Raw genomic sequence first — 57671 nt, 5'->3', positions numbered from 1 at the left:
GCCCATCGGGCGGCCTTGTTGGGCCTGCCGGAGAGTATTCAGAATAAACACAGGACCGCCGGCAATATCGATGTTGCCAACGGTGTCGTCGCCTTGGTCATTGTCGTAGCTGTCGCTGTTGGGCCCATTAGCGCACCTGTCGCTCTTTTCGCGGGTGTTGCCAACGGGGTGGTTACCTCCGTTTTGAAACTCATCCTTGGGCCTGGACTCAACATCCTGGTCGCCTTCGCCGTCTCCTGCTGGGTGACCCGCTGCCGATATGGCGTTCGCGATGAGCTAGGCCAGGTACTGCCCTACGACTCCATGGAAGAGGAACAGAATGGCTTGGAACTGGTGTTCAAGGGCGTGACGGTGGAGATGTTGCTGCAAGAGCCAGATGACTACGAAAGCTATGGGGTGGTACCGACTCAAGGGCAATGGGATATCGTCAGGGAGCGCTCCCGTCAGCTACCACGCACGCTTAGCATTCTGGTCACCGTACCGGATTTGGATAGCATGGAGATTAAATTAAAACTAAAGCTAGGGGAGGGATTAGAAAAAGAGGACATACTATTTCAGGAAAACTATATAAAAACCAAAGGTAGCGACACACTGACAACTAGACAAGAAAACAACCCAAACATAGAGAAAGATGATCGAGCAACAACATCAAAGCACAACGGAATTCACACCATATCCATTAAAGATCACCTTCATAGCAACCATCCACCAAAGTTGCTTTCGCTATACGTTAGCTTCCTAGACTCAGATAATGCGGACACTGCTAATTTCGGAACATTCACGATGAGAATTTAATGTGCCAAACATTCATCAACGCCTAGCAATATTAATTTTATCTCTTCTGACAATAGCCAGCATTTCGGGCTGTGATAACGCCTCCACTTTCAGCCTTATAAAATCTCAGCCCATAACTATTGTCGAAATGGAAGGAACACCTTATCTTATCTCAAACACACCCCAAAATAAACCCTACTGGGACTACTTAAAAAACACAACAGAAGATCAAATTAAAGAAAGAAGTCGAAACGGAGATGGAGAGGCCACCTTTTTATTGGGCCTTATTCACTTTGGTCAGATCACAGGATTCGAGCGGCAGCCTGACACAAGCGAAGGCTCGAAATTACTTCAAGAGGCATGGAGACTTGGCGTTATAGATGCCGGTTACTCTCTCTTCACCGTCTACTACAAGGGAATTGGCACACAAGTCAACAAACCACTTGCCCTGGCCTATCTCCAGGCATCGGCGGAAAAAGGCTATATTCTTTCCCAGAAAGATCTTGGCCATGCCTACCGTGGCGCCGATCCTCAGGACCTAGTGGATGAAGATATCCAGCAGGCGAAAATCTGGTTTACCGAAGCCGCCGAACAGGGTGATGCCGAGTCCGCCACCCAGCTTGCCGGCATCTACCGAGAAGGGACTGGTGTCCCTAAAGATGAACAAACAGCATTTGAGTGGCTAAAACGCGCAGAAGATATGCCTTTTAATGGATTTCTGAGCCACCGAGGCCTTGCCAACTACTACGAACATGGCATCGGCACCGAGGTAGATCTGGTTCAAGCATATAAGTACTACGACCTCCAGGATCCTGCTGGAGCGCCAGACAAACGTCGCCTTGAGGCAATAATGACTCCTGAGCAGGTTCAGGAAGCCATTCGCCTTTCACGCGAGTGGCAAGAGGAACACGGTGTTTTCGTACCAAGTTACTATGGACTTGAGTATCAACCCGACGGCAGTTTTAAGTAACACTGACGACACTACAGAGATATTCCACCGGTACCGCCAACCGGCGGTTCTTCGGTGGGCAGCTCTCTATGTCACCCTAAGAACCACTACCGTCTTCGTTGGCGCGGAGATCATCGAACCCGGTGCTTTGTTCACCGTTCCAAAAAGTGCGGCTTGCCCTCAACCCTCACCGTATACGCTGCGCGAACCGTCTCCTGCTGGGTGACCCGCTGCCGATGTGGCGTTCGCGATGAGCAAGGCCAGGTACTGCCCTACGAGTCCATGGAAGAGGAACAGAATGGCCTGGAGCACCAGCCGGATGGTAGCTACAAGTAGCAAGAATGCTATGTCTTCGTTTTATATGTTCGTTTCCCTTCCCCAGTACTACCACACATCCAGTTTTTGGGGACGCTTCGACACTTGGTGTAGACGTATGCTGCCTACCTTACATATGTGAAATTCACTCAGGAAAAAAGGAGCCTTGATAAACCAGTCGTAACTTATTACAGGAAGTAAACTACACAAAGGAGTGTGTAATGCCTAAACGTCCTATTTCCATATCAATCATCTGCTGCGCCCTGATGATATTTTCCACAGTACAATTTGGGTTAATGATGAGAGGCTATGAAAGCATCGACTTTACCATAAAAATGCATATGATTGGGCTGCCTAGGGGAATGCAGTCATTATTACTAACCGTTAATGCTACTATGCTACTATATACAGCAATGATGATATTCGCTCGTCTAAAAAGAGGGAGAAATATCTTTGTATTCTGGCACGGCTTAACTCTTCTGTTTTTGTTTTTCATTAACTTCGACAAATCAATAACAAATTTATTATTGTTGTTTTTTATAATATCTACCTTTTTCCTATATCGTCAAAAAGCCAATATCTATTTCAATTCTCTCGTCTCATGACGGTATCATCATGAGAAAATTATTTGGTATTCTCTTTCTAACGATCTGCGCCTTTTTCGTATATACAGTGGGCCTGCTGGCCTTCTTCGATGTCCCAGAAACCGGGAATGTAAAGTTTGAAGTAATGGGGGAATATTGCATACCTCTGGCAGGATTCCTGTTACTTGGCCTGGTGGTATACCCTAGGTCAAATTGGATGACATTGTCAGGCATCACGCTACTATCAGGGCAGGCAGTCAATGTCTTGATTACTTTTCTATTGATATCGTTCAAGCGATCGGAAGAGCTTTCTAACGTTATGGACACAAGCGCTTTCGATTATTTCAGCGACTACCTCTCCGGCTTCTCGATCATGATCGGCGTCGCTTTGCTTGGCGTCATTCTGCTTGCTTTGGGGCGCGTATACAGAAAATCACACGAGGCTCTCGATGGAGTGTCACCATGAATTCAACAGCAGAAGGAATCGGTGAGGGTTATCGATAGAGCGCAAAAGGCCGGCATCACTGCCGGCCTTTTCTGTTGCGCCCGTCGCTTGGGTCAGGCGACCTGACGATCAGTCACCGAAGGGATTGCGCAGGACGATAGTCTCGTTGCGGTCCGGGCCGGTGGAGATGATGTCGATGGAGGTGCCGACCTGCTCCTCGAGGAAGCTGATGTAGGCGCGGGCGGCGTTGGGCAGGTCCTCGACGCGCTTGACGCCCAGAGTCGACTCGCTCCAGCCCGGCAGGTCCTGGTAGACCGGCTCGATGGCCTCGTAGCCTTCGGAGTCCACCGGGTTGTCGAGCACTTCGCCGTCCTTGCTGCGATAGCCCACACAGACACGGATGTTCTCGAGACCGTCGAGCACGTCGAGCTTGGTCAGGCAGATGCCGGATACCGAGTTGATCTGCACCGCGTGACGCAGCGCCACGGCATCGAACCAGCCGCAACGACGGGCGCGACCGGTGGTGGCACCGAACTCGTGGCCCTTCTCTGCCAGGTGACGGCCGTGTTCGTCGAACAGCTCGGTGGGGAACGGACCAGAGCCGACACGGGTGGTGTAGGCCTTGGTGATACCCAGCACGTAGTCCAGATACAGCGGGCCGACGCCTGAACCGGTAGCGGTGCCGCCGGCGGTGGTGTTGGAGCTGGTGACGTAGGGATAGGTGCCGTGGTCGATGTCCAGCAGCGAGCCCTGGGCGCCTTCGAACAGGATGTTCTCGCCACCCTTGCGCAGGTCGTGGACCAGGCTCACGGTGTCGGTGACCATCGGACGCAGCTCTTCGGCCATCTCCATGGCGCTTTCCAGGGTCGCCTGGAAGTCCACCGGCTCTTCGCCGTGGTACTTGGTCAGCACGAAGTTGTGGTAGTCCAGCACCTCGCCCAGCTTGGAGGCGAAGCGCTCACGATGGAGCATATCGCCCAGACGCAGGCCACGGCGGGCGACCTTGTCTTCGTAGGCCGGGCCGATGCCGCGACCGGTGGTGCCGATCTTGGCGATGCCACGAGCCTTCTCGCGAGCCTGATCCAGGCGCACGTGGTAGTCGAGGATCAGCGGACAGGCCGGCGACAGACGCAGGCGCTGGCGCACCGGTACGCCCTTGCTCTCGAGCTCGCGGATTTCCTTAATCAGCGCCTCCGGCGACAGCACCACGCCGTTGCCGATAACGCAGGTCTTGTCCTCGCGCAGCACGCCGGACGGAATCAGGTGCAGGACGGTCTTTTCACCGTCGATGACCAGGGTGTGGCCGGCATTGTGACCGCCCTGAAAACGCACCACGGCGGAGGCGGACTCGGTCAGCAGGTCGACGACCTTGCCCTTGCCTTCATCGCCCCATTGGGTACCCAGTACGACTACGTTCTTGCCCATTGCAGTTCTCGTCTCTTCTTGGTTGCGCCTTGGCGCCACAGTCGATTAAAGCGCCACGCCCCGGCGCCCCGGTATTGCTTGCCAGACAGTGCCAGGCACTGCCGATCGGATCATGTCGCCAGCGGTTCGAGCACCCAGCGCTGGTCTCGGGCCACCAGCTGCTCGCTGCAGCCGTGTCCTGCCGCGCGCTGTCCGGGCAGCCCCTGGATCACCCGGCGCCCCTGGCGCCTCAAGGCCTGAACCGCCTCGTCGAGGCCCTCGGCGTCACCTTCCGCCGGCGCCCAGACGCTGTCGCTGGCGGCCTCGCTGGAGGCCAGCGTCGCCAACAGCTTCAGATCCATCGAGAAGCCGGTAGCAGGCCTGGCGCGACCGAAGGCACGGCCGGTGTCGTCGTAACGCCCGCCCTTGGCCAGGGCTTGACCGTACCCCGGCACGTAGGCGGCGAACATCATGCCGGTGTGGTACTGATAGCCGCGCAGCTCGGCCAGGTCAAAGTAGCAGGCCACCTCGGGGTGCTCGCGATGCACGCCCTGATACAGCTCGCACAGCTTGTCGAGGGCGTCGTTGACCGCCTGGGGCGCCTCGGCAAAGGCTTCGCGGGCCTGGTCGAGCACCTCGGGGCCGCCGTGCAGCTCGCCCAGGGTGCGGAACATGGCCGCCAGAGCGGGATCGCTTACCGCCCTGGACACCTCTGCCTCTAGCTGCCCCGGCGACTTCAGCGCCAGCGCCGCGGAGATGGCGTATTCGGCCTCGGCGTCGAGCTCGGCGACCTCGACCAGGTTGCGGTAGATGCCGACGTGGCCAAGCGCCAGGTGCACCTCGCCGGCGCCGGAGGCCGAGAGGCTCTCCAGCGCCAGGCGCAGGATCTCGAGATCCGCCGCCAGGCTGGCGCTGCCGAACAGCTCGACACCGACCTGGACCGGGCTGCGCCCGCCCTGATGCTTGTCGGCCTTGGCTCGCAGCACATTGGTGCAGTAGCACAGACGCACCGGCCCTTCGCGCTTGAGCGAGTGGGCATCGATGCGCGCCACCTGCGGCGTGACGTCGGCGGTCACCCCCATCATGCGCCCGGTGAGCTGGTCGGTGAGCTTGAAGGTCTGAAGGTCGAGATCGGTGCCGGTGCCGGTCAGCAGGGAGTCGAGAAACTCCACCGGGGGCGGCATCACCTGGTCGTAACCCCAGAGATGGAAGAGGTCGAGCAGCGCCCGGCGCAGCTCCTCCATACGACTGGCCTGAGGCGGCAGCACCTCGTCCATGCCGTCGGGCAGGAGCCAGCGGTCAGCGATGGTCATGTCGATATCCTGCTTGGTCGATATCTTGCTTAGACGGTGGGCCTGGTCCGCGCGCACGCAAAACCTCGCGCACTGGTGAAATCCGGGAACTCATCTCGGAGCGGTCTCGGAACTTCTGGCGTGCTGGCGAATGCGTCGGACGGAACGATGTCGGGAATGACGGCCACAAAAAAACCGGGCCACGCCCGGTTTACCGATTCTATCACGTTTGGCCGCCAGTTGAACCCCGCAAGGGCGGCATTCGCCCTTGCGGTCGGCGGCCAGGGGCCACCGCTAGCCCTGGGGCTGGCTGCCAGCTCCCTGGGGATCGGCGCTCTTGAGGTAACGGAAGAAGTCGCTGGAGGGATCCAGCACCATCATGTTGCCCTCGCCGGCACCGAAGGAGTCGCGATAGGCGTTGAGGCTACGCCAGAAGCGATAGAACTCGGTATCGCCCTCGTAGGCGTCGGAGTAGATACCGGCGGCCTCGGCGTCACCCTCACCACGCAGGGTCTCGGCACGCTCGTTGGCCTGGGCCAGCAGCACCTGACGGCGGCGATCGGCGTTGGCACGAATCCGCTCGGACTCCTCCTGGCCCTGGGCACGCCACTCGCGGGCCTCACGCTCACGCTCGGAGCGCATGCGATCGTACACCGCCGAGGACACGTCCTCGGGCAGGTCGATACGCTTGACCCGCACGTCGAGGATGGCCACCCCGATCTCTTCGCGCATCAGCTTGTCGAGCTCCTCGGTGGGGCCGGACATCAGCTCGTCACGCTTCTCGGAGATGATCTGCTGCAGGTTCAACTGGCCGAACTCGTTACGCAGGCTCTCGTCGACCCGCGGCTGGATCAGGCGAACCGCCATCAGTTCGTCACCGGCCGTGGCCTCGTAGTAGCGAGTGGGGTTGACCACCTGCCACTTGACGTAGGAGTCCACGATCACCGCCTTCTGCTCCTGGGTCAGGTAGCGGCTGGCGTCGGTATCCAGTGTCAGCACCCGGGTGTCGAACTTGCGAATGGTCTGGGTGATCGGCACCTTGACGTGCAGGCCCGGCTGGATATTTTCCTCGATGATCTCACCGAAGCGCAGCTTGACCGCACGCTCGGTCTCGTCGACCACGTAGAGGCTGTTGCTGGCCAGCCAGGCGGCGGCGGCCAGGCCGCCGACGATGAGCAGGGATCGATTATTGATCATTTAGCGACCCTCCCGCTGAATACCGGTGTCACGACCGTTGCGGTTCGAGCTTGAATTGGAGGCCGCGTTGGCGGACTCGGCACGGATGCGCTCCAGCACCTGCGGATCGAGCTGATTCTCGGCGTCGGCAGCGGTGGACGTGCCCAGACCACGGCCGATACGGTCCATCGGCAGCACCATCAAGGGGCCATCCTGATCGACGTCCACCAGTACCTTGTTGGTCTGGCCGAGCACCTCGGAGATGGCGTCGAGGTAGAGACGCTCGCGCATCACCTCGGGGGCATTGCGATACTGGGTCAGCAGTGCGGTGAAGCGGTTGGCCTGACCACGCGCCTCGGCGACCACTGATTCGCGGTAACCCTGGCCCTGCTCGACGATACGCTGCGCCTGACCCTGAGCCGCCGGGATGATGGCGTTGGCGTAGGCCATGGCCTGGTTGATCGTGCGCTGACGATCCTCGCGGGCACGGATGACGTCATCGAAGGCGTCCTGCACCGCATCGGGCGGCGAGGTCGACTCGACGTTCAGGGTCACCAGACGGATACCGGTACCGTAGTTGTCCAGGTAGGTCTGCAGACGGCTGGTCACGGCACTGCCGAGGATCTCACGACCCGAGGTCAGGATGTCGATCATGTCGGTGCCACCGACCACGTGACGCAGCGCCGAGTCGAGGGCGTTTTCCAGCGACAGCTCGGGATCACGCACGTTGAGCACGTAGTCACGGGGCGCTGCCACCTGGTACTGGGCCGAGATCTCGACCGAGACGATGTTCTCGTCCTGGGTCAGCATCGACTGGGTCTGGCTGACCGAGCGCACGCGGGTAACGTTGACCATGCGCACGTCGTCGATCAGCGGCGGATTCCACTGCAGACCCGGAGTGACGACTTCCTGGAACTTGCCGAAGCGCAGCACGACGCCCCGCTCCGACTGGTCGACCAGATAGAAGCCGCTGGCCGCCCATACGGCGAGACCGATGATGATCAACAGTCCCGGCAAGGCGAAGGTATTGCGCGGGCGATTGCCGCCGCCCTTGCCGCCATCCTTGCCACCGCCGCGCTTGCCGCCGCGGCCGCCGAGCATGCCATTGAGCTTGTCCTGAAACTTCTTCAGGGCCTCATCGAGGTCGGGGGGACCCTGATTGTCGCCACCGCGGTTGCCACCGCCCCCATTACCGCCACGGCGCCCCCCGCCACTCCAGGGGTCGTGCTGGTTGCCGTTGCCGCCACCAGGCTCATTCCAGGCCATACGTCGTCTCCACTCTGTGCCCCCGCCTAGACGAGGCGCATCGATTGCGATCCTTGGAAAACACTGCATACATTGCTGCGCTCGGCATCTCGGCCGCCGGCGGTGCTCAAGGTTCTCATTTAACCCTGTGTCGACTCCGACCTCCGGCGGCGACCTACCTGTCGTCGCTCGCGACATTTCTTCAGTGCTTTCCTTGTGGCGTCACCATCCGGGCGACGCTCTTGCCGACCCGTCAGGCGGGTCGGTTCAGGCTTCCCAGACGTCGCGTTCCTGCAGCGCGACGGGAAGGTAATCCGCGGCACGCTCGCCAAGGCGTGCCATCAACTGATTGAAGTCACGACGCGGCAGACGCACATCCAGCTGCGTCTGGCCGTCCTCGTCGAAGGACTCGTCGCGCACGGCATTCAGCTCATGCAGCGCCGCGCGCAGCTTGCCCTGCTCCGGCGTCAGGGTCAGCGAGAAGTCGATGATGTCTTCCGCCAGCCGCTCGGTCAGGGCCTGGGTCAGCAGGTCCAGTCCCAGCCCCTTCTGCGCCGACAGCCACACCGTCTGCGGTACCCCGTGCTCGTCGCGCTCGATGCGTGGCGAACTGTCGAACAGGTCGATCTTGTTCATCACCTTGAGCGTCGGCACGTCCAGCGCGCCGATCTCGTCGAGCACCGCCTCCACCTGGGTGACGTTGAGCTCACGATCAGGATCCGCTGAGTCGATCACATGCACCAGCAGGCTGGCCTCGGCGGCCTCCTGCAGGGTGGCACGGAACGCCTCGACCAGCTTGTGCGGCAGGTGGCGGATAAAGCCCACCGTGTCCGCCAGCACCACCGGCCCCACGTCCTCGACCTCAAGACGCCGCAGCGTAGGGTCGAGAGTAGCGAAGAGCTGGTCCGCCGCATAGACCTCAGACGCCGTCAAGCTGTTGAAAAGCGTTGACTTGCCGGCGTTGGTGTAGCCCACCAGCGAGACGCTGGGGATCTCGGCACGCGAGCGGGCGCGGCGATTCTGGCTGCGTTGGCTACGCACCTTGTCCAGGCGCTTGTGGATCGACTTGATGCGCGCACGCAGCAGGCGGCGGTCGGTCTCGAGCTGGGTTTCACCCGGACCGCGCAGGCCGATACCGCCCTTCTGGCGTTCCAGGTGGGTCCAGCCTCGCACCAGCCGCGTGGACATGTACTCGAGCTGGGCCAGCTCCACCTGCAGCTTGCCCTCGTGAGTCCGCGCCCGCTGGGCGAAGATATCCAGAATCAGGCCCGTACGATCGAGCACACGACACTTCAGCGTCTGCTCGACGTTGCGTTCCTGGGAAGGACTGAGCGCGTGGTTGAAGATCACCAGCTCGGCCTTGTGTACCGCCAGGGCCTCGCCGATTTCCTCGAGCTTGCCCGACCCCACGAAACTCCTGGGGTCGGGTCGTTGCCGCGAGCCGGTCACGAGGGTTGCGGGTTCGGCACCCGCCGACCTCACCAGCTCGTGGAACTCACCGGGATCTTCGCGCTCCTTCTCGTCCTGAAAGTCGATATGGACGAGTACCGCCGTTTCACCGGCGTCGGGACGTTCAAAAAACAATCAATACCTCACGAAATATCAGCTCTCCGGCTGCGCAGCTGGATCCTGGGCCGGCAGACGCACATTGCGTGACGGCACCACCGTGGAGATGGCGTGCTTGTAGACCATCTGGCTGACGGTGTTGCGCAGCAGGATGACAAATTGGTCAAAGGATTCGATCTGGCCCTGCAGCTTGATGCCGTTGACCAGGAAAATCGATACCGGAATGCGCTCCTTGCGCAGAATGTTCAGGTACGGGTCTTGAAGGGACTGCCCTTTGGACATGTTGCTCTCCCTGAAGTGTCTTAGGGTTTTAGGTTATGGTGCCGCCCGCCGAGGTCTTCAAGACGGCGGGCGACAGGTATTCGGTTGTTCGGCGGGACCCTGCAAGTGGTCGCACGAACTCGTTATCTTACGCTAAGTCCCCGCTTCGCGCACGAGTTTCACGAGGCGCTCGGCGGGGTCGGCCGCCAACGGGTCCACCCAGGTCAGCGCAGGCCAGCTACGCATCCAGGTCAGCTGCCGCTTGGCCAACTGACGCGTCGCCACCACGCCACGATGAATGAACGTCTCACGATCAAACTCGCCATCCAGGTACTGCCATGCCTGACGATAGCCCACGCTCTTCATCGATGGCAGCGACAGCGTCAAATCGCCACGCGCCTTGAGCGCCGCCACTTCATCGAGAAATCCGCCGTCCAGCATGGCGGTGAAGCGCCTGGCGATTCTCTCGTGCAGCACGGAGCGCTCGGCGGGAGCGAGCCCTATGGACAGCAGACGAAAGGGAAAGGTTTCACGACGCTGCTCATTCCACAGCTCGCTCATCGGCCGCCCGGACAGCTCGAACACTTCCAGCGCCCGCATCAGGCGCTGAGGATCATTGGGGTGAATGCGCGCGGCCGACTCGGGATCGACCTCGCCCAGGCGCCGATGCAACGCCTCGAGGCCGTCCTGCTCGGCCTGGCGGGACAGGCGTTCACGCACGGCGCTGTCCGCCGAGGGCAGGTTGGCGACCCCCTCGACCAGGCGCTTGTAGTACATCATGGTGCCACCGACCAGCAGCGGCAGCCGACCACTGGCGGCGATATCGTGCATCTCGGCCAGGGCATCGTCGCGAAACTCTGCCGCCGAGTAGGCCTGGGCCGGATCACGGATATCGATCAGTCGATGGGGCGCCCGGGCGAGTTCCTCGGCCGAGGGCTTGGCCGAGCCGATGTCCATGCCGCGATAGATCATCGCCGAATCGACGCTGATGATCTCGCCACCCAGGCGCTCGCGGATCTCGATGGCAAGATCGGTCTTGCCCGCCGCCGTGGGGCCCATCAGCAGCAGCGCCAGCGGTCGGTCGTCCTGCGCAGGCGGCGTGGCCGCGGCCGGAGCGTCTGTCGGCGCCATCATTGCCCTCGCAGAAACAGCCGGTCCAGATCCTTGAGGCTCATCTGGGTCCAGGTGGGGCGGCCATGGTTGCACTGGCCGCTGCGCTCGGTGCGCTCCATGTCGCGCAGCAACGCGTTCATCTCGGCAATGGTCAACTGGCGATTGGCGCGTACGCTGCCGTGGCAGGCCATGGTCGACAGCAACTCGTTGATGTGGGCCTCGATGCGATCGGAGCGGCCGTAGCGCTCCAGGTCCGAGAGCATCTCGCGCACCAGCGGTTCCACGTCGGCATCGGCCAGCAGCGCCGGCACCTGGCGCACCAGCAGGGTCTCTGGACCGGCGGCATCGAGTTCGACACCAAGCCGGGTGAAGGCTTCGCGCTCGCGCTCGGCGGTCTCGACCTCGGCGGCGCTGACCGCCAGCGACACCGGTACCAGCAGCGGCTGGGCGTCCAGCGCGCCACCGTGGACCTGGGTCTTCATGCGCTCGTAGACGATGCGCTCGTGGGCCGCGTGCATGTCCACCAGCACCAGCCCCTGGGCGCTCTGGGCCAGAATGTAGATGCCGTGCAACTGGGCGATGGCGTAGCCCAGTGGCGGCGCCTGGGTGGCGTCGTCTTCCGGCATCACCTCAGGCGTCGACGAGGTGAGCGATGCGCCGCCGACCCCGGCAGGGGACTCACTAGCCGCGCCAGCGGCGCCGGGCCAGGTTCTCGGCGTGGGGCTATGGCGCTCGGCCTGGGCCGTGCCGGCGGCCAGACCGCCGGCGCCAGGGCCTCCTGGCTGCGGCGTCAGCAGGCTGTCTTCGTGGTCCGGGTGCAGCTTGCGGTAGCCGTCCATGAAGGCGCGCACCCGGTCCGGGGTGACACCGCCCTCGCCCTCGCCCTCGTCGCGGCGCGGGTGCAGCGCCATGGGCTGCTGCTGCCAGGAGGGCTGTTGCTGAGACGGGTGTTGCCCAAGGTTCCCGCCCTGGGGAGCCGGTTCGCGGATCTCGCCGGTCTCGGGGTCGACATCGAGACCATCGGTATCGGTGCTCGCTTGCTGACCCGGATGCTGGCCGTCCTGGTGCCCGGCGCGGGCCTCGCCCAGCGCCCGGTGCAGGCTCGAGAACAGAAAGTCGTGGACCATGCGCCCGTCGCGAAAGCGCACCTCGTGCTTGGTCGGGTGGACATTGACGTCCACCACCGTGGGGTCCACGTCCAGATAGAGCACGAATACCGGGTGGCGACCATTGAACAGCACATCGCGGTAGGCCTGGCGGATGGCGTGGGCCACCAGCCGGTCGCGCACCACCCTGCCATTGACGAAAAAGTACTGCTGGTCGGCCTGGGCGCGGGAGTGGGTCGGTAGTCCCACCCAGCCCCACAGGCGCAGGCTGCCGGTGGCGATGTCCAGGGTCAGGGCATTGTCCAGGAAGTTCTTGCCCAACAGCGAAGCGAGACGTCGCTCCACCGCGTGGTCATCCCGTGCCACCGGCAACTGGTGGATGGTCTTCTGGTTGTGGCGAAGGGTCCAGCCGATGTCGAAGCGCGACAACGCCTGGCGCCGAAAGGCCTCCTCGACATGGTTGAACTCGGTCTTTTCGGTACGCAGGAACTTGCGCCGGGCCGGAGTGTTGAAAAACAGATCACGCACCGCCACCGAGGTACCACGAGGATGGGGTGCCGGCGTGACGCGGGGCTCCATGCGCCGCCCTTCGGCCACCACCCGCCAGCCGCCCTGAGGGTCCTGCTCGACGTTGGAGGTCAACTCGAGTCGCGACACCGAGCTGATCGAGGCCAGCGCCTCGCCACGAAAGCCGAGGCTGGCGACGCCCTCGAGCTCCTCCAGCGACAGGATCTTGCTGGTGGCGTGTCGTGACAGCGCCAGCGGCAGGTCCTCCTCTCCGATGCCGGAGCCATCGTCACGGATCCGGATCAGCCGGGCACCGCCGGACTCGATGTCCACCTCGATGCGGGTGCTGCCGGCGTCGATGGCGTTCTCGATCAGTTCCTTGACCACCGAGGCCGGGCGTTCCACCACCTCACCGGCGGCGATCTGGTTGGCCAGCCGGGGGTCGAGAATCTTGATCGAGCGGCGCTGTGACACCTGGACGCCAGGCTCGCTCTCACACGGGATATCACTCATGAACTGGGAATCCTCAACACCTGGCCGACGCGAATGACGTCCCCGGACAGCTCGTTGACCTGCTTGAGCGCGCTGAGCGCCACGCCGTGACGCGAGGCGATGGCGGACAGGGTGTCGCCTGGCTGGATGCGATACTCGTTGGTAGCGGTGGACCGCCCCTGATCGCGCTGCCAGGCCAGCAGGCTTGCCGGTGGCGGGTTGCGCTCGAAGTGCGAGCGGATGCCGCCGAACACGGCGCTCATCATCCGCTGCTGGTAGCCGCCGTCCTTGAGTCGTCGCTCTTCCTCGGGGTTGGAGATAAAGCCCGTCTCCACCAGCAGGGAAGGAATGTCCGGGGACTTCAACACCACGAAGCCGGCCTGCTCGACCCTGGGTTTATGCAGATCATTGATGCGCCCGATGCGACTAAGCACCTCATCGCCGATGGTCAGGGAGTCATTGAGGGTCGCGGTCATGGTCAGGTCCAGCAGCACACCTCTGAGCACCTGATCCTTGTCATCCAGCGACAGGTTGCCGTCGACCCCGCCGATCAGATCCGAGCGGTTCTCGCTGGCCGCCAGCCACTTGGCGGTCTCCGAGGTGGCTCCGCTCTGGGACAGCGCGAACACCGAGCTGCCGTGGGGACGCGGACTGTTGAAGGCGTCGGCGTGAATGGAGACGAAGAAATCGGCCTTCTGCTCGCGGGCGATCAGGGTGCGCTGACGCAGCCCGACGTAGTAGTCGCCGTCGCGGATCAGCACCGCCTTGAAGCCGGGGGAGTCGTTGATCATGCGCGCCAGGCGATCGGCCATCTGCAGCACCACGTCCTTCTCGCGGGTACCGCTCGGGCCCAGCGCGCCGGGGTCCTCGCCACCGTGCCCGGCGTCCACGGCGATGATGATGTCGCGCTTGGGATGGGGCTGAGCGGTGTCGATCACCGGTGCTGCCTCCACCGGGTCACGGCCCTCTGCCACCGCCACGGTCTTGGCCCGCTCGGCGGCGATCTCCTGCTCACGGATCATCGACTCGATCGGATCGATGGGGTCTTCCACCGCGCTCTCGCCGGGGTACTCCAGATCCACCACCAGACGATCGCCGTACTGGTTGTTGGGCGCCAACGAGAAGTGACGCGGCTCGATGGCACGGCTGAGCTCGAGCACCACGCGCAGATCGCCGCCATCGCGCACGCCTGTGCGCACCGAGCTGATGGCGCTGTTGGACAGGTCCATGCTGGCAGGATCGGCGGCCAGGCTGGTGCCACTGAGATCGATGACCAGCCGGCGCGGGTTGTCGAGCTCGAACACGTTGGCGGTGGCCGGCGCCGACAGGTCGAACACCAGCCGCGAGTGATCCGGCGCGGCCCACAGGCGCATGTTGTCCACGCTGGCGGCCTGGGCAAGGCTCGAAAGCGTAAGGCCCAGTGTGGCCACCAACGCCAATAGACCAGCACCCATACGGGCCGAAAGGCGACGCCTCATGCCTTGCCTCCCGCCAGTCGTTGATCGCGGGAGACTTCATCTTCCAGGCGCGTCAGCAGCACTTCGCCCAGGGTCGTGGCGGCGCTGATGCGCGCCTCGCGCCCTTCTGTCTCGGCGTGGCTTAGCGCCACCTCGAGATCCGGCGGCGTCAGCCAGCCCTCGCCGCGCTCGGCCCACTCCACCAGGCACAGATGCCCCTCGGCGAGCAGATCGCGCCCACCGATGAACTCAAGCTCCTCGGGATCGCCCAGGCGGTAGAGGTCAAAGTGGTGCAGCGTGACCGGCTCCCCGTCCAGCGAAAGCTCGTAGGGCTCCACCAGGGTATAGGTAGGACTCTTCACCGCACCTTGATGGCCGTAGGCGCGCAACACACCGCGAGCCAGGGTGGTCTTGCCGGCCCCAAGCTCTCCCGACAGGTGGACGCGTCCTCGTCCTTGCAAGGCCCGTCCCAGGCACTCCCCCAGTGCGACCTGGCGGTCTTCATCATCGAGTCGCAGCTGCATCTTCCTCGCCCATCGTCGGATTGACCAATTTTCGTGCACAGGATGCCAGATCGCTGGCCAACAGACCACGCTCACCGCCCTCTCTCGCCGCCATGTCACCGGCCAGGGCATGCACCAGCACGCCCAGCCGCGCGGTGCGTTCCAGTGACCAGCCCGGGGCCTGGCCCTGGGCCATCAAGCCCGCCAGCACACCGGTCAGGGTATCGCCCATGCCGCCGCTGGCCATGCCCGGGTTGCCGAAAGGACACAGCGCCAGGCCGTCTGGACCCGCGATCAACGTTCCGGCCCCCTTGAGCACGATCACCCCGCCCCAGCGTTGCTGCAGGGCGCGCGCGGCACCGGGGCGGTCCGCCTCGACCTCGGCCACGCTGGTCTCGAGCAGGCGTGCCGCTTCTCCCGGGTGGGGGGTCAGGATCCAGTCGTCACGCCGCTGATCGGCAAAGCGGCTGACCAGCAGATTGAGGGCATCGGCGTCCAGCACCAGCGGAATCGAGCGCTTCAGCGCGGTCTGCAGCACCGATTGGCCCCAGCTCCCCTGACCAAGCCCTGGCCCCACGGCGAGCACACTCAGGCGATCCAGCAGCTCATCGAGTTCCCTGGCATGGGTCACCCCACGCGCCATGACCTCGGGGCAGCGCACCAGACTGGCGCCGACGTGTTCCGGCGCGGTGGCCAGCAGCACTCGGCCAGCGCCCACCCTGGCGCAGGCCTCTGCCGCCAGCAGCGCCGCCCCGCCGAACCCGGGTGCGCCACCGAAGATGCCGGCGAATCCGGCGGCGCCCTTGTGCATGTCGCGTTCACGCGGAGGCAACGCCAGGTTCACCAGGCTCGACTGCAGGCGCCAGGCGGTGGGCGTGATATCGTCATGGGCCAGGGCGTCCACCCCCAGTGATTCCACCACCACCTCGCCGGCCAGGGCGGCGCCACGCCCGGTGTGCAGTCCCAGCTTGTCGGCGATAAAGGTCACCGTCATCACCGCCCTGACCGCCATGCTGGGCTCGGCGCCGCCGTCGGCGGTGATGCCCGAGGGAATATCCACCGCCAGCACCGGACACCGGCTTTCATTGATGGCGGCGATGGCCGCGGCGTAGGTCGGACGCAGGTCGCCGGCAAAGCCGGTACCGAGCATGGCATCGACCACCACGTCCCCTTCCACGCGCAATCCTTCTCGCCATTCGATAAAGCCGACACCGGCGTCGTCGGCCATCTCGGCCGCGCGCAAGGCGTCACCCTTCAGGCGTTCACGCGGGGTCAGGGAAATCCGCTGCACCTGGCGCCCTTCGGTCGCGGCCAGCGCTGCCAGCACATGGCCGTCGCCGCCGTTGTTGCCGCCACCGCAGAACACCGTCAGCGACTTGGTCGCCGGCCAGCGCGCCTTCAGCCAGCGCCAGGCGACGCCGGAGGCCCGGTGCATCAGGGCGAAGCCGTCGCTCTCACCGGCGATCGCCCGGCGGTCCAGCTCGCGTACCTGCTCGGCGGTGTACAACGGAGTCTGTCCTGGCTCAATCACGCCGCCGTCCAAGATGTCCATGCGGTTCTCCCTTCGATCGTGATGGTCTACCATGGCGGTCACTTCCTTCCCTATGAAGTCTAAGCCCTTCTCCTCTCGCGCCAAGCGCAGAGCCGGGCTGTCTTGCCATTTGCCGGGTATGTCCTCATTTATGTCTGCATCGTCCCCGTCCACCGACGTCGACTTCAACGACCTGGCGGCGCGCATCCGCACCTGGGGGCGGGAGCTCGGCTTCCAGCAGGTCGGCATCACCGACGTCGACTTGAGCGACGACGAGGCTCACCTCGAGCGCTGGCTGGAGGCAGGTTTCCACGGCGAGATGGGCTTCATGGCCAAGCACGGCACCAAACGTACCCGTCCGGCCGAGCTCGAACCCGGCACCATCAGGGTCATCAGTGTGCGCCTGGATTATCTGCCGCCGGAGGTGGAGACCACCAAGGTGCTGGGACAGCCCAGCCGCGCCTATGTGTCACGCTATGCCACCGGGCGTGACTACCACAAGCTGATGCGCAAGCGGCTACAGCGCCTGGCAAAGACCATCGAGGCGGAAGTCGGGGACTTCGGCTACCGCGCCTTCGTCGACTCGGCCCCGGTGATGGAGCGCGGCCTGGCGCGCAAGGCCGGTATCGGCTGGTTCGGCAAGAACGCCATGCTGCTCAATCCCAGAGCCGGCTCGATGTTCTTTCTCGGTGAGCTTTACACCGACCTGCCGCTGCCGGTGGACGAGCCATTCGAGCAGGAACACTGTGGCAGCTGCAGCGCCTGCCGCACCGCCTGCCCTACCGGCGCCATCGTCGAGGACAAGGTGGTCGACGCCCGCGCCTGCATTTCCTACCTGACCATCGAGCTGTTCGGCGCCATTCCCGAGCGCTATCGCGAGGCCATGGGCAATCGGGTGTTCGGCTGTGACGATTGCCAGTTGGTGTGCCCCTTCACCCGCTTCACACGGGCAAGCAGCGAACCTGACTTCGCGCCGCGCCACGATCTCGACCGGGTGGAGCTGCTGACCCTGTTCGGCTGGAGCGAGGAGGAGTTTCTCGAGCGCACCGCCGGCAGCCCGATTCGTCGTATCGGCTACGAACGCTGGCTGCGCAACCTGGCGGTGGGGCTCGGTAACGCCCCCTGGAGCGCCGCCATCGAACGCGCCCTGCTCACCCGCCTGGCCTATCCCTCCGAGCTGGTGCGCGAGCACGTACGCTGGGCGCTCGCCCGCCAGCGCCAGCGGCGCGCCGAGCTGATCACCTCTGCTTGAGCGTGTCGAGCTGAGCGCCTCGAGCCGAGCGCCTCGAGCCGAGCGCCTCGAGCTGAACGCGCCCCTCGCCTCGAACCTGGCGTCAACTGCTGACTATTCCCCAGCCTTGAGGAACGTCTTGCGATAGTGCGCGAGTTCAGCGATGGATTCCTTGATGTCGTCCATGGCCAGGTGCACGTTGCGCTTGGAAAAGCCCTCCAGCGCCTGGGGATTCCAGCGCTTGGCCAGCTCCTTCAAGGTCGAGACGTCGAGATTGCGGTAGTGGAAAAACGCCCACAGCTCGGGCATCTCGCGCTCCAGAAAGCGCCGGTCCTGGTGGATCGAGTTGCCGCACATCGGCGAGGTGCCTGGGGCCACGTGGGCTGCGAGAAACTCGAGCGTCCTGCGCTCGGCCTCGCGGGTATCGATCTGGCTCTTGCGCACCCGCTCGACCAGCCCGGAATTGCCGTGGGTACGGGTATTCCACTCATCCATGCCGGACAACAGTGCGTCGCTCTGGTGAACCGCGATCACCGGCCCCTCGGCGATGACATTGAGCTCGCCGTCGGTGACCAGGGTGGCCACCTCGATGATGCGTTCACGCTCCGGGTCGAGCCCGGTCATCTCCAGGTCAATCCAGATCAGGGCGTCGTTTCGCGGGCCGGTCTTGGCATCGTCAGGACGCGGGTTGAGGGTATCGTCGGGGCTGGCGCTGGCATCGGACATCGTCGCTTCCTTGATCAGGCGGTGGCCCTTGTCGGGACAGGGGCCGTGCGTGTAGGTACAATGCCGACCATTGTACCGACCATCGGGTGCTCATGAGCAAACGCAAGTTGAGCCGCCAGCAGCGCTGGCGCATCGAGAAGATCCAGGCCGAACGCGCCGAGCGCGCCGCCAGAAAGGCCGGCCAGGACGACGAAAAGCTTGCCGCCGGCGAATACGGCGCCGAGCGCGACGGCCGAGTGATCGCTCACTTCGGACGGACCCTGGACGTCGCCAGCCGTGCCGGCGAGACGCCCACCCGCTGCCATCTGCGCGCCAACCTCGAGGGCCTGGTCACCGGAGACCGCGTCATCTGGCGGGCCGGCGAGGACGGCAGCGGCGTGGTGGTGGCCCGAGGCGAGCGCGACAATGTGCTCGAACGCCCGGATATGCGTGGGCTACTCAAGCCCGTGGCGGCCAACATCGACCAGATCCTGATTGTCTTCGCGGTGGAACCCGAGCCCCACGCCGGCCTGATCGATCGCTACCTGGTGGCAGCCGAGGCCACCGGCATCACCCCGGTGCTGGTGCTCAACAAGACCGACCTGCTGCCCGACGAGGGCGGCGAACTGCGCGGGCTGCTCGATCGCTACCGCGGCATCGGCTACCAGGTGGTGGCCACCTCCACCGAGGTCGACGGCGGACTCGACGCCCTCTACGCCCAGCTCGCCGACCGCACCTCGGTATTCGTCGGCCAGTCCGGGGTCGGCAAGTCCTCACTGATCGACCGCCTGCTGCCGGACGAACAGTTGCGCATCGGCGCGCTGTCGGAGGACTCGCGCAAGGGTCGCCACACCACCACCACCGCCCAGCTCTACCACCTGCCCGCACCGGACGAGAGCCTGGCCTCGGGCGAGCTGATCGACTCCCCCGGCATCCGCGAGTTTGGCCTCACTCACCTGACAGAGCGCGAGGTCACCGAGGGCTTTATCGAATTCGCCCCTTACCTCGGCCTGTGTCGCTTCCGCGACTGCCGCCACCGGCAGGAGCCGGGCTGCGCCATTCGCGACGCCATCGACGAGGGGGCGATTCACCCCGAACGCTTTGCCAGTTATCGTCGTATCGTCGATAGTCTGGATAGCCAATAGGGAAACGCCAGTAGCGTCCCCTCGCGAAGTGCCAGGCGCCAGACACAGCGCCCGCCCCTTTCATCCGTGTGGATCCGCCAGGAGAGAACCATGAGCTCAGAAGACAATCTGTTGCCCTTGATCGCCGAGCCCGAGGAACTCGCCGGCGTGCTGGATCACGAGGACATCCTAGTGATCGACGTGCCGCTGAAGGCGGAAAGCTACGCCGAGGGCCATGTGCCCGGCGCGATCTTTCTCGACCATCGTCGTCTGCTGAAAGGTTCCGGCGACGTCCCCAACGACGTCCCCGATGAAGAGGCCCTGTCACAACTGTTCTCGTCGCTGGGTCTGACCCGGGACACCCACGTGGTCGCCTACGATGATGAGGGCGGCGGCTGGGCCGGGCGCCTGCTGTGGACCCTGGAGCTGATTGGCCACAAGCGCTATTCCTACCTGAATGGCGGCATTCACGCCTGGCGTGACGAGGGTCTGCCCCAGTCCACCGAAGACCATGCGCCGAAGCCCTCGGACTACCAGGCCGAGGTCCTCAATCCCGAGGTCGCGATCGACCGACTCGAGCTTGAAGAGCGCCTGGGCAGCGACAACTTCGCCATCTGGGATGCCCGCTCCGTCGACGAGTTCGATGGCAACAAGGGCCAGAACCGGCACCTCGGCCACCTGCCCGGAGCGGTCAACATGGAGTGGACCGACGCCATGGACCGTGAACGCTCACTTCGCCTGCGCGACTACGCCGAGCTGATCACCGAACTGGGCGCCATGGGTATCACCCCGGATATGGAAGTGGTCACTCACTGCCAGACCCATCATCGCAGCGGCTTCACCTGGCTGGTAGGCAAGGCACTGGGGTTCGAACGCATGCGTGCCTACCCGGGCTCGTGGAAGGAGTGGGGCAATCGCGACGATACCCCCATCGAACACTGACGCCCTTGTTCCTCTGCCCATCTAGGGCTTATCTGAAAAGTGTCTGCGCTCGGTAATGCGGCGTTAAAAATCGGATCAAAATGCTCATTTACACCACGTAAACTGCGCTTTCTCACCGATTTTTGCCTTGTCTAACCTTCGCTCGTCGACTTTTCGGACTGAGCCTAGGGCACTTGATTGCACCAGCGGCGCGGCCGTGAGGCCGCGTGCGCGTCATTGACCATCCGGAGATCGTCCCTTCGTGACCCTCGCCAAGCTGTTTTCCCTGATCCAGTACCCCATCCCCCACCACCTGCTGTCGCGCCTGGTCGGCCTGCTTGCCGACTGCCGTATCGGCTGGCTCAAGAACCTGTTGATCCGCGCCTTCATCAAGCGCTTCAAGGTCGACATGAGCCAGGCGGTGGAACCGGACCCCAGGGTCTACCCGAGTTTCAACGCCTTCTTCACCCGGGCGCTGGCGGCCGGCGCCCGCCCGCTGGAAGACGGCCTGTTGTGTCCCGCCGACGGCACCCTGTCCCAATGGGGCGCCATCGACCATGGCCGGCTGGTCCAGGCCAAGGGCCATCGCTTCAGCATGACCGAACTGCTCGGCGGCGACCCCAGGGCGGCCACCCGCTACCAGAGCGGCAGCTTTGCCACCGTCTACCTGTCGCCCAAGGACTACCACCGGGTGCATATGCCGCTTGCCGGCACCTTGACCGAGATGGTCTACGTGCCCGGGCGCCTGTTCTCGGTCAACGACGCCACCACCCGCCACGTCCCGGGCCTGTTCGCCCGCAACGAGCGGCTGGTGTGTCACTTCGAGACCGAACACGGCCCCATGGTGCTGGTGCTGGTGGGCGCGATGATCGTCGCCGCCATTGAAACGGTGTGGGCCGGCCAGGTGACACCGCAGTCCGGTCGGGTCGAGCGTGTCCGCTTCGATCGCCCGATTCACCTCGCCAAGGGCGCAGAGATGGGCCGCTTCAAGCTCGGCTCCACCGTGGTCATGGCCTTCGCCGAAAAGGTCGACTTCGATGCCTTGAGCGGCAAGGCCGGCAGCCCCGTCGCGGTGAGCATGGGCCAACGCCTGGGCGGCGAGCCGGGAACCAGCGCAACAGCGGCGACGGCAGACGGCGAAGAGGCCGCCAGCGCGGACTGAAGCGCCAAGGCGTGTCGGCAACGCCGGTGGCAAGACAACGCCTTAGGCATGACAACACTATTCAAAAGGGGCGGCGGTGGCCGCCCCTTTCGCGTCTGTCCCAAGCCCCCACAGAGCCTTCCGCTTCATCGACGGAACGACTGAACGAACACAGCAAGACACCGAGGGGAAAGAAAGCAAATTCTGGAGATGTACGCCGGCAGGGCGTACAGTGTGATTTGAAGATCACATGCACTGGAGGTCAACACCTTGGCCAGCCAATCTTCCGACGCCAGTACAGAAGCACGTCAGCGCAACACTGAACGTTTTGGCTTCCGTACAACACCGCGTATCAAGCAAGCCATCGAGCAGGCGGCCGCGCTGAGTGGCCAGGACATGTCCACGTTCGCGTTGTCCGCAGCGTATGAGCGGGCAATGGAGACCATCCGGGCGCATGAAGTGACACGGCTCATGCCTGAAGATCATGAGGTCTTCCTTGAGGCCATCGAGAACCCTCCGGCTCCGACCGAGAAGCTACGTGACGCCTTCACCCACCATCGGCAGACGGTGGCGAAGCGCTGATGTCGGCCACCGTCGTCATCGAAGCGCTCGACAAGTCTCGACACCATCGAGCGGCTTTTTCGTCTGGGGTGGATCAAGTCGACAACTTTCTGCAGCGCACCGCCAGCAGGCTGATGGATGGTGGCACGATTCGCGTCTTCGTGATGACAGACCCTGCTCGGGATCCCTCGAAGATCCTGGGTTTCTATTCGCTCAACGCCCATAGCGTGGACTGTAGCGACCTGCCCAACCGCTACAAGCGCATGGCGAATGCGGATGGCAGTATCTCTGCCGCTTTCATCGGCATGATCGGCGTCGATCAACAGTTCCAGGGGCAGGGAATCGGTAGACGCCTGCTGGTCGATGCATTGAATCGAGCCTTTGCAGCATCACTGAGAATAGGCACGGCCGTTGTGCTGCTCGATATTCTGGACTGCGGAGACTCGCAGGCGGTGGAAAGAAGGCTGCGTCTATACACAGGCTTTGGTTTTCAGTCTCTGCCATCGAATCCGTTACGCATGTTCATGCCGATGGCCACCGTCGCGAAGCTCCAGGGCTGAACCGCCACAGACCTTCTACTTCCCTGTCCCGCGACCCCTTCTAGCTGACGATCAAAAGATCTGGGCACTTGGAATGACTACCCCACGAGGTGCCCAGCCCCCTCAACAGCGCGGTGTGGGAAAGGCGATCACCTCTTCAAGACGCGACTTGCCCAGCGCCAGCTGGATCAGCCGGTCGAGTCCCAGGGCGACCCCGCTGCCCTCGGGCATACCGGCGTCCAGAGCCGCCAGCAGGCGCTCGTCGACGTCGACCTCGGCAAGGCCTGCCTCACGCCTGGCGCGATTGTCGTCGGCGAAGCGTGCGCGCTGCTCGCCCACATCGGTCAGCTCGTCGTAGCCGTTGGCAAGCTCGAGCCCGCTTAGATAGACCTCGAAGCGCGAGGCCACCCAGGCGCCGTCGCGGGGGTCCTGGTGACGCCTGGCCAGCGCCGCCTGGCTGGCCGGGTAGTCCAGCACCACGTCGATGCCGTCGCGGCCTAGCTCGGGCTCGATGACGAGGCTCATCAGCAGGTCGAGACACTCATCGCGCGGCGCCTCGGCCATGTCGAGGCCGCCGCGTTCACCGGCAAGACGTCGAAGTGATGCGATTTCCACCTCAAAAGGATCGATACCCAGCACCTCGCCAAACAGCTCGCGATAGCGACGCTTTCGCGTCGGGCCGGGATTAAACGGCAGCACCTCGCGGATCAGCGCCTGGGTTTCCTCGATCAGCGCGTCGAGACTCCACCCCGGGCGATACCACTCCAGCATGCTGAACTCGATATTGTGGCGGCGTCCCACCTCGCCGTCGCGAAAGCTGCGGGCGATCTGGAAGATCGGCCCACTGCCGGCCGCCAGCAGGCGCTTCATGTGAAATTCCGGCGACGTCTGCAACCACAGGGTCTCGCTGCCCGCCGGAGTGACGGCTTGGCAAGACAGCGACGCCAGGTGCACGTCGGTGCTGCCACCGTGACCGAGACAGGGGGTCTCCACCTCGAGCACGCCGCGCTCGACAAAGAAACCGCGCACCCGCTGCATCAGCACGGCGCGGTGGCGCAGGGTGTCCAGCGAGGCCGTGGGTTGCCAGTCTGTCATCGTTCGTTCCTTACCACTTGCCCAAACGACAAAGGCCACGCGATCGCGTGGCCTTTGTCTGTATCTCGATCTGCCGATCCGGGGATATCGCCCTCGCCTCAGGCGCGGGAGACGTAATCACCGCTACGGGTGTCGATCTTGAGCACTTCGCCCTGGTTGATGAACAGGGGAACGCGCACCACCGCACCGGAAGACAGGGTCGCCGGCTTGGAGCCGCCCTGGGCGGTGTCGCCCTTGAGGCCCGGATCGGTCTCGACCACTTCCAGCTCGATGAAGTTGGGCGGGGAGACCGAGATGGCGTTGTCGTTCCACAGGGTCACGGTGTACACCACCTGCTCCTTGAGCCACTTGTCGCTGTCGCCCAGGGCCTTCTTCTCGACGGCGTACTGCTCGAAGGAACCGTCGGTCTTCATGAAGTACCACATGTCACCGTCGGTGTAGAGGTACTCCATGTCCAGATCCATGACGTCGGCGCCTTCCAGCGACTCGCCGGACTTGAAGGTACGCTCCCACACGCGGCCGGTCATCAGGTTGCGCAGCTTCACGCGGTTGAAGGCCTGGCCCTTGCCGGGCTTGACGAATTCGTTCTCGACGATGGCACAGGGGTCACCGTCGAGCATCACCTTCAGACCGCCCTTGAATTCGTTGGTAGAATAGTTCGCCATGAGATCTCGTTCCTTTCGGTGCCCGGCCCGGCCATCGGCTCAGAGCGGCACTCAACTGACATTTTGCGAGGACAAGCCCCTCGCACGCATCGATGGATGGCCCGCATGATAACCCGAAGCTCGACGCTTTTGCATTGCTCTGCCCCGGATGAGCCGGGACTTCCCGCCCCCGGTGGCTGGCAGCGACAGCTGGCCGGCGCCATTCGTGACCCGCGCGAGCTGTGCCGCCGCCTGGGGCTCGACGCCTCCCTGATCCCCGGCGCCGAGGCCGGCCACTCCCTGTTCGAGGTGCGTGTGCCCGAGGCCTTTGCCGCGCGCATGCGCCACGCAGACCCGGACGACCCCTTGCTGCGCCAGGTGCTGCCCCTGGATGCCGAGCAGACAAGCCCTGAGGGCTACGTCACCGATCCGCTCCAGGAGGCCCAGCACACCGCCCGTCGCGGCCTGATCCACAAGTACGCCGGACGGGTACTGCTGATCACCAGCCCCGCCTGCGCGATCAATTGCCGCTACTGCTTCCGTCGCCACTTCCCCTACCAGGAAAACGCGCCCTCACGCAGCCAGTGGGACGACACCCTGGACTACCTGCGCGAGGACGACACCCTGCGCGAGGCGATCCTGTCCGGTGGCGATCCGCTGGCCGCCAGCGATCGCCAGCTGGCCTGGCTGGTCGAGCGGCTCGACGCCATCCCCCATCTCAAGCGACTACGCCTGCATACCCGGCTGCCGGTGGTGATCCCCGATCGCGTCGACGGCCCCCTGCTCGAGTGGCTCACCGGCACCCGCCTGCAGAAGGTCATGGTGCTGCATATCAACCACGCCAACGAGATCGACGAGGCCGTCGCCGGCGCCTGCGCGCGGCTCAAGCAGGCCGGCGTGACCCTGCTCAACCAGAGCGTGATCCTCAAGGGAGTAAACGACTCGGTAGATGCACTGGAAGCGCTCTCGGAGCGGCTGTTCGAGGCCGGCGTACTGCCCTACTACCTGCACGCCTTCGACCCGGTGTCCGGGGCAGCCCACTTCGACGTGGCCGACGCCCGCGCCAACGCCCTGGTCGACGAGTTGCGCACCCGCCTGCCCGGCTTCCTGATGCCGACCCTGGTCCGCGAGGTCCCCGGCGAAGCCAGCAAGACGCCGTTGTAGCTGTGACGCAATCGTCAAAGTACGCTGGTTATCAGGCCCGTCGTGGGGCGAGGGAAGCTGCAACAGCCTCTCGTCCTCTTTTGTGATATCGACCGATGCCACAAGGAAAGGTGAAGCATGAAGTCTGCCATCAAGGTTTTCCGACCGAAGCAGGCCGACCACAAAAGTGACCTCTGGCACGTCATTGGGCTTCCCCGGCGAGGCCCGCAACTGCACGAAGCGTTGAGAAATGGTGTCGCCTACGAGGTGTACTCCATGCTCGCCTCCTTCACGGGGTTAGGAAAGCAGGACCTGGCACGCTTTGTCGCCATCTCCCCCACCACACTGAGGCGTCGAGCGACGACTGGCCGCTTCACCGTGGACGAGGGCGACCGGCTTTATCGTGTTGCCGACGTCTACCACAGCGCCATTGATCTGTTCGAGGGTGACACGCAGCAGACTAACCAGTGGCTGCTTACCCCTGCCCCTGGTCTTGGAAACACGCCGCCGGTGGATATGGTGGTGACATCGGCTGGTACAGCTGCCGTGCTAAACCTGATTGGACGGCTCGAGCACGGCGTCTGCGTGTGAGTATCGCTCATGACAGACACTCGCCTTGCGAAAGTAGTTAATCCACAACGTCGGTGACGAATCTCGCGGTGCCAAGCGTCGTCGTGCCGAGGGAAACCAACTACCTGATCAACCCGGCGCATGTCAGCTTCAAGGCGATGGTCGATAAAGCCCGAGAGATGCCCTTCGCTCCCGATAAACGTCTTTAGTAACGACTGCTGGTGACCCACTCCGCAGAACGCCCCTCCCTGGACCACACCAAGCATGCTGCAAAAAAACCGCCCCCGGGGTTTCCCCCGGGGGCGGTGCGTTTACGCCATTTGCCGGCGGCGCGAATCAGGCCACGCTGTCGGCGGTGACGTTGGGCGCCACCTCTTCGGTGGACAGGCAGCGGTTGATCGCGCTCATCACACCCTTGATCGAGGCGCTGGTGATGCTCTCGTCGGTACCGACGCCGAACACCGCCTCGCCCTTGACCCGGACCTCGACGTAGGCGATCGCCTCGGCGTCGGCGCCCTGACCGCGGGAGTGCTCGTGGTAGTCGATGATCTCGATGTCGTGGCCTTCGCTGCGCAGCGCCTTGACGAAGGCCGCCAGCGGGCCGTTGCCTTCGCCGCTGATGGTGTGGCGCTCACCGTCCTTGGCGATGCAGGCTTCCAGCGTCACCGTCGGGCTGTCCGGCTCGGACGACAGACGGTGGCTGACCAGGCTGTAGGGCTCGGTCTTGGCCAGGTACTCGTCGACGAAGGTCTGGTAGATCATCGCCGAGGTGATCTCCTTGCCGACCCGATCGGCCACCTCCTGCACCACCAGGCTGAACTCCATGGACAGCCGGCGCGGCAGTTCGATGCCGTGCTCCTGCTCCAGCAGGTAGCTGACGCCGCCCTTGCCGGACTGGCTGTTGACGCGGATCACCGCCTCGTAGCTGCGGCCCACGTCGAGCGGGTCGATGGGCAGGTAAGGCACCGCCCAGACGCTGTCCGGGTCTTCCTTGCGCAGCGCCATGCCCTTCTTGATGGCGTCCTGGTGAGAGCCGGAAAAGGCGGTGAACACCAGATCGCCCACGTAGGGATGACGCGGGTGGACCGGCAGCTGGTTGCAGTGCTCGACCTCACGCATGATCGGGGTGATGTTGGAAAAGTCGAGGCCCGGATGGACGCCCTGGGTGTAGAGGTTCATCGCCAGGGTGACGATGTCGACGTTGCCGGTGCGCTCGCCGTTGCCGAACAGGGTGCCCTCGACCCGGTCGGCGCCGGCCATCACCGTCAGTTCGGCGGCGGCCACACCGGTACCACGGTCATTGTGGGGGTGAACGCTGACGATCAGGTGATCGCGGTGCTCGACGTTGCGGCAGAACCACTCGATCTGGTCGGCGTAGTTGTTGGGGGTGGCGCACTCCACCGTGGCCGGCAGGTTGACGATCATCTTGTTGTCGGCGCTGGCACCGAAGGTCTCGCGCACGGCATTGACGATCTCCACCGCAAAGTCCATCTCGGTGGTGGTGAACAGCTCCGGAGAATACTGGAAGGTCCAGTTGGTCTCGGGGGCCGCCTTCATCAGGTCACGGATCTGGGTGGTGGCATCGACCGCGATCTGGATGCACTGGGACTTGTCGACATTGAATACCACGCGACGGAATACCGGATCGGTGGCGTTGTAGACGTGAACGATGGCGTTCTTGGCACCCTTCAGCGATTCAAAGGTGCGCTCGATCAGGTGCGGACGGGCCTGGGTCAGTACCTGGATGGTGACGTCGTCCGGGACCTTGTCTTCCTCGATCAGGCTGCGCACGAAGTCGAAGTCGGTCTGGGAGGCGGAGGGGAAGCCCACCTCGATCTGCTTGAAGCCAATCTTGACCAGCAGATCGAAGAAGCGCTGCTTGCGCTCCTGGTCCATCGGATCGATCAGCGCCTGGTTACCGTCGCGCAGATCGACGCTGCACCACTGGGGCGGGGTCTCGATGCGCTGGCTGGGCCACTGCCGATCAGGCAGGTCCACGGCCACGAAGGGGCGGTACTTGGTCGAAGGGTCCTTGAGCATCATGGCGTTTTCTCCGGAATAGGGTGTGTCGAGCGAAGAGTTATTGGAAGGCCTGTTGGGCGACCCGGCCAGCGCCTTGTGAGCAAAGGCCAGGTGAAAACGGCGACGCCCCGCTCGCCAGAGGCGAGCGGGGCGTCATAAGTCGTTCCAGGACCGAGACGATAGCGACCACGACAATTCGCGCACCAGCCATCCGTACATCGTCGCAACGACGAGAGCGGACACCACAGGTGGCGTGACGGGACGGGTTCATGGTGGGGCACTGGGTACTGACGGACATCTTGCAACCTCGACTCAACCTGACTGGTGGCGATCCTGCCGGCGACGCAAGCACAAAGGGCGTCGCCACGCGCATTCAAACGCGTAGTAGTAGTCGTAGGTCGAGGTGGCGAGATGTCATGTTCATGCGCTCTAGAAAATCAGTCTTCAGCGACGTTGTCAACTGCGGCGCGCCAGCGCGGGCGCCACGAGCGCTCGCTGTCATGTGAATGTCCTCGAGCCGGACTAGGGTAATAGAGCGATTCCGGCGCCCCGGAACCACCGTAATCTCTGACAACACCACCAGACTCGTGCTGATGGTTCAGCATGGCTGACACAAAGGAGACGCTCCATGGATGCCCATCACCACCGCCGCCCCGCTCCCCTCGCCGCGTTACTGTCATGCGCGATCACTGCCATCGCGCTCTGCGGTGCCAGTGTCGCGCCCGCCATGGCCGAGGACAACGCCTCCAACGCCAGCGCTTCTTCCTCCCTGCCGGTCAGTCTGGGCCCCCGCCCCTACTTCCTGATCGACGACATGGACGAGGACAATGCCCAGTCCGCGGAGCTCAAGGCGACCCTTGAGCAGTGCGCGGCCAACCTTGAGCAGCCCACCCGGAGCGACTTTTCCATCGGCCACCGCGGCGCCCCCCTGATGTTCCCCGAGCACACCCGGGAATCCTACCTGGCCGCCGCGCGCATGGGCGCTGGCGTGCTCGAGTGCGACGTGGCCTTTACCGAAGACAAGGAACTGGTCTGCCGCCACTCCCAGTGCGACCTGCACGGCACCACCAATATCCTCGAGACCGAGCTTGCCGAGCAGTGCAGCGTGCCACCGACCTTCGATGCCGATGGCAAGTTGACCAACGCCGCCGACGTCCAGTGCTGCACCAGCGACATCACCCTGGCCGAGTTCAAGACCCTGGAAGGCCGCATGGACGGCGTCGACACCAGCGCCGACACCCTGGAGGCCTACCTGGCCGGCAACCCGCGCTGGCGCACCGAGCTCTATGCCGATCGCGGTACCCTGATGAGTCACGCCGAAAGCATCGCGCTGTTTCAGGACCTGGGCGTCAAGATGACCCCGGAGCTGAAGACACCGAGCGTCGAGATGCCCTTCGACGGCATGAGCCAGCAGGACTATGCCCAGAAGCTGATCGACGAGTACGTCGAGGCCGGCGTGCCCCCGGAAGACGTCTTTCCCCAGTCGTTTCTGCTCGATGACGTGCGCTACTGGGTCGACAACACCGAGTTCGCCGACCAGGCGGTGTACCTGGACGATCGCTATGACGTGGAAGGCTTCGACGTGACCGACCCCGCAAGCTGGGAGCCGTCGATGCAGGAGCTGGCCGATATGGGGGTGAAGATTCTGGCCCCGCCGATGTGGATGCTGCTGGCCGAGGGGGACAGCGAAGACCGGCCCATCGTGCCATCGGTCTACGCCGAGAAGGCCATGGAGGCAGGACTAGAGCTGATCGCCTGGTCCTTCGAGCGCTCGGCGCCGCTGACCCGTGACGGTGCCTGGTACCACCAGACCATCGACAATGTCGTCGACAACGATGGCGACAAGATGGTGGCACTTGACGTGATGGCCCGCGATATCGGGGTCAAGGCGGTGTTCTCTGACTGGCCGGCGGCGGTCACCTTCTACGCCAACTGCATGGCCGACGAGCTGGCAAAATAAGCGGCAATGACCACCAGCGAACCTAGTCGGAACGCATAAAAACGGCCGGGTGGATAACCACCCGGCCAGAACGCCTTCCGTGGCGTTGGCGCCCCTAACGCCATTCCGAGGGCTCCATCCTAACGATCGTCAACCTGGAGAGCGCTCCCCCATCGGCGGTAGCCAGCCACCTCCAGACGAGGGCAGGCAACCAGGCATGTCCCGCTCCTCCTTCAAGGAGTCGTCGTCTCCTGGGCGAAGCTTATGCCGGTGGCCCTGATACTCACCCGAGTGCCGGCGTGGCCTGCGACGATAGCCTCGATATCGGCCAGCGCCCCGATAACTGCAGTCTTGCCGCTTGAACGAGCAAACTCACAGGCCGCCTGCACCTTGGGCCCCATGGATCCTGCGGCAAAACCCTGGGCTTCCAGGCTATCGGGATCGGCCATCGCCACCCGACGGCTATGCGGGGTCCCCCAGTCCAGATAGACCCCGTCCACATCGGTGGCGATGATCAGAAGATCGCTGGCGAGTTGCTGTGACAACAGCGATGAGCACAGGTCCTTGTCGATGACCGCCTCGATGCCCTCGAGCTTGCCATCCTCCCCGTAGACCGTGGGGATGCCGCCACCGCCGGCACAGATCACCACGGTGCCCTTCTCCAGAAGCCAGCGCAGCGGGCGAATCTCGAAGATCCGTTTGGGTCTAGGGCTCGGCACAACGCGGCGGTAGTGATCGCCGTCTCGCGCCATGGTCCAGCCCTTGAGCTCCGCCAGCCGGCAAGCCTCGTCGCGCGGGTAGATGGGACCGATGGGCTTGCTCGGCTGCTGGAAGGCCGGGTCATCGGCGTCCACCTCGACCTGGGTCAACAGCGACGCAAAGGGCACCTCCGGCGGCAACAGGTTGCCGAGTTCCTGCTCGATCATGTAACCGATCATGCCTTCGGTCTCGGCACCCAACACATCCAGAGGAAAGGCGTTGTCCTCGTCGTAGGCTGCTCCTTGCAGGGCAAGCAGGCCGACCTGGGGCCCGTTGCCATGGGCAATCACCAGCTCGTTGCCTGATGCGATGCGCGCGATCTGCTCGCAGGCGATGCGAATGTTGGCGCGCTGGGCCTCGCCGTTCATGACCTCGCCACGCCGCAACAGGGCGTTGCCACCAAGGGCAATCGTGATACGCATAACAGTGTCCTTCCCGTTCGGGGTTGCTGGCGGCCCAGGGGCCGCCAGGCTATCTTGCCGATCCGTTGGTGCGTGGCTTACACATCGCCAAGGGTCGAGACCATCACCGCCTTGATCGTATGCATGCGGTTCTCTGCCTGTTCGAAGGCGATGCAGGCCGGCGACTCGAACACCTCCTCGGTGACCTCGATGCCGTCCTTCAGCATCGGGTACTGCTCGGCGACCTGGCGCCCCACCTTGGTGTCACAGTTGTGGAAGGCCGGCAGGCAGTGCATGAACTTGACCCTGGGGTTGCCGGCGGCCTCCATCAGCGCCTTGTTGACCTGGTAGGGCAGCAACTGGTCGATGCGCTCGGCCCAGGCCTCCACCGGCTCGCCCATGGACACCCAGACGTCGGTGTGGATGAAGTCGACGCCCCTGACCGCCTCGCGGGGGTCCTCGGTCAGGCAGATGCGCGCGCCGCTGTCCTCGGCGAAGCGCCGGCAGTTGGCCAGATGCTCCTCGTCCGGCCACAGCGAACGTGGCGCGGCGATCCGCACGTCCATGCCCAGCTTGGCGCCGATCAGCAGAAGCGAGTTGCCCATATTGTTGCGGGCATCGCCCAGGTAGGCGAAGGAGATCTGGTGCAACGGCTTCTCGGCGTGCTCGCGCATGGTCAGGACGTCGGCGATCATCTGGGTCGGGTGGTACTCGTCGGTCAGGCCGTTGTAGACCGGCACCCCGGAGAACGCCGCCAGCTCCTCGACCACCTCCTGGCTGAAGCCGCGGTACTCGATGGCGTCGTACATGCGCCCCAGTACCCGGGCGGTATCGCGCATGGACTCCTTGTGCCCGATCTGGGACGAGGTGGGATCGATGTAGGTGACGTTGGCGCCCTGGTCATAGGCGGCCACCTCGAAGGCGCAGCGGGTCCGGGTGGAGGTCTTCTCGAAGATCAGGGCGATGTTCTTGCCCTTGAGTCGCTGGGCCTCGCAGCCGCTGTACTTGGCCCGCTTGAGGTCCCGCGACAGGTCCAGCAGGTAGCGCAGCTCGCGCTCGGAGTGATGCATCAACGACAGCAGGTGACGGTTGTGGATATTGAAGGACATGAGGGTCTCCTTGACGGCCACCTGGGCAGCCGCCTTCACAGTAAGAAAAAGCGAAGTAACGCGTAACGACGTCGTCAGAAGTCGACGGGATCTCGCTGAATCGGACAGGTCATGCAGTGACCGCCGCCCCGTCCACGGCCCAGTTCACTGGCGCTGATGGTGATCACCTCGACCCCGGCCTTGCGCAGCAGGGTGTTGGTGTAGGTGTTGCGGTCATAGCCAACCACCACGCCTGGCTCCAGGGCTACCACATTGTTGCCGTCGTCCCACTGTTCGCGCTCGGCCTCGAAGCTGTCTCCACCGGTCTCCACCACTCGCAGTTTCGGAAGTCCCAGCGCCTCGGCCACCACCTCGATGAAGCTCCCCTTCTCGCGGCGCACGTCGATGCCACTGGGCTTGCTCTCGTCGGGGCGCAGACTGAAGGGAACGATGTCCTTGACCACGTCAGGGAAGACCGTCACCAGGTCGCGATCGCAGAAGCTGAAGACGGTGTCCAGGTGCATGGCGGCACGCGACCGGGGCAGTCCCGCCACGATCACCCGTTCGGCCTCGCCGGCCCGGAACAGGGCGCTCGCTACCTGACCGATGGCCTGGTGCGAGGTGCGCTCGCCCATGCCGATCAATACCACGCCGTTGCCCACCGGCATCACGTCGCCGCCCTCCAGGGTGGCCGAACCGTGGTCCTGGTCGGGATTGCCGTACCACACCTTGAAGTCGGCGCCGGCGAAGCGCGGGTTGAAGCGATAGATCGCCGAGGTCAGCAGCGTTTCCTGGCGGCGGGCCGGCCAGAACATCGGATTGAGCGTCACCCCGCCGTAGATCCAGCAGGTGGTATCCCGGGTGAACAGGGTGTTGGGAAGCGGCGGCAGCACGAAACTGGACTGTCCCAGATAGTCACGGAAGGTCTTGAGGGTCTCGCCTCCGTGGCTCTCGGTAATGTCGGCCCAGGACACCCCGCCGATCAGGAACTCGGCCAGACGCCGTGGCTCCAGTTCACTGAGCCAGGCGCGGACCTCATCGGCAAGGCCAAAGCCGACCAGGTTGGAGGTCACCTTGCGCTCGAGAATCCAGCGCATGGCGTCGCGATTTTCGAGGGTTTCGGTGAGCAGGTTGTGCATCTCGAGCACTTCGATGTCACGCTCGCGCATCTTGGTCACGAAGTCGAAGTGGTCACGCTTGGCCTGGTTGGTCCACAGCACATCATCGAACAGAAGGTCATCACAGTTACTGGGGGTCAGTCGCTGATGAGCAAGCCCTGGCGAGCACACCATGACCTTGCGAAGCTTGCCTACCTCGGAATAGACACCCAATCGTGAAGATCCACTTTTCATTCTGTTTCTCCTTCCCTTTTGCGGGACTGTCACTACCGCATCATCAATGAACCTGACCGCTGTAACATGTTGAACATCGAGGTCTAGCTACAGACTCAACCACCCCTGATAGAGCCCCAGCGTGGCCACCAGCGCCGAGGCGATAGTGACCGCGAAGATAATCTTCTCGATGGGGGTAAAGACCTTTTCATCACGCTCGCTCTTGGCCTTGTAGAAGAACACGGCACCGGGGGCGTAAAGCAGCGCCGACAGCAACAGATAGTCGATACCGCCGGCAAACAGCAGCCAGATCGCGTAGAGGGTAGCCAGGCCGCCGACAAACAGATCCTTGCGGCGTACCTCAGGCTCCTTCTCGTAGGTTTCTCCCTTTACCGCGAGCAACAGGGCGTAGGCCGCCGACCACAGGTAAGGCACCAGGATCATCGAGCTTGCGAGGTAAAGAAGGCTCAGGTAGGTGGACTCGTTGACCAGCGTCAGCAGCAGAAAGAGCTGGATCAGGCCGTTGGAAAGCCACAGGGCGTTGACCGGCACCTTGTTGGCGTTTTCCTTGCTCAACAGTTCAGGCATGGTGCCGTCGCTGGAGGCCGCGTGAAGAATCTCGGCGCACAGAAGTGTCCAGGACAGCAAGGCGCCGAGCAGCGAGATCACCAGGCCCAGGCTGATCAGATGACCGCCCCAGGGGCCGACCACCTGGCTCAGCACCAGCGCCATGGACGGGTTCTTGAGCTCGGCGAGTTCCGGCTGGCTCATGATGCCCATGGACAGCACATTGACCATCACCAACAGCAGAAGCACACCGACAAAGCCGATCACGGTGGCGCGCCCGACATCGCGACGATCGCGAGCCTTGGCGGAATAGATGCTGGCACCCTCGATACCGATAAATACCCAGACGGTGACCAGCATCATGTTGCGAACCTGGTCCATCACGCTGCCAAGATCGGCGTTGCCGGTGCCCCAGAAGTCCATGGTGAAGACGTCCAGATGAAAGCCGATGGCGGCCAGCACGATGAACATGATCAGCGGGACGATCTTGGCGATGGTGGTCACCAAATTGATGAACGCCGCCTGCTGGATGCCCCTGGCCACCAGGAAGTGAACCGCCCACAACAGGATCGATGCACAGCCAATGGCCGCCGGCGTATTACCCTCGCCGAAGATGGGGAAGAAGAAGCCCAGGGTGCTGAACAACAGAACGAAGTAGCTGACATTGCCGAGCCAGGCACTGATCCAGTAGCCCCAGGCGGAAGAGAAGCCAAGATAGTCGCCGAAACCGGCCTTGGCGTAGGCATAGATGCCGGCGTCGAGTTCCGGCTTGCGATTGGCCAACGCCTGGAAGACGAACACCAGTGCCAGCATGCCGACCGCGGTAATTCCCCAGCCGATCAGCACCGCCCCTGGTGCGGCGCTCGCCGCCATATTCTGCGGAAGCGAAAAGATACCGCCCCCGATCATCGAGCCGACGACCAGCGCAAGCAAGGCGCCGAGTCTCAGCTTTCCTGTGTCATTTTCCATGGGAAGGGTTTCCTCGTGGGGACCAAAAGTTTGCCAATTCAGGCTACTCTCTTTTTGGCCCCTTGAGGCTACCGAAACCGCCGTACACACCTCTCTGCTGACTCGTGTCAACTACGCCTTTCGACGTACATAATAACGACCCCGATCAGGTTATATCGCTCCACCACCACTGTTTGATCTCGGCCGCTTGCAACGACCTTTCCCTCGGATTTGCGGTCAGTGGCTCGTCCCGAACGAGGGAACTTTGCTTCGCGGGTGCCTGCAGCGCCATGTCGCTACCAGGTTCGCGACAGCGTCCAGGCTAGCTGGACCGAGTGGGAATGGGAGGCACAAAAAAAGGGAGCCCTGGGCTCCCTTGCAGCATGCGGTGAACATCGCGTCCGAGCGACGATGTCGTCCGGACTAGTCGTGGCCCGGCGTCTGGCAGGACAGATCCGCCTGGCGATAGCCGATCAGATAGAGCACGGCGTCAAGCCCCAGGGTCGAGATGCTCTGACGGGCCTGGGCACGCACCAGCGGCTTGGCCCGAAAGGCGATACCGAGCCCGGCGGCGGCCAGCATCTTGAGATCGTTGGCGCCATCGCCCACGGCGATGGTCTGTTCCATGGCGATCCCCTCGCGCTGGGCGATCTGGTGCAACAACGCGGCCTTGCGATCGGCATCGACGATCGGCTCGCGCACCTCGCCGGTGACCTTGCCGTTCTCGATCACCAGCTCATTGGCATGGATCTCGTCGAAGCCCAGCCGCTGTTGCAGATGGCGGGCGAAGTAGGTGAAGCCGCCGGACAGGATGGCGGTGCGGTAGCCCAGCCGCTTGAGCTGGGCCATCAACTGCTCCACCCCGTCCATCAGCGGCAGCTCTTCGGCGATCTCGGCCAGCACCGACTCGTCCAGGCCCTTCAGCTTGGCCATGCGCTCACGGAAGCTCTGCTGGAAGTCGAGCTCACCGCGCATGGCCCGCTCGGTCACCTCGGCGACCTCGTCGTAGACCCCGTGGCGGCGCGCCAGCTCGTCGATGACCTCGGCCTTGATCAAGGTCGAGTCCATGTCGAAGCACACCAGGCGACGGTGGGTGCGCCAGATGGAGTCTTCCTGCAGGGCGATATCGACCCCGTGGGTCGCACCCAGCGCCAGCGCCTTCTCGCGCAGCGACTCGAGGTCCACGTCCTCGCCGCGCAGCCAGCACTCGACGCAGCTACCCTGGGCCGGTGCCTCGCCGTCCAGCGGCTCGCGCCCGGACAGGCGATGGATCAACTCCACCGTCAACCCGTGCTCGGCGGTCAGCGCCCCCACCTCGGCCAGGATGCCGGCGGGCAGTCGCGGCGCCAGCAGGGTCATGATCAGGCGCGGCTGACTCGCGGTCTCGCTCCAGCGGTGGTACTCCTCGGCGCTGATCTGGATCGCCTGGACGTCCAGGCCCAGCTCATCGCCGGCGCCCGACAGGGCGCCTTCCAGGTCGGCCTCGTGGTCAAGCGCTACCAGCGCCTCCAGCGAGACGATACCGAAGGTCACGCTCTGGTTGATGTCCAGAAGGCGCGCGCCGCTGCGGGCCAGGATCCGCCCCAGGCCGGCCAGCTGGCCAGGGCGGGCCCGGCCGGTGGCGCGCATCAGGATTCGTCGTGTCATGGTGTGTCTTCCTTGGGCACCCGCAGCAACCGGCGGGCGCCGTACCGTCGTAAGGGTTACGCCTCGAGGCGCTCGAGCCGGTCGACCTTCTGCAGCCCGCGTGGCAGCTTGCTGCCTCGCCGTCCGCGATCTCCCCGATAGTAGTCGAGCTCACCGTTCTTGAGCGACAGCTTGCGCTTGCCGGCGTGCACCACCAGGGTATCCCCAGGCGCCAGCACCACCAGGCCGCGCACAAACTCTTCGCGCCGGGCCGCCCGGGCGCCGGGAATATCCAGCATCTTGTTGCCCTTGCCCTTGGACATCTCCGGCAACTGGTCCAGCGGGAACAGCAGCAGTCGGCCTTCGTTGGAGACCGTGGCCACGGTCAATTCCTCGGCCGCCGGCAGCTCCACCGGGGGCAGCACATTGCAGCCCTTGGGCAGGCTCAGCACCGCCTTGCCGGAACGGTTCTTGCCGGTCAGGTCCTCGAGCCGGGCGACGAAGCCGTAGCCGCCGTCGGAGGCCAGCAGGAAGCGGGCGTCCCCCGGTGCCAGCATGACGCCGGCCATGTGCGCGCCGGCCACCACGTTGACCTTGCCGGTGACCGGCTCGCCCTGGCCACGGGCACTTGGCAGCTGGTGGGCCGGCAGGGTATAGGCCCGGCCGGTGTCATCGAGCAGCACCAGCGGCTGGTTGGTCTTGCCTCGCGCGGCCAGATGGAAGGCGTCACCGGCCTTGTAGGACAACCCGGAGGGGTCGATGTCGTGGCCCTTGGCGGCACGAATCCAGCCTTTTTCGGACAGCACCACCGTCACCGGATCGGCACCCACCAGTTCGACCTCGGACAGCGCCCTGGCTTCCTCGCGCTCGACGATCGGCGAGCGGCGCTCGTCGCCGTGCTCCTCGGCGGCCTTGCGCAGCTCCTGCTCGATCAGGTCGGTCATCGCTGCCTCGTTGCCGAGCAGCTCTTCAAGACGCTTGCGCTCCGCCTCGAGCTCGTCCTGCTCGGTGCGGATCTTCATCTCCTCGAGCTTGGCCAGGTGGCGCAGGCGCAGCTCCAGGATCGCCTCGGCCTGACGGTCGGTCAGACCGAAGGCTGCCATCAGCGCGCTCTTGGGCTCATCCTCCTCGCGGATGATGCGGATCACCTCATCGATATTGAGGTAGGCGATCAACAGGCCTTCGAGCAGGTGCAGGCGGTCGTTGACCTTGCCCAGCCGGTGCTCGAGGCGACGGCGCACCGTGGTGCGGCGGAAGTCGAGCCATTCGCCGAGCAGCTCCGGCAGCGGCATCACCCGCGGGCGGCCGTCGAGGCCGATCACGTTGAGATTGACCCGCACGTTCTTCTCGAGGTCGGTGGTGGCGAACAGGTGCGCCATCAGCGACTCGATATCGACCCGATTGGAGCGCGGCTCGATCACCAGACGGGTCGGCTCCTCGTGGGTCGACTCGTCGCGCAGGTCGGCCACCATGGGCAGCTTCTTGGCCTGCATCTGCGCCGCGATCTGCTCCAGCACCTTGGCCCCGCTGACCTGGTAGGGCAGCGCGGTGATCACCACCTGGCCCTCTTCCTGCTCGTAGCGGGCGCGCATCTTGACGCTGCCGCGACCGCTCTCGTAGAGCTTTCGAAGATCCGCGCGCGGGGTGATGATCTCCGCCCGGGTGGGAAAGTCCGGACCAGGCAGGTGCGCCATCAGGTCGGCGGTGGTGACGCCGGGATTGCGCAGCACCTCGCAGGTGGCCTCGACCACCTCGCGCACGTTGTGCGGCGGGATGTCGGTGGCCATGCCCACGGCGATGCCGGTGCCGCCATTGAGCAGCACGTGGGGCAGACGTGCCGGCAGCACCACCGGCTCGTTCATGGTGCCATCGAAGTTGGGCGCCCAGTCCACGGTGCCCTGGCCGAGTTCGCTGAGCAGTACCTCGGCGAACTTTGACAGCCGCGCTTCGGTGTAGCGCATGGCGGCAAAGGACTTGGGATCGTCCGGGCTACCCCAGTTGCCCTGGCCGTCCACCAGCGGATAGCGATAGCTGAACGACTGGGCCATCAGCACCATGGCCTCGTAGCAGGCGCTGTCACCGTGGGGGTGGAACTTGCCGAGCACGTCGCCGACGGTACGCGCCGACTTCTTGTACTTGGCGTTGGCGTTCAACGCCAACTCGCGCATGGCGTAGATGATGCGCCGCTGCACCGGCTTCATGCCGTCGCCGATATGGGGCAGGGCCCGGTCGAGAATGACGTACATCGAATAGTCGAGGTAGGCCTTCTCGGTGTATTCGCGCAGGGACAGTCGCTCGACGTCGCCCTCCGCCACCTCAATGTCCAGAGTCATGATCCCTCGTTCTCAATCCTGGTCGCCTGAACCGACGACGTGAAATCCGGGAGCGTCACTGCGTGCAAGTCACCGCGATGGCGGCCCGTCACACTTCGATATCCGCCAGGTTGCCGTAGTCCTCGAGCCAGCTCTTGCGGTCCGAGGCGCGCTTCTTGGCCAGCAGCATGTCCATCATCTCCATGGTGCCGTCGCCCTCCTCCCGGGTCAGCTGTACCAGCCGCCGGGTCTCTACCGCCATGGTGGTCTCGCGCAGCTGCAGCGGGCTCATCTCGCCAAGGCCCTTGAAGCGCTGCACGTTGGGGGTGCCGCGCTTGCCTTCCAGCTTGCGCAGGATGGCCGCCTTCTCGCTCTCGTCCAAGGCGTAGTAGACCTCCTTGCCAAGGTCGATGCGGTAAAGCGGCGGCATGGCGACGAAGACGTGGCCGGCGTCGACCAGCGACGGAAAGTGGCGCACGAACAGCGCGCACAGAAGGGTGGCGATGTGCAGCCCGTCGGAGTCGGCATCGGCGAGGATGCAGATCTTGTGATAGCGCAGCTTGGACAGGTCGGCACTGGCCGGATCGGCGCCGATGGCCACGGCGATGTCGTGGACCTCCTGGGAGCCGTAGATATCGTGGGAATCGACCTCCCAGGTGTTGAGGATCTTGCCGCGCAGCGGCAGGATCGCCTGGGTCTCGCGGTTGCGCGCCTGCTTGGCGCTGCCCCCGGCGCTGTCACCCTCGACCAGAAACAGCTCGCTCAAGGCAGGGTCCTGGCCACTGCAGTCGGCCAGCTTGCCGGGCAGCGCCGGGCCGGAGGTGACCTTCTTGCGCGCCACCTTCTTCGAGCTCTTCTGGCGCCGCTGGGCGGCGCTGATCACCAGCTCGGCCAGCGCCTCGGCCTGGTCGACGTGGTGGTTGAGCCACAGCGAGAAGGCGTCCTTGACGACGCCGGAGACGAAGCCCGCCACGGTGCGTGACGACAGCCGCTCCTTGGTCTGGCCGGCGAACTGCGGATCGAGCATCTTTACCGACAGCACGTAGGCGACCCGCTCCCACAGGTCCTCGGCGGTCAGCTTGACCCCGCGCGGCAGCAGGCTGCGGTACTCGCAGAATTCCTTGAGTGCCTCGAGCAGCCCCGAGCGCAGGCCGTTGACGTGGGTGCCGCCCTGGGCGGTGGGGATCAGGTTGACGTAGCTTTCCATCAGCGAGTCGCCGCCTTCGGGCAACCACTGAATCGCCCAGTCCACCCCCTGCTCATCGTCGGCGAAGTGACCGACGAAGGGCGAGCTCGGCAGCACCTCGTAGCCGTCGGTGGTCTGGGCCAGATAGTCGCGCAGACCGTCCGCGAACTGCCAGGTGGTGGCGGTGCCGTCGGCTTCCACCAGTTCCACCTTGAGCCCGGGGCAGAGTACCGCCTTGGCCCGCAGCAGGTGCTTGAGCCGCCCTACCGCCAGGTTGGGGCTATCGAAGTAGCTGGTATCCGGCCAGAAGCGCACCAGGGTGCCCTTGGCACGCTTGGCCGCGGTGCCGATGACGTGCAGGTCCTCGACCTTGTCGCCGTGCTCGAAGGCCATGGCGTGGCGCTCGCCGTCGCGCAGGACCTCGACCTCGAGGCGTCGCGACAGGGCGTTGACCACCGACACCCCGACCCCGTGCAGGCCGCCAGAGAAGCGGTAGCTCGACGAGGAGAACTTACCGCCGGCGTGCAGCCGAGTCATGATCAGCTCGATCCCCGACACCCCGTGCTCCGGGTGAACGTCGATGGGCATGCCGCGACCGTTGTCCGTCACCTCGATGCCGCCGTCGTCCCGCAGTACCACGCGGATCTCGTTGGCGTGTTCGGCGAGCGCCTCGTCGACGCTGTTGTCGATGACCTCCTGGACCAGGTGATTCGGGCGGGAGGTGTCGGTGTACATGCCGGGGCGCTTGCGAACGGGCTCCAGCCCGGAAAGCACCTCGATCGAACTGGCACTGTATTGGGTCATGCGTGGTCCATCATCAGGATGACTGGGATCGTCTTTGCGCCGTCGACTGAACGGCTCACTCGGCCGGTACCGGCGCCACTCGCCCGGGCGCCAGGGCGTGACCGCCGTGGGCGAACACCGCCGGCAGGTAGTCGGCCAGGGCATTGAAGCCGTGCTCGCCGCCGGGATGCAGGATCGCCTTGGCCCCGCGGTAGGCGGCGAAGGCGTCGGCGCTGTCCAGCGTCTCGTCCTCGGTCACCAGCAGCAGCAGATAGCGCCCGGGGGCCACCACCTCCGGCGTCATCTCGGCGATCTGGTCACGGTGGCTCTGCCCGACCACGAAGCGCTCACCGGTATAGGCGTTGACGAAGCTCTCGCCGAGCATGGTGTCGACCAGCCTGGCCGGTCGCACCGCCGGATTGACCAGTACCGCCGGCAGCTCATGGCGCTCTGCCAGCACCGTGGCCAGAAAGCCGCCCATGGAGCTGCCCATCAGCATCGGGCTGGGCCCCAGCCGGGGTAACAGCGATTCGGCGAGCCGCAGGGCGTCGGCCGCCTGCGAGGACAGGTCCGGGGTCTCGCAGGGAAGCCCCAGCTCCGCACAGGCGGCCTTGATCAGCCGCGCCTTGGGCGAGGCGCCGGCACTATTGAATCCATGCAGGTAGAGCACGCCGCTCGCTGCGGCAGCACTCGACGCTGTTGATGGGCTCAGCATAACGGAAAACCTGTATAAATGGCCAGTTTTCGACCCTCCCCTGCGCCTGCAGGGGCGCTGTCGCCATCACGCATGCCAACGGCCATCAGTCCCGCGCGGCTTGCCAGGTGGCCTCGATCAGCCCACGGGTGGAGTCATCCATCGCCTCCAGGCCCTGGCGCCCCTCGATGATGTCACGGGTCTCGTTGGCGATCTTCTTGCCCAGTTCAACGCCCCACTGGTCGAAGGGATTGATGCCCCAGATGGTGGCCTGGACGAACACCTTGTGCTCGTAGAGGGCGATCAACGCGCCCAGGGTCTGCGGGGTCAACCGCTCCAGCAGCAGGGTGGTCGAGGGCTGGTTGCCACGATAGCGCTTGTGCTCGGGCCTGGGACCGTCATCGGCGATGGCGTCGTCTCCGAGCATCAATACACGGGACTGGGCGAAGCAGTTGGCCAGCGTCAGCCGGTGCTGGCCCATCAGGTGCTCGCGGGTGGCCGGATCCTCGACGTCATCGTAGCGGGCCAGCGGCGCGATAAAGTCGCACTCCACCGCCTGGGTGCCCTGGTGCAGCAACTGGTAGAAGGCGTGCTGGGCGTTGGGCCCGAGCTGGCCCCACAGCACCGGACAGGTGGAGTAGTCGACGATATCGCCGTCGTTGGTCACCGACTTGCCGTTGGACTCCATCTCGAGCTGTTCGAGGTAGGCAGCGAAGTATTCCAGGCGTCCGTCGTAGGGCAGAATCGAGTGGGCACGGATATCCAGGAAGTTGTTGTTCCAGATACCGGCCAGCGCCAGCAGCACCGGCAGATTGTCCTCGAGCGGCGCCTTCTGGAAGTGCACGTCCATGGCGTGGGCGCCGGCCAGGAAGTCGCGGAAGCCGTCCATGCCGATGACCAGGGCGATGGGCAGGCCGATGCCACCCCACAGCGAGTAGCGCCCGCCGACCCACTCCCAGAACTCGAGCTGGTGGTCGCAGGCGATGCCCCACTCGGCCATCTTGTCCGGGCTTGCCGAGACACCGATAAAGTGCTGGCGCAGCACCAGTTCGCGATCCACGCCCTCCTGGCGCGCCTCGACCAGCCGGGACAGCAGCCAGTCCCGCGCGGTGTTGGCGTTTGACAGGGTATCGATGGTGGTGAAGGACTTCGACGACAGCACGAACAACGTGGTCTCGGGGTCGAAGCGCATCAGGTAGTCGACCAACTGGGAGCCGTCCATGGTCGAGGCGAAGTGGACCTCGACCGGATGGGTATCCGCCGGGCGATAGTCGGCCAGGGCGTGGGTCACCATCAGCGGCCCCAGGTCGGAGCCCCCGACCCCCAGGTTGACCACGTCACGGATCGGCTTGCCGGTGGCGCCGCGCCACTGGCCGGAATGGAAGCGCTCGACCATGGTCGCCATCTTGTCCAGGGTGGCGTGCACCGCCGGCACCAGATCCTCGCCTTCGACCACCAGAGACGCATCCTGCGGCAGACGCAGCGCGGTATGCAGCGCAGGACGGTCCTCACTGACGTTGACCCGCTCACCGGCCAGCAGCCGACGGATGGCGTCGGGCACGCCGGCCTCGTCGGCCAGCGCCAGCAGATCCTCGAGGGTCTGCTGGTCCCAGCGCTGCTTGGACAGGTCGAGTTTCAGCCCCGCAGCCTCGTGGCTGAAGGTGGCAAATCGCCCGGCATCCTCGCGAAACATGTCGCACAGGTGGCGCTTGCCGACTTCCTGTGCCTTCTGCTTCAACGCCTGCCAGGCCGGCGTTTGATCGATCGATGGCATGATTCCTCTCCTTGGGCCCTGTCTGGTGGGCAAAGCTGGGCCGAACGGCGACGGCAAGCCTCATCGTGCAGCCTGACCGCGGGGCGCGTACAATCACTCCCCCCGAGCCCGACAACACTGGCAATCCATGAGTGACGCATCTTACCGTGACGCCATCTTTTCCACACCCCTGGACAAGGTGGCGCGCTTTTCGTTCGACGAGCGAGTCGTCGCCTGCTTCCCCGACATGATTCGCCGATCGGTCCCCGGCTATGGCCAGATCCTCGGCATGCTGGGGGTGATCGCCGAGCGCCACCTGCGCCACGGCGCCCACGTCTATGACCTTGGCTGCTCGCTTGGCGCCGTGGGCCTGGCGCTGGCCGGCCAGCTACCCAAGGACGCCTTCAGCCTGACCGGGGTAGACCTGTCCCCGGCGATGGTCGAGCGCGCCCGCCAGACCCTCGAGCACGAGTGCCCCGACCACGCCATCGAGGTGATCGAAGGCGACATCCGCCACCTCGACTACCGTCCCAGCGGCATGATCGTGTTGAATTTCACGCTGCAGTTTCTGGCCCCGGAAGACCGCGACGGTGTACTCGAGAAGCTCTACCAGGCGCTGGAGCCCGGCGGTGTATTGATCCTGTCGGAGAAGATCAAGGCCGGTGACGAACAGGACAATGCCTGGCTGGTGGAGCGCTATCACGACTTCAAGCGTGCCAATGGCTACAGCGACCTGGAGATCAGCCAGAAGCGCAACGCGCTGGAGAACGTGCTGGTGCCCGACACCCTGGAGCAGCACCACCAGCGCCTGGCGCGGGTAGGCTTTGCGCGCTCGCTGACCTGGTTTCAGTATCTGAACTTCGCCTCCATGGTGGCCTTCAAATGATTCCCGAGCATCAGCGCGATGTGTACCGCGCCTTTCTCGAGCAATCCTTCCGCCACGCCGGCATGGGCGACTGGCTTGCCCGCCTGCCCGAGCAGTTCGCCCGTGGCCTCGACCGCCAGCGTCACGGCGACCTGCCGGCCTGGGAGAAGGCGGTGGCCAAGCTGCCGGCGCTGCCCGACAAGCGCCATGTCCAGCTCGATCGCGACGAGGTCACGGTCGAGCTGGAGCTTGATGACAGCCGTCGTCGCCAGAGCGAGAACCTGCTGCGCGCGCTGATGCCGTGGCGCAAGGGCCCGTACCGGCTGGCAGGCATCGCGATCGATACCGAGTGGCGTTCGGACTGGAAGTGGCAGCGGCTGGCGCCGCACCTGTCGCCGCTGCGCGGTCGAAGGGTGCTCGACGTGGGTGGCGGCAACGGCTATCACGCCTGGCGCATGGCCGGCGCCGGTGCCGACTTCGTGCTGGTGATCGATCCCTCACCGCGCTTCTACTGGCAGTTCCAGGCGGTCAAGCACTTCGTCGGCGATGCCGACGGCGGGCGTACCCACTTCCTGCCGGTGGGCATCGACGATGTGCCCCAGGGCCTGGGCTTCTTCGACAGCGTGTTCTCCATGGGCGTGCTCTACCACCGCCCTTCCCCCCTCGACCACCTGATGCAGCTACGCGACGCCCTGCGTCGGGGCGGCGAACTGGTACTCGAGACGCTGGTGGTGGAAGGCGACGAGACCCGGGTGCTGGTGCCGGGCGATCGCTACGCGGCGATGCCCAATGTCTACTTCCTGCCGTCGTCGCGCGCCCTGGTGGGCTGGCTCGAGAAGGTCGGCTTTTGCGACGTTCGGGTGGTGGATGAAGCCCCCACCAGCCTGGAGGAGCAGCGCTCCACCGACTGGATGACCTTTCAGTCGCTGGGTGACTTCCTGGACCCTGAGCGCCCCCACCTGACCCGCGAGGGACACCCGGCCCCACGTCGGGCCGTCGTGATCGCGACGCGCCCAGCCTGATCCCGTACCCCCTGCCCCCCCTGCCCCCATAAGACGCGACGCCCCGCTGATCCGGTCAGCGGGGCGTCGTCGTCAGGGGCTGTGTCAGGGGCGGTGTCAGGGGCTATGTCAGTGGCGGATTCGCGTCAGACGAAGTCCAGCACCATGAAATGGGGGTTGTCGACCAGCACTTCCATGCGGGTAATGTCGTAGAGCACTATCATGCGCTCGCCGCGCTCTGTCTTCAGCGACAGACACTCCTCGCGATCCTCGTTGAAGGCGGTATCCAGTGCCTCGCCGTGCTTCTCGTCACCGTCTCGCAGCGACAGCTTGACCGGAAAATGGTACAGGCAGGCGATTTCGATATTGTCATAGAGATGGCAGGCCACCATGTTCGTGCCCTCCCTGCTTCCGTGGGGGAATGGAAGACGTCGTCATGACGTCACACGCGACGCATCCTGCCTTTGGTCTAGCCCAGGCACCAGCCCGCCACCATCTGGCTGCGCAGTTGGAGTTAAACCCATCGAAAAGCACTAGTATTCTGATTCAACCAGGCCACTGAGACGCCGCTATTACTGTGCTCTTTCAGTGCTCATCTGACAGCGGCCCCTGCGCCGTAGCGCAGGGGCCGCTGTTGCAGCGAACCAACGATGGTGAAGCCGGTCGCGGACGTCAGCGCTTGAGCAGCTCGCGCACGTCCTTGGCCTCCCAGTGGGGGAAGTACTTGCGCACCAGGGCGTTAAGTTCCAGCTCGAAGCCGGCCCAGTCGACCTGCTCGGCAGCGCCGCCTTCGACACTGGCCGCACCACGAATCATGCCGGCGCCCACGGTGACGTTGGTCAGCCGGTCGATGACGATAAAGCTGCCGGTGCCAGGCACCCGCGCGTAGTCATCGATGGGCACCTCGGCGGTCAGCGCCACCCGGCAGCGGGCGATGGCGTTGAGCTCGAGTCGCTCGGCGCCATGACGCTCCAGGCTGTTGACGTCGACCTGATAGTGGATGGCGTCGACGTGGCCTGCCACCGCACGCCCAGCCATGCGGATATCGTACTGACGCCCAGGCTCGAGGGCGTCGTCGTGCATCCACACGATGTCGGCGTCGAAGGCATTGGACAGGGTGATGTCGGCGTCCGCCGCCACCAGCCAGTCGCCACGCGAGATATCGATCTCGTCTTCCAGGGTCACGGTGATGGCCTGGCCCGGGTAGGCATCGTCAAGATCGCCTTCGAAGGTGACGATGCGCTCGACCCGGCTGAGCTTGTTGGACGGCAACGCCTTGACCGCCTGGCCGGGGCGCAGGATGCCCGCCTCCAGGGTGCCGGCGTAGCCGCGGAAGTCGAGATTGGGGCGATTGACGTACTGCACCGGAAAGCGCAGATCGCTCAGGTTCTGGTCGCGGCTGACCTCCACGGTCTCCAGAAGCTCCAGCAGCGCCGGGCCCTGGTACCAGTCGAGGCGCTCGCCGCGATCGACCACGTTGTCACCCTTGAGCGCCGACAGCGGCACGAAGTGGATGTCGCTGGCGTCGAGCTGCTCGGCGAAGGCGCGGTAGTCGGCGACGATCTCGTCGAAGCGCGCCTGGGAGTAGTCGACCAGGTCCATCTTGTTGACCGCGATGACCAGATGCTGGATGCCCAGCAGGTCGGCGATGAAGCTGTGACGACGGGTCTGGGTCTGCACGCCATAACGGGCGTCGATCAGGATCACCGCGAGGCCGGCGGTGGAGGCACCGGTGGCCATGTTGCGGGTGTACTGCTCGTGCCCCGGGGTGTCGGCGATGATGAACTTGCGCTTGTCGGTGGAGAAGAAGCGATAGGCCACATCGATGGTGATGCCCTGCTCGCGCTCCGACTGCAGACCGTCGACCAGCAGCGCCAGATCCACCTCTTCGCCGGTGGTGCCCTTGGTCTTGGAGGCCTGAGTGATGGCCGCCAGCTGGTCGTCGAAGATCATCTTGGAATCGTGCAGCAGGCGACCGATCAGGGTCGACTTGCCGTCATCAACGCTGCCGCAGGTGATGAACCGCAACAGGTCCTTGTTTTCGTGCTCGTGCAGATACTGCTCGATGTTATCAGCAATCAGACTGGACTGGTGAGACATGCTGTACCCCTGATGGTGACCCGACGTCGTGCTGGACGCCGGGCCCTTGATCTGTCATCTGCGTCCCCGCTCCCGATCACTGTCGGCCGGAGCAAGGCGCGTGGCTGCGTGCGGTCGGTGCCGGCGTCAGAAGTAGCCTTCGCGCTTCTTCTTCTCCATGGAGCCGGCCTGGTCATGATCGATGGCACGGCCGGAGCGCTCGCTGGTACGGGTCAGCAGCATCTCCTGGATGATCTCCGGCAGGGTCTGGGCCTTCGACTCCACCGCACCGGTCAGCGGGTAGCAGCCCAGGGTGCGGAAGCGCACCCACTTCTGCTCGGGCTCTTCGCCCTCGGCCAGGGGCAGGCGCTCGTCATCGACCATGATCTGCATGCCGTCGCGTTCCACCACCGGGCGCGGGGCGGAGAAGTAAAGCGGCACGATGTCGATGTTCTCGAGGTAGATGTACTGCCAGATATCCAGCTCGGTCCAGTTGGACAGCGGGAAGGCACGGATCGACTCACCCTTGTTGATGCGGGCGTTGTACAGATTCCACAGTTCCGGACGCTGGTTCTTGGGATCCCAGCGGTGGTGGCGGTCGCGGAAGGAGAACACCCGCTCCTTGGCACGGCTGGCCTCCTCGTCGCGGCGGGCGCCACCGAAGGCGGCGTCGAAGCCGTACTGGTCCAGCGCCTGCTTGAGGGCCTGGGTCTTCATCACGTCGGTATAGCCGCTGGAGCCGTGGTCGAAGGGGTTGATGCCGGCGGCACGCCCTTCCTCGTTGGTGTGGACGATCAGCTCCATGCCCGCTTCCTTGGCCATGCGGTCGCGGAAAGCGATCATCTCGCGGAACTTCCAGGTGGTGTCCACGTGCATCAGCGGGAACGGCGGCGGGCCAGGATGGAAGGCCTTGCGCGCCAGGTGAAGCATCACCGAGGAGTCCTTGCCGATGGAGTAGAGCATCACCGGGTTCGAGAACTCGGCGGCCACTTCACGGATGATATGGATGGACTCCGCCTCGAGCTGCTTGAGGTGGGTCAGTCGCTTCGGCGTGAGCGACGCCTGGGCGGCGCGCTCACGGGCTGGTGCGGAAAGGCTGGTCATGGCCGGACACCTCGCATGACGGGAAAAGTGGAGATGTCAGCGAGGATACTGCGGGGCGAGTAATAACGTAAAAGAATTAATAACTATCTTTTTAGAACCAAGCGTAAGACTCCTAGATATCGACGCGCTCCACCCAGGTCTGCCACTCTCCCTCTCGTTTCAACTCCACCACCCGGTAGCCGGGGCGCGACGCCTCGTCCACGGCGAAGTCCTCGCTGCCGGGCAGGAACTGGTCAGAGGTGGAGGGACAGGCATAGACGTCGACCCGTCCATGGGCCAGGGACATCCCGCCATGGAAGGCCTGATGCACATGACCGCACAGCACCATCTTCACCTGGGGATAGCCGTCCAGCACCTCCCAGAAGCCGTCGGCATCTACCAGGCCCAGGGCGTCGATCCAGGCGCTGCCCACCGCCAGCGGCGGATGGTGCATGGCGATCAGGGTCGGGCGATCGTCCTCGGCCAGACGCGCGCCGAGCGCGGCCAGGGCCTCTTCTCCCAGCTGCCCGGAGGCCTCGCCGACAAGCTGGGTATCGAGCTGCAGAAGCCGCCAGTGGCCGGCCTCGACCTCGGGCAGGATGTCCCGCTCGGCGCCCATCAGCGCCACGTCATCGTGGTTGCCGGGAATCCAGAACCAGGGGCAGTCGAGCTCGCTCAATCGCTCGGTAGCGAGCCGGTAGGCGGCCTCGGACTCATCCTGACTGATGTCACCGGTGACCAGCACTAGGTCCGGGCGGTCGGCGTCCACCGCCTTGACCACCGCCTCCAGCTGATGGGCGGGCAGGCCTCGGCGCGAGCGCGCCATCGGGTCGGCGTACAGGTGGCAATCGCTAATCTGGATCAGGCGCATGGAGATCTCTCGACGGGCGGCAACGGCGAACCGGCTCAGGGCAACTGCGGCAGATCCAGCGAGTGGCCGTGGGCCAGCCCGTGATCGAGCCATTCGCCGAGGAAGCGATTGATCTGCAGCTTCTCGTCGGGCTGGTGCATATGCGCGTTGGGATAGCGGTAGCGGCCATCGAAGTGGCGCCGGCGCTGAAAGTCGGTGACCTCGGCCATGCGCACGTCGTGATACAGATGCACGCGCATGCGCGGGCTGTCGATGACGCCGTCGAGGATACCCTCCTGGCTGACGCGAATGATGCTGGTATAGGGCGCCAGCTCTTCGACATGCAGACGCAGGGCACCGAGTCGACGCTCGCCGTTGAGCAGTTCGACCTCGCGACTTTCGCCCTCTTCCAGCTCGCCCAGCAGGCGCGTCAGGCGGATGTAGTTGGCCGTGCACTCGCTCTGCAACGTGCGCAGATCGGTGACGTAGGCGCTGCGTTGGGTCACGCTACCTCCTTGCTCTCAAAGACGCCCGTTCGGCGGCCAGCCAGTAAAAGCCGATCAGGCACATGGCGTTATCGAGTCTCCCTTGATTGAGAAGTTCCCAGGCACGATGAAATGGCAACACATGGACGCGGATATCCTCGTGCTCTTCGTCCAGGCCATGCACCCCACCCAGTCCGCTGGTATCGACGAGACCGCAGAAAAGCGTCACACGTTCGTCGCAGGCACCCGGACTAGGATAGTAGCTATGCAGCAAGATGAGGTCCCCGACCTCGCAACCGGCCTCCTCGAGGGCCTCGCGACGGGCCACTTCCTCGGCAGACTCGTCCTTGTCGACCAGTCCGGCCACGCACTCGAGCTTCCACGGGGTGTGGGCGTCTTCCATTGCACCGGCACGGATCTGCTCCACCAGTACCACGCTGTCGCGCTCGGGGTCATAGAGCATGACGCCCACGGCGTCGTGCCGGCTATGCACCTCGCGCACCACCGCCTCGCTCCAGCCACCTTCGAACTTGCGATGGCGGAAGATCAGCTTGTCCAGACGAAAGAAGCCCTGGTGCAGGCAATCGCGTGACACCAGTTCGACGTCCTGGGCGGTAAAGGGGGCATCGATGTTGCTCGTTTCCGGCATGGGGACCTCCGCAGACAGATCGGCCCATTATCCGGATCGGTCAGGGGCCCCACAAGGCGAGTCCAGGTGGGGCCTCCTGTCAAGGCGGGAAACGACAGGGAAATCGGCGCGGGTCAGAGCTCGTCGAGCGCCTGATCAGAGCTCGTTGAGCAGGGCGCGCGCCTCGGCCTTGAGCGCCTGATCAGAGGCCTCGCGTCCGGCGCGAACCGCACCGGCGATGGCCTTCTCGGCGTGCTGGCGGGCCTCGGCGTCGCGTCCCTCGTCGGCCAGGTAGGCGGCATAGTAGTAGTTGACGTCGATACCGCCGGGGCGAATCGTCAGCGCGCGCTTGAACATTTCCTCGGCCTTGTCGTCATCACCGAAGGCCACCGGCCAGCCCGGAGCACGGTCATACAGCGCCCCCAGGGTCACATAGGCCGAGCCATCGAGACCGTTGGCGTCCAGTGCGATGGCCCGCTCCAGCGCCCGCCGCGCGGCCTTGGCGTTGTCCAGCGCGCCGAGCCCGCCCTTGGCCTTGGCCAAGGACGCCTCGATGATGCCCTCCCACACCAGCAGCTCGCTGACGTTGGGATTGGCCGAGCTCAGCTCGTGGGCCTCGGCGGCCAATGCCGTCAAGGGGGCCTCCTGGGCCGACAAGGCGCTCGAGGTGGTGACGCTTTCCCAGCGGTTCTTGAGCTGGTCGACCTCACCCTGCCAGGCCAGCGCCACGCCGCTGGCGAGGCAGGCGGACAGGGTGACAAGCGTCAGCGCCGTCGTGGCTAAGAGCCGACGCGGGCGTCGACGCAACGCGGTAGATGGAACATCAGGCGAGGCGGAAAACAGAGTTCGTGACATTTGGCGGCTCCGGATACTGTTATTGTGATGCACCCTGATGCTGGGTGGTCATGGTGGGCGGCCGTAGTGCGCAGTCAGGCCAAGCGATCAGGCCGAGCACTGACCCTGGCGTTGTGACCCGATACGGAAAGCCACACGCGTTCTGGCGCCCTCCCCGAAATGTAACGAACGTTTGATTTATTCGCCAGTCGCATTCTTCGTCGACCGCTCACTGCCTCGCTCCCATGACCTTTCCCCCGCCACCCAAAGCGCTTGCGACCTGACCCAAGTCGCGGCACCCTCGTGGACCTTGTCTGATTCAACGACTCACCGAGGATCGCCATGAAAGGCCGCAACATGACTCGCTGGCGTGACCCGGCGAAGGATCCCCGTCAGGAACCGAAGAGCAACCTGATCACCCTGGAAGGTGCCGAGCGCCTGAGGGGCATTCTCGACCACCTGAGCCGGGTCAAGCGACCGCAGCTATCGGCCAAGGTCGGCGAGGCGGCGGCCCTTGGCGACCGCAGCGAGAACGCCGACTACACCTACAACAAGAAGGAACTCAACCGGGTCATCGGCCGCATTCGCTACCTGACCAAACGGCTAGATGAGTTGCAGGTGGTGGACCGCCTGCCGGCGGACACCGATCGGGTGTTCTTCGGTGCCTTCGTCACCCTGGAGGACGAAGACGGCGAAGAGATGTCAGTGCGCATCGTCGGCCACGACGAGACCGACACCAGCAAGCGCTGGATCAGCGTCGACGCGCCGCTGGCCAAGGCGCTGCTGGGCAAGTCGCTGGACGACGAAGTGACGGTGGCCGCCCCCGGCGGGGAGACCACCTGGCTGATCACCGAGATCCACTACCGCACGCCGGGTCAGAACACCTAGCCCGACAGACGCCTAGCCCGGCTGGTACCTAGCCCCTGGCGAGGCGGGCACGGTAGACCCGAAAACGGCCATTGTCGGCCAGGATCTCGAAGCCGCCGAAGGCCTTCTCCAGGGGATCTGCGTAGGGCAGGAAGGCGTTGGCCACCAGGATCAATTGCCCGCCCGGCGTCAGATGCTGCGGCGCCTCCTGGATCAGACGGGCCGCCGGGCCGTAGTCGATGGAGCGCTCCTGGTGAAACGGCGGATTCGAGACGATGGCGTCGAAGCGACGATCCGCCAGCGCCGAGTAGACGTCGCTTTCCAGCGCCTCGCCCTGGAGCCCATTGGCCGCCAGCGAGCGCCGGGTCGCTTCCACCGCAAAGGCGCTGACATCCACCGCGGTGACATCACGCCCCTGCTGCGCCATCCAGGCCGCCAGAATGCCGTCACCGCAGCCCATGTCGAGCACCTGGCCCCGGGGCAAGGCGGTCTCTAGCTGCTCGATCAGCAGCCCGGTGCCCTCGTCGAACTTTCCGTGTCCGAAGACGCCGGGATGACTTGCCAGCGTCAAGCCTGCGGCCTCGAAACGCGTCCACACCGCTTCCGGGTCGAGGGGCTGGGGCGCCGAGCGAGTCGCGAACAGCGAGCAGCGCCGGGCGCTGTCGAGCTTGCGACAGCCCATGCCCAGGGCCGCCAGCACCTTGAGCACCCGCTTGATGCCGCCCTGGTGCTCGCCCACCAGCTGCATCGGCGTGCCCTCGGGCAACACCTGACACAGCCACAACAGCCACCACTCCCCCAGGGCGTGGGACTTGGGCCAGAACAGCACCACCCCCGGCGGCGGCGAAGCCTCGGGCGAGAACGGAGACAGCGCCGGGCGCCCCTGGGCCTGCCATGCAGCGCGCACCGACACATCGGCGCTGATCAGGGTCCCTTCGCCCTGCTCGAGCCAGCCATCCCGGGGCGGCGCCACCCACCACCAGCCGCGATAGTCGGCGTCCTGACGCTCGAGCAGTTGGCACACCGGGGTTTCGGCACTCATGTCGGGGTCTCCTCACGGGTGTCAGCGCCGCCGTCGCGCGGCGATGGACGCTCCTCGGGGTCGGCCGGACGGCGGAAGGTATAGAGCAGATAGCGGCCCAGCCGCCAGTGGGGGTCCAGGCGGCAATAGGCGTGCTCCAGCGCCACCAGCTTGTCGAGTTCCTCGTCGTCCTGGGGCGGGCGACGCAGGTAGTCGTGGAACACCCGGATACCCGCCACGCCCTCGCAACGAAGCCCGGCTTCTTCGGTCCAGGCCATCACCTGGTCATGGGTCAGCGGCGAGATCGGCGTCAGTCGCTGGCGCTGCCCCTTGCCCTCGAGCCGGTCCTCCAGCGCCTTGTCCAGGTTGCCCTTTACAACGTTGGACAGCCGCAGGGCGTCGCGATTGAACACCATCAGCGACAGTTGAGCCCCCGGCGCCATCAGCGCAGCCAGGCGATCGATGGCCGCCCTGGGGTCGCCCAGCCATTCCAGCACCGCGTGGCACACCACCAGCGGCCAGGGCCCAGGGGCCTCACTCGCCAGGTCCTGCAGCGGCGACGTCAGATAGCGAACCCGGGACGTCTCGACACCCTGGGCGTCGATCGCCTCCCGGGCCCGGTCGAGCATTTCACCGGCGGGCTCGGCCAGCGTCACCGCATGCCCACGCTCGAGGAACCACTGGGCCTGCTGACCGAGCCCCGCGCCCACGTCCAGCACCGGCTGGCCATCGAGATCGAGCATCTCCGGCAGCAGACGGTCCAGCAATGACAGGCGCAGCTCGCCGCGCAGGTGCCCGTAGAGCGACGCCGAAAACTTGTCCGCCAGTCCATCGAAGTGACGATCACCATGAACAGACAGCGGCGTACCGCCTGACGCATGACCAGCAACAGAAGCGGCAGCATCAGAAGCAGCAACAGAAGCAGCAGCGGGAGTGACGGCAGCGTCACTCGTGGGGTGTTGAGACATCGAAAACGCCAGACAGGTGTGGATAACAAAGAGCCGTGGCGCGCATTCTACCGAGCCAGGCCAGCGCTGACACCCGCCCGGATCAGCTTCCCTGCCACCGTCCCAGCCACCTTCCTTGCCAACTGCGGGTTTATCTTGGCGAGTCAGCCGCTTATAATGCCGCCCCAACGCCCTCTTAGCTCAGCAGGATAGAGCAGCCGCCTCCTAAGCGGCAGGTCGCAGGTTCGAATCCTGCAGAGGGCGCCATCGGCGCATTCAACGCTCCCCATTCCTTCCTCGCAACACTCCGCAAAGCCCCGCCCCGCCTGAATCTACACCCCAAGGCTTCCCAAAGCTAAGCATTCCTATTGCATGGTTTCTTGTATGGTCTACTGTATGGTGGCAATTCCCCATACATGGATGCCATACATGAAGCGCTCCGCCATCAAGCGGCGCCCGCTGGCCGATACCGTGCTCTCGACACTCGAGCCCGAGGCGAAAGAGTACCGGGAATCCTACGGCGTGGATCGCCTATATTTCGTCGTCTCCCCTTCCGGTCGCAAGCGCTGGGAAGTGCGGTACAAGAAGCCGACCAACGGCAAATGGGCTTGGCTTGGCCTGGGTTCCTACCCTGACGTCAAAGCCAAGGCTGCGCGGGCCAAGGCCGTCGAGGTGGCCTCGCTGGTGGCCGATGGGCTCGACCCGGTAGAGGTGCGCCGCGGCAAGCCCAGCGTCCGGACGTTCGGCATAGTGGCCGAGGAGTGGCGGCAGCACAAAGAGGCGCAAGGCCGGTCGGAGCGCACGATGACCAAGATTCGGTCGTGGCTCGACAATGACGCCCTGCCCCGCCTGGGCGAGAAGGACATTGCCGCCATCTCCCGAGGCGACTGCATAGAGGTGCAGCGCTCCATCGAGGATCGGGGCGCATTCAACATCGCGGAGAAGTCCCGTGCCTTCCTGCGGCGGATATTCGACTTCGCGATCGCGCATGACTACTGCGAGAACAATCCTGCCTCGAATCTGAACGACATTGCCGCCCCGGCGCCGAAGTCAAAGCCCAGGCCGCACCTGTTCGAGGACGAGCTGCCCGACTTCCTGCGGGCCTTGCGGCTGACCGGCAGCCGCCACTCGACGCGCACCGCGGCCTGGATGGTGCTCTGGACGGCATCGCGCCCAGGCATGGTTCGCTGGATGGAGTGGAGTGAGCTGGACGGCGATCTATGGCACATCCCGGCAGAGAAGATGAAGATGCGCCGCGGGCACACGGTGCCGCTGCCACGCCAGGCTGTCGAAGCCTTGGAGGAGATACGCCCTAAGACCGGGCGCTTTCGATATGTGTTCGCTGGAGACGGGGCAAAGCTGCCGGTGATCTCCGATGCGGCGATCAACCGGTGCTTCGATCGGGCGGGATACAAGGGGAAGATGACGGGGCATGGTGCCCGCCACACGGCCAAGACCTTGCTGAGCGAGCACGGCTGGCCGTTGGCGTGGACAGAGATGCAGTTGGCACACAAGCCCCAGGGGCTGGAAGGGACGTACAACCAGGCGTCGTACATCAAGCACAGGCGGGAGATGATGCAATGGTACGCCGACTATCTGCAGGCGCTGGAGGAAGGAATGACGAGCGATATGCAGCAGGCGTTCAAGCGTCGTCTTCGGGACGCCGTTGGCTAGCCCACTTTGCCATCCAGTCCTCGATCTCGTGTTCGTACCAGTAGAGCACTGCCGACCGCCCTTCCCCGTCAGCAATGGGCTGCGGAAAGTCGGGGTCGGTCTTGCGCAGCGTGTCGAGCGATGACCTGCCTCGACCGATCTTCTGGCAGACCTCTCGGCTTTTGAGGAAGCGGAGAGGCCGCTGAATTGCTGGTTCTGCCATTTGTCACCTCCTGAAAACTAAGAAGCCGCCTTGCTGGCGGCCTTGAGTGCGGCGTATCGGCTGAATGCCGGGTGATCGGGTCGAGGCACGTCCGTCCATATCTTTCCGCGCCTGACCAGGCTGATTGTTGCATGCGAGACGCCAAAGGCCTGGGCGATTTGCTTGTTGTTCTGGCCAGCCATCATGCGATGGATGATCTGCTGGACCTTTCGCCTCGTTAATGTGGCTCTTGGGTTTGCCTCGCCCTGGTGGCCGGGGTATCTGCCCCGCCCCTTTTTGATCATGTCTTGGTTGTTGTCCATATGCGTGCCGAGCCAAAGATGGTCAGGGTTGACGCACGCCGGGTTGTCACACTGGTGGCAGACCACCATGCCATCTGGTATCGCCCCCTTGTGGATCATGTACGAGACGCGGTGCGCCCTATGGGCTTCGCCGCGGTACTTGATCCTGCCGTATCCGCCTCGGGAGCTGAGCGCATCCGTCCACTCCCAGCAGCCGGTGCGAGGGTTGATCTGATACTTGGAGTGGAAGCGCTCGACCGCTTCTGCAGGAATATAAGCCTTCTGCATACACCCTCCGCGCAAAACAAAGCCGCCTCGAGGGCGGCGGTTATGGTCCGGGATTCATGAGGCCTGGCAGGCTTCGAAGAACATCGGCGCGGGCCTGGCGAGCTATTTGGCTCCGATGCTCCAGCAGCACGTAGTCGTAGAACCGATGGCAGTAGTCCCGCCATGCCTCCCTGGGTGTCTCGCCGGTGCCTGTGATCGCCTCGCCGTTCAGCGTGGGGTAGCCCATGCACCGCCAGTAGATGATGCCGTTGACGTTCTGTCTGCTCATTCGTGGTTTCTGCATTTCAGCCTCCCGGCGTCGGCGATGTTTCGAGCATCCTCCAGCACCAGGCCGGCATCATCGGCCAGTCGTTCGGCGAGATGAACGTCACGGGCACACGTGATGTCCTTTCGGAGCCACATATCCATCACGTGGACCTCGATCTGGTCGACCTGCCGAACGGCCCCATCAGCGTTGAGGTATTCGTTGGATGCCAGGCGGACGCGGTTGATCCCTGTCAGGGATGCCGTCTCACGGAGCCGCTCCAGCTCGGCGGCATCCCGCTCGATCCTGTAGGCGGCCTCGCCTGCGCAGGCGACCAGTTGCATTACCTGTACGTCGCCCCGGTCATCGACAGGGGCCCGCAAAACGCCCAGCAGCATGGTGTCACTCATCGCCACCTCCCTCGGCCTGCTGGCGCTCCAGCCAGACAGCGAAGACGCCTTGTATGTGTGGGCGGAACGGCGCCTTGACCGACTCCATCAGCTCATATCGGAAGCTGGC

53 protein-coding genes and 1 tRNA gene (1 of these 54 running past the window's edge) are annotated in these 57671 nt (G+C 64.3%); 17 read left to right on the top strand and 37 right to left on the bottom strand.

The window, feature by feature from the left end:
* The 3 genes from NH448_RS09105 to NH448_RS09095 form a co-directional block, all read left to right on the top strand.
* Positions 1-795, top strand: the 3' end of a protein-coding gene (locus NH448_RS09105; RefSeq protein WP_045993103.1) for a T6SS effector BTH_I2691 family protein. 2805 nt of this gene lie to the left of the window's left edge; only the last 795 of its 3600 coding nucleotides appear in the window; its start codon lies off the left edge, out of view; the stop codon is at positions 793-795.
* Position 796: 1 nt separating this feature from the next.
* Positions 797-1744, top strand: coding sequence for a tetratricopeptide repeat protein (locus NH448_RS09100; RefSeq protein WP_083970437.1), 948 nt, complete (start codon positions 797-799; stop codon positions 1742-1744).
* A gap of 909 nt (positions 1745-2653) precedes the next feature.
* Positions 2654-3088: a hypothetical protein gene (locus tag NH448_RS09095; protein ID WP_045993101.1), complete on the top strand. Its 435-nt coding sequence runs from the start codon at positions 2654-2656 to the stop codon at positions 3086-3088.
* 108 nt (positions 3089-3196) lie between these two features.
* Here NH448_RS09095 and NH448_RS09090 read toward each other — a convergent pair whose 3' ends face one another.
* From NH448_RS09090 to NH448_RS09040, 11 genes are all read right to left on the bottom strand, one after another.
* Entirely contained in the window at positions 3197-4492 is a 1296-nt protein-coding gene (locus NH448_RS09090; RefSeq protein WP_045993100.1) for an adenylosuccinate synthase, read from the bottom strand.
* Between the two features lie 110 nt (positions 4493-4602).
* A complete protein-coding gene (locus NH448_RS09085; RefSeq protein ID WP_045993099.1) occupies positions 4603-5784 on the bottom strand; it encodes an ATP phosphoribosyltransferase regulatory subunit in 1182 nt (393 codons plus the stop codon).
* Positions 5785-6057: 273 nt separating this feature from the next.
* Positions 6058-6960 carry a protease modulator HflC gene (gene hflC, locus NH448_RS09080; protein ID WP_045993098.1) on the bottom strand — a complete coding sequence of 301 codons (903 nt, stop codon included), beginning with the start codon at positions 6958-6960 and terminating at the stop codon, positions 6058-6060.
* Positions 6961-8205 (bottom strand): FtsH protease activity modulator HflK, encoded by a 1245-nt coding sequence (gene hflK / locus NH448_RS09075; protein ID WP_045993097.1) that lies wholly within the window; start codon positions 8203-8205, stop codon positions 6961-6963.
* A 246-nt stretch (positions 8206-8451) separates the two neighbouring features.
* Positions 8452-9768 (bottom strand): ribosome rescue GTPase HflX, encoded by a 1317-nt coding sequence (gene hflX / locus NH448_RS09070; protein WP_045993096.1) that lies wholly within the window; start codon positions 9766-9768, stop codon positions 8452-8454.
* A gap of 18 nt (positions 9769-9786) precedes the next feature.
* Entirely contained in the window at positions 9787-10032 is a 246-nt protein-coding gene (gene hfq, locus NH448_RS09065; RefSeq protein WP_045993095.1) for an RNA chaperone Hfq, read from the bottom strand.
* A gap of 132 nt (positions 10033-10164) precedes the next feature.
* Positions 10165-11142, bottom strand: a complete 978-nt coding sequence (miaA, locus tag NH448_RS09060) for a tRNA (adenosine(37)-N6)-dimethylallyltransferase MiaA (protein WP_045993120.1) — start codon at positions 11140-11142, stop codon at positions 10165-10167.
* Positions 11142-13250 (bottom strand): DNA mismatch repair endonuclease MutL, encoded by a 2109-nt coding sequence (gene mutL / locus NH448_RS09055; RefSeq protein ID WP_045993094.1) that lies wholly within the window; start codon positions 13248-13250, stop codon positions 11142-11144. Before mutL ends, miaA begins: the two co-directional genes overlap by 1 nt.
* Positions 13247-14707, bottom strand: a complete 1461-nt coding sequence (locus NH448_RS09050) for an N-acetylmuramoyl-L-alanine amidase (RefSeq protein WP_083970436.1) — start codon at positions 14705-14707, stop codon at positions 13247-13249. Before NH448_RS09050 ends, mutL begins: the two co-directional genes overlap by 4 nt.
* Entirely contained in the window at positions 14704-15210 is a 507-nt protein-coding gene (gene tsaE / locus NH448_RS09045; protein WP_045993093.1) for a tRNA (adenosine(37)-N6)-threonylcarbamoyltransferase complex ATPase subunit type 1 TsaE, read from the bottom strand. The genes NH448_RS09050 and tsaE overlap by 4 nt, the downstream gene beginning before the upstream one ends.
* Positions 15191-16741, bottom strand: coding sequence for a bifunctional ADP-dependent NAD(P)H-hydrate dehydratase/NAD(P)H-hydrate epimerase (locus NH448_RS09040; protein ID WP_045993092.1), 1551 nt, complete (start codon positions 16739-16741; stop codon positions 15191-15193). The genes tsaE and NH448_RS09040 overlap by 20 nt, the downstream gene beginning before the upstream one ends.
* A 130-nt stretch (positions 16742-16871) precedes the next feature.
* Here NH448_RS09040 and queG point away from each other — a divergent pair, with 130 nt between their 5' ends.
* Positions 16872-17972, top strand: coding sequence for a tRNA epoxyqueuosine(34) reductase QueG (gene queG / locus NH448_RS09035; RefSeq protein WP_045993091.1), 1101 nt, complete (start codon positions 16872-16874; stop codon positions 17970-17972).
* Between the two features lie 93 nt (positions 17973-18065).
* Here queG and orn read toward each other — a convergent pair whose 3' ends face one another.
* Positions 18066-18677, bottom strand: coding sequence for an oligoribonuclease (gene orn / locus NH448_RS09030; RefSeq protein ID WP_083970435.1), 612 nt, complete (start codon positions 18675-18677; stop codon positions 18066-18068).
* A 92-nt stretch (positions 18678-18769) separates the two neighbouring features.
* On the opposite strand from orn, the gene rsgA reads away from it, so the two are divergent.
* The 5 genes from rsgA (at position 18770) to NH448_RS09005 (ending at position 22963) form a co-directional block, all read left to right on the top strand.
* Complete coding sequence (gene rsgA, locus NH448_RS09025; protein WP_045993090.1) at positions 18770-19801, top strand: small ribosomal subunit biogenesis GTPase RsgA; 1032 nt, start codon at positions 18770-18772, stop codon at positions 19799-19801.
* Positions 19802-19891: 90 nt separating this feature from the next.
* Complete coding sequence (locus tag NH448_RS09020; protein ID WP_045993089.1) at positions 19892-20722, top strand: rhodanese-like domain-containing protein; 831 nt, start codon at positions 19892-19894, stop codon at positions 20720-20722.
* A gap of 241 nt (positions 20723-20963) precedes the next feature.
* Positions 20964-21863 (top strand): archaetidylserine decarboxylase, encoded by a 900-nt coding sequence (gene asd, locus NH448_RS09015; RefSeq protein WP_124802602.1) that lies wholly within the window; start codon positions 20964-20966, stop codon positions 21861-21863.
* Positions 21864-22112: 249 nt separating this feature from the next.
* Entirely contained in the window at positions 22113-22424 is a 312-nt protein-coding gene (locus NH448_RS09010) for a DUF1778 domain-containing protein (protein ID WP_045994503.1), read from the top strand.
* Positions 22424-22963: a GNAT family N-acetyltransferase gene (locus NH448_RS09005; RefSeq protein ID WP_045994504.1), complete on the top strand. Its 540-nt coding sequence runs from the start codon at positions 22424-22426 to the stop codon at positions 22961-22963. Before NH448_RS09010 ends, NH448_RS09005 begins: the two co-directional genes overlap by 1 nt.
* A 102-nt stretch (positions 22964-23065) precedes the next feature.
* Here NH448_RS09005 and epmA read toward each other — a convergent pair whose 3' ends face one another.
* Together epmA and efp are read right to left on the bottom strand one after the other, a co-directional pair.
* Positions 23066-24037 carry an EF-P lysine aminoacylase EpmA gene (epmA, locus tag NH448_RS09000; RefSeq protein WP_045994505.1) on the bottom strand — a complete coding sequence of 324 codons (972 nt, stop codon included), beginning with the start codon at positions 24035-24037 and terminating at the stop codon, positions 23066-23068.
* Between the two features lie 98 nt (positions 24038-24135).
* Entirely contained in the window at positions 24136-24702 is a 567-nt protein-coding gene (gene efp, locus NH448_RS08995; RefSeq protein WP_045994506.1) for an elongation factor P, read from the bottom strand.
* Between the two features lie 105 nt (positions 24703-24807).
* On the opposite strand from efp, the gene epmB reads away from it, so the two are divergent.
* Together epmB and NH448_RS08985 are read left to right on the top strand one after the other, a co-directional pair.
* Positions 24808-25845, top strand: a complete 1038-nt coding sequence (epmB, locus tag NH448_RS08990; protein WP_071211150.1) for an EF-P beta-lysylation protein EpmB — start codon at positions 24808-24810, stop codon at positions 25843-25845.
* A gap of 117 nt (positions 25846-25962) precedes the next feature.
* Positions 25963-26415: an antitoxin Xre-like helix-turn-helix domain-containing protein gene (locus tag NH448_RS08985; protein ID WP_045994507.1), complete on the top strand. Its 453-nt coding sequence runs from the start codon at positions 25963-25965 to the stop codon at positions 26413-26415.
* Between the two features lie 315 nt (positions 26416-26730).
* Here NH448_RS08985 and leuA read toward each other — a convergent pair whose 3' ends face one another.
* Positions 26731-28437: a 2-isopropylmalate synthase gene (gene leuA / locus NH448_RS08980; protein ID WP_045994508.1), complete on the bottom strand. Its 1707-nt coding sequence runs from the start codon at positions 28435-28437 to the stop codon at positions 26731-26733.
* A 607-nt stretch (positions 28438-29044) separates the two neighbouring features.
* Between leuA and NH448_RS08975 the strand changes: the two genes are divergently transcribed.
* The gene (locus NH448_RS08975) at positions 29045-30376 is read left to right on the top strand and encodes a glycerophosphodiester phosphodiesterase family protein (protein WP_045994509.1); all 1332 of its coding nucleotides are present in this window, start codon (positions 29045-29047) and stop codon (positions 30374-30376) included.
* Positions 30377-30588: 212 nt separating this feature from the next.
* Here NH448_RS08975 and arcC read toward each other — a convergent pair whose 3' ends face one another.
* From arcC to pgi, 9 genes are all read right to left on the bottom strand, one after another.
* Complete coding sequence (gene arcC / locus NH448_RS08970) at positions 30589-31536, bottom strand: carbamate kinase (RefSeq protein ID WP_045994510.1); 948 nt, start codon at positions 31534-31536, stop codon at positions 30589-30591.
* A 77-nt stretch (positions 31537-31613) separates the two neighbouring features.
* Positions 31614-32624, bottom strand: coding sequence for an ornithine carbamoyltransferase (locus NH448_RS08965; RefSeq protein ID WP_045994511.1), 1011 nt, complete (start codon positions 32622-32624; stop codon positions 31614-31616).
* Positions 32625-32698: 74 nt separating this feature from the next.
* Positions 32699-33955 carry an arginine deiminase gene (gene arcA, locus NH448_RS08960; RefSeq protein WP_045994512.1) on the bottom strand — a complete coding sequence of 419 codons (1257 nt, stop codon included), beginning with the start codon at positions 33953-33955 and terminating at the stop codon, positions 32699-32701.
* Between the two features lie 87 nt (positions 33956-34042).
* A complete protein-coding gene (arcD, locus tag NH448_RS08955) occupies positions 34043-35470 on the bottom strand; it encodes an arginine-ornithine antiporter (RefSeq protein WP_045994513.1) in 1428 nt (475 codons plus the stop codon).
* A gap of 402 nt (positions 35471-35872) precedes the next feature.
* Positions 35873-37096 (bottom strand): phosphoserine phosphatase SerB, encoded by a 1224-nt coding sequence (gene serB, locus NH448_RS08950; RefSeq protein WP_045994514.1) that lies wholly within the window; start codon positions 37094-37096, stop codon positions 35873-35875.
* Positions 37097-37152: 56 nt separating this feature from the next.
* Entirely contained in the window at positions 37153-39408 is a 2256-nt protein-coding gene (gene parC / locus NH448_RS08945; RefSeq protein ID WP_045994515.1) for a DNA topoisomerase IV subunit A, read from the bottom strand.
* Between the two features lie 88 nt (positions 39409-39496).
* Positions 39497-41377 carry a DNA topoisomerase IV subunit B gene (parE, locus tag NH448_RS08940; RefSeq protein WP_045994516.1) on the bottom strand — a complete coding sequence of 627 codons (1881 nt, stop codon included), beginning with the start codon at positions 41375-41377 and terminating at the stop codon, positions 39497-39499.
* A gap of 55 nt (positions 41378-41432) precedes the next feature.
* The gene (locus NH448_RS08935) at positions 41433-42071 is read right to left on the bottom strand and encodes a YqiA/YcfP family alpha/beta fold hydrolase (protein WP_045994517.1); all 639 of its coding nucleotides are present in this window, start codon (positions 42069-42071) and stop codon (positions 41433-41435) included.
* 85 nt (positions 42072-42156) lie between these two features.
* Positions 42157-43824 carry a glucose-6-phosphate isomerase gene (gene pgi, locus NH448_RS08930; RefSeq protein WP_045994518.1) on the bottom strand — a complete coding sequence of 556 codons (1668 nt, stop codon included), beginning with the start codon at positions 43822-43824 and terminating at the stop codon, positions 42157-42159.
* A gap of 127 nt (positions 43825-43951) precedes the next feature.
* On the opposite strand from pgi, the gene cmoA reads away from it, so the two are divergent.
* Entirely contained in the window at positions 43952-44689 is a 738-nt protein-coding gene (gene cmoA, locus NH448_RS08925) for a carboxy-S-adenosyl-L-methionine synthase CmoA (protein WP_045994519.1), read from the top strand.
* On the top strand, positions 44686-45690 hold the full coding sequence (gene cmoB, locus NH448_RS08920) for a tRNA 5-methoxyuridine(34)/uridine 5-oxyacetic acid(34) synthase CmoB (RefSeq protein WP_045994520.1): 1005 nt from the start codon (positions 44686-44688) through the stop codon (positions 45688-45690). Before cmoA ends, cmoB begins: the two co-directional genes overlap by 4 nt.
* Before the next feature lie 125 nt (positions 45691-45815).
* Here cmoB and NH448_RS08915 read toward each other — a convergent pair whose 3' ends face one another.
* The 7 genes from NH448_RS08915 to NH448_RS08885 all read right to left on the bottom strand — a co-directional run bounded on the left by NH448_RS08915 (position 45816) and on the right by NH448_RS08885 (position 51649).
* Positions 45816-46061 (bottom strand): Rho-binding antiterminator, encoded by a 246-nt coding sequence (locus tag NH448_RS08915; protein ID WP_253028676.1) that lies wholly within the window; start codon positions 46059-46061, stop codon positions 45816-45818.
* Between the two features lie 280 nt (positions 46062-46341).
* Complete coding sequence (gene cysN, locus NH448_RS08910) at positions 46342-47769, bottom strand: sulfate adenylyltransferase subunit CysN (protein ID WP_045994522.1); 1428 nt, start codon at positions 47767-47769, stop codon at positions 46342-46344.
* Positions 47770-47895: 126 nt separating this feature from the next.
* Positions 47896-48852: a sulfate adenylyltransferase subunit CysD gene (cysD, locus tag NH448_RS08905; protein ID WP_045994523.1), complete on the bottom strand. Its 957-nt coding sequence runs from the start codon at positions 48850-48852 to the stop codon at positions 47896-47898.
* Between the two features lie 112 nt (positions 48853-48964).
* Complete coding sequence (locus NH448_RS08900) at positions 48965-49702, bottom strand: metallophosphoesterase (protein ID WP_045994524.1); 738 nt, start codon at positions 49700-49702, stop codon at positions 48965-48967.
* Between the two features lie 35 nt (positions 49703-49737).
* On the bottom strand, positions 49738-50187 hold the full coding sequence (locus NH448_RS08895) for a DUF1249 domain-containing protein (protein WP_045994525.1): 450 nt from the start codon (positions 50185-50187) through the stop codon (positions 49738-49740).
* A 1-nt stretch (position 50188) separates the two neighbouring features.
* Positions 50189-50815, bottom strand: a complete 627-nt coding sequence (locus tag NH448_RS08890; RefSeq protein ID WP_045994526.1) for an NUDIX domain-containing protein — start codon at positions 50813-50815, stop codon at positions 50189-50191.
* Between the two features lie 135 nt (positions 50816-50950).
* Positions 50951-51649, bottom strand: coding sequence for a hypothetical protein (locus tag NH448_RS08885; RefSeq protein WP_239452605.1), 699 nt, complete (start codon positions 51647-51649; stop codon positions 50951-50953).
* 321 nt (positions 51650-51970) lie between these two features.
* Here NH448_RS08885 and greB point away from each other — a divergent pair, with 321 nt between their 5' ends.
* Positions 51971-52516, top strand: a complete 546-nt coding sequence (gene greB, locus NH448_RS08880; protein WP_083970608.1) for a transcription elongation factor GreB — start codon at positions 51971-51973, stop codon at positions 52514-52516.
* Positions 52517-52544: 28 nt separating this feature from the next.
* On the opposite strand, the gene NH448_RS08875 is transcribed toward greB, so the two are convergent.
* Positions 52545-53537, bottom strand: coding sequence for a methyltransferase (locus NH448_RS08875; RefSeq protein WP_045994527.1), 993 nt, complete (start codon positions 53535-53537; stop codon positions 52545-52547).
* Complete coding sequence (locus NH448_RS08870) at positions 53534-54484, bottom strand: methyltransferase domain-containing protein (RefSeq protein WP_083970609.1); 951 nt, start codon at positions 54482-54484, stop codon at positions 53534-53536. Before NH448_RS08870 ends, NH448_RS08875 begins: the two co-directional genes overlap by 4 nt.
* Positions 54485-54653: 169 nt before the next feature.
* Here NH448_RS08870 and NH448_RS08865 point away from each other — a divergent pair.
* Both NH448_RS08865 and NH448_RS08860 read left to right on the top strand, forming a co-directional pair.
* A tRNA-Arg gene (locus NH448_RS08865) sits at positions 54654-54730 on the top strand.
* A 162-nt stretch (positions 54731-54892) separates the two neighbouring features.
* Positions 54893-56137 carry an integrase arm-type DNA-binding domain-containing protein gene (locus tag NH448_RS08860; RefSeq protein ID WP_253028675.1) on the top strand — a complete coding sequence of 415 codons (1245 nt, stop codon included), beginning with the start codon at positions 54893-54895 and terminating at the stop codon, positions 56135-56137.
* Here the strand turns inward: NH448_RS08860 and NH448_RS08855 are convergent.
* Genes NH448_RS08855 through NH448_RS08840 form a run of 4 tightly spaced genes read right to left on the bottom strand, consistent with a single transcriptional unit; the run spans position 56106 to position 57562 of the window.
* Positions 56106-56339 carry an AlpA family phage regulatory protein gene (locus NH448_RS08855; RefSeq protein WP_253028674.1) on the bottom strand — a complete coding sequence of 78 codons (234 nt, stop codon included), beginning with the start codon at positions 56337-56339 and terminating at the stop codon, positions 56106-56108. The genes NH448_RS08860 and NH448_RS08855 overlap by 32 nt on opposite strands.
* Positions 56340-56356: 17 nt before the next feature.
* Positions 56357-56908, bottom strand: coding sequence for an HNH endonuclease (locus NH448_RS08850; RefSeq protein WP_253028673.1), 552 nt, complete (start codon positions 56906-56908; stop codon positions 56357-56359).
* A 40-nt stretch (positions 56909-56948) separates the two neighbouring features.
* Positions 56949-57176, bottom strand: coding sequence for a hypothetical protein (locus NH448_RS08845; protein WP_253028672.1), 228 nt, complete (start codon positions 57174-57176; stop codon positions 56949-56951).
* The gene (locus NH448_RS08840) at positions 57173-57562 is read right to left on the bottom strand and encodes a hypothetical protein (protein ID WP_253028671.1); all 390 of its coding nucleotides are present in this window, start codon (positions 57560-57562) and stop codon (positions 57173-57175) included. Before NH448_RS08840 ends, NH448_RS08845 begins: the two co-directional genes overlap by 4 nt.
* Between the last annotated feature and the right edge of the window lie 109 nt (positions 57563-57671).

Source organism: Halomonas sp. OfavH-34-E, assembly GCF_024124525.1.
Taxonomy (GTDB): Bacteria; Pseudomonadota; Gammaproteobacteria; order Pseudomonadales; family Halomonadaceae; genus Halomonas; species Halomonas litopenaei.
Note: the sequence above shows the minus strand (reverse complement) of the source record. Positions and strands in the feature narration are given on the sequence as shown.

Coding starts and splice junctions, on each gene's coding strand:
- NH448_RS09085 (WP_045993099.1), bottom strand. CDS start 5,784: ATGACCATCGCTGACCGCTGGCTCCTGCCCGACGGCATGGACGAGGTG.
- NH448_RS08890 (WP_045994526.1), bottom strand. CDS start 50,815: ATGCCGGAAACGAGCAACATCGATGCCCCCTTTACCGCCCAGGACGTC.
- NH448_RS09040 (WP_045993092.1), bottom strand. CDS start 16,741: ATGGACATCTTGGACGGCGGCGTGATTGAGCCAGGACAGACTCCGTTG.
- NH448_RS09005 (WP_045994504.1), top strand. CDS start 22,424: ATGTCGGCCACCGTCGTCATCGAAGCGCTCGACAAGTCTCGACACCAT.
- NH448_RS08855 (WP_253028674.1), bottom strand. CDS start 56,339: ATGGCAGAACCAGCAATTCAGCGGCCTCTCCGCTTCCTCAAAAGCCGA.
- NH448_RS09050 (WP_083970436.1), bottom strand. CDS start 14,707: ATGAGGCGTCGCCTTTCGGCCCGTATGGGTGCTGGTCTATTGGCGTTG.
- serB (WP_045994514.1), bottom strand. CDS start 37,096: ATGACACGACGAATCCTGATGCGCGCCACCGGCCGGGCCCGCCCTGGC.
- NH448_RS08975 (WP_045994509.1), top strand. CDS start 29,045: ATGGATGCCCATCACCACCGCCGCCCCGCTCCCCTCGCCGCGTTACTG.
- rsgA (WP_045993090.1), top strand. CDS start 18,770: ATGAGCAAACGCAAGTTGAGCCGCCAGCAGCGCTGGCGCATCGAGAAG.
- arcA (WP_045994512.1), bottom strand. CDS start 33,955: ATGAAAAGTGGATCTTCACGATTGGGTGTCTATTCCGAGGTAGGCAAG.
- NH448_RS08840 (WP_253028671.1), bottom strand. CDS start 57,562: ATGAGTGACACCATGCTGCTGGGCGTTTTGCGGGCCCCTGTCGATGAC.
- epmB (WP_071211150.1), top strand. CDS start 24,808: ATGATAACCCGAAGCTCGACGCTTTTGCATTGCTCTGCCCCGGATGAG.
- arcD (WP_045994513.1), bottom strand. CDS start 35,470: ATGGAAAATGACACAGGAAAGCTGAGACTCGGCGCCTTGCTTGCGCTG.
- hfq (WP_045993095.1), bottom strand. CDS start 10,032: ATGTCCAAAGGGCAGTCCCTTCAAGACCCGTACCTGAACATTCTGCGC.
- NH448_RS09090 (WP_045993100.1), bottom strand. CDS start 4,492: ATGGGCAAGAACGTAGTCGTACTGGGTACCCAATGGGGCGATGAAGGC.
- epmA (WP_045994505.1), bottom strand. CDS start 24,037: ATGACAGACTGGCAACCCACGGCCTCGCTGGACACCCTGCGCCACCGC.
- NH448_RS08845 (WP_253028672.1), bottom strand. CDS start 57,176: ATGAGCAGACAGAACGTCAACGGCATCATCTACTGGCGGTGCATGGGC.
- NH448_RS09020 (WP_045993089.1), top strand. CDS start 19,892: ATGAGCTCAGAAGACAATCTGTTGCCCTTGATCGCCGAGCCCGAGGAA.
- tsaE (WP_045993093.1), bottom strand. CDS start 15,210: ATGCAGCTGCGACTCGATGATGAAGACCGCCAGGTCGCACTGGGGGAG.
- NH448_RS08900 (WP_045994524.1), bottom strand. CDS start 49,702: ATGCGCCTGATCCAGATTAGCGATTGCCACCTGTACGCCGACCCGATG.
- arcC (WP_045994510.1), bottom strand. CDS start 31,536: ATGCGTATCACGATTGCCCTTGGTGGCAACGCCCTGTTGCGGCGTGGC.
- NH448_RS08870 (WP_083970609.1), bottom strand. CDS start 54,484: ATGTCTCAACACCCCACGAGTGACGCTGCCGTCACTCCCGCTGCTGCT.
- mutL (WP_045993094.1), bottom strand. CDS start 13,250: ATGAGTGATATCCCGTGTGAGAGCGAGCCTGGCGTCCAGGTGTCACAG.
- NH448_RS08850 (WP_253028673.1), bottom strand. CDS start 56,908: ATGCAGAAGGCTTATATTCCTGCAGAAGCGGTCGAGCGCTTCCACTCC.
- pgi (WP_045994518.1), bottom strand. CDS start 43,824: ATGCCATCGATCGATCAAACGCCGGCCTGGCAGGCGTTGAAGCAGAAG.
- cysD (WP_045994523.1), bottom strand. CDS start 48,852: ATGACCAGCCTTTCCGCACCAGCCCGTGAGCGCGCCGCCCAGGCGTCG.
- NH448_RS09095 (WP_045993101.1), top strand. CDS start 2,654: ATGAGAAAATTATTTGGTATTCTCTTTCTAACGATCTGCGCCTTTTTC.
- queG (WP_045993091.1), top strand. CDS start 16,872: ATGTCTGCATCGTCCCCGTCCACCGACGTCGACTTCAACGACCTGGCG.
- NH448_RS08875 (WP_045994527.1), bottom strand. CDS start 53,537: ATGAGTGCCGAAACCCCGGTGTGCCAACTGCTCGAGCGTCAGGACGCC.
- NH448_RS08885 (WP_239452605.1), bottom strand. CDS start 51,649: ATGTCACGAACTCTGTTTTCCGCCTCGCCTGATGTTCCATCTACCGCG.
- greB (WP_083970608.1), top strand. CDS start 51,971: ATGAAAGGCCGCAACATGACTCGCTGGCGTGACCCGGCGAAGGATCCC.
- leuA (WP_045994508.1), bottom strand. CDS start 28,437: ATGATGCTCAAGGACCCTTCGACCAAGTACCGCCCCTTCGTGGCCGTG.
- NH448_RS08915 (WP_253028676.1), bottom strand. CDS start 46,061: ATGGTGGCCTGCCATCTCTATGACAATATCGAAATCGCCTGCCTGTAC.
- parE (WP_045994516.1), bottom strand. CDS start 41,377: ATGACCCAATACAGTGCCAGTTCGATCGAGGTGCTTTCCGGGCTGGAG.
- cmoA (WP_045994519.1), top strand. CDS start 43,952: ATGAGTGACGCATCTTACCGTGACGCCATCTTTTCCACACCCCTGGAC.
- NH448_RS08965 (WP_045994511.1), bottom strand. CDS start 32,624: ATGTCCTTCAATATCCACAACCGTCACCTGCTGTCGTTGATGCATCAC.
- NH448_RS08860 (WP_253028675.1), top strand. CDS start 54,893: ATGAAGCGCTCCGCCATCAAGCGGCGCCCGCTGGCCGATACCGTGCTC.
- cmoB (WP_045994520.1), top strand. CDS start 44,686: ATGATTCCCGAGCATCAGCGCGATGTGTACCGCGCCTTTCTCGAGCAA.
- miaA (WP_045993120.1), bottom strand. CDS start 11,142: ATGGCGCCGACAGACGCTCCGGCCGCGGCCACGCCGCCTGCGCAGGAC.
- efp (WP_045994506.1), bottom strand. CDS start 24,702: ATGGCGAACTATTCTACCAACGAATTCAAGGGCGGTCTGAAGGTGATG.
- cysN (WP_045994522.1), bottom strand. CDS start 47,769: ATGTCTCACCAGTCCAGTCTGATTGCTGATAACATCGAGCAGTATCTG.
- orn (WP_083970435.1), bottom strand. CDS start 18,677: ATGTCCGATGCCAGCGCCAGCCCCGACGATACCCTCAACCCGCGTCCT.
- NH448_RS08935 (WP_045994517.1), bottom strand. CDS start 42,071: ATGCTGAGCCCATCAACAGCGTCGAGTGCTGCCGCAGCGAGCGGCGTG.
- hflC (WP_045993098.1), bottom strand. CDS start 6,960: ATGATCAATAATCGATCCCTGCTCATCGTCGGCGGCCTGGCCGCCGCC.
- hflK (WP_045993097.1), bottom strand. CDS start 8,205: ATGGCCTGGAATGAGCCTGGTGGCGGCAACGGCAACCAGCACGACCCC.
- parC (WP_045994515.1), bottom strand. CDS start 39,408: ATGACTCTGGACATTGAGGTGGCGGAGGGCGACGTCGAGCGACTGTCC.
- NH448_RS08985 (WP_045994507.1), top strand. CDS start 25,963: ATGAAGTCTGCCATCAAGGTTTTCCGACCGAAGCAGGCCGACCACAAA.